Source organism: Streptomyces sp. NPDC059255 (assembly GCF_042752355.1).
Taxonomy (GTDB): Bacteria; Actinomycetota; Actinomycetes; order Streptomycetales; family Streptomycetaceae; genus Streptomyces.
This window is the reverse complement of sequence record NZ_JBHYZP010000001.1, coordinates 57,672-113,977: the sequence shown is the minus strand read 5'-3', so window position 1 is coordinate 113,977 and position 56,306 is coordinate 57,672. Positions and strand designations below refer to the sequence as shown.

53 protein-coding genes (2 of these 53 cut by a window edge) are annotated in these 56,306 nt (G+C 72.9%); 33 read left to right on the top strand and 20 right to left on the bottom strand.

From position 1 onward, the window contains the following. Together ACFXKG_RS00505 and ACFXKG_RS00500 are read right to left on the bottom strand one after the other, a co-directional pair. Positions 1-135, bottom strand: partial view of a hypothetical protein gene (locus tag ACFXKG_RS00505; protein ID WP_365813955.1) — the 5' end (the start) only. 150 nt of this gene lie to the left of the window's left edge; the window shows 135 of its 285 coding nt (coding positions 1-135); it begins with the start codon at positions 133-135; the stop codon falls past the left edge of the window. Positions 136-413: 278 nt separating this feature from the next. Beyond that, complete coding sequence (locus ACFXKG_RS00500; protein ID WP_384829997.1) at positions 414-653, bottom strand: chaplin; 240 nt, start codon at positions 651-653, stop codon at positions 414-416. A 360-nt stretch (positions 654-1,013) separates the two neighbouring features. Between ACFXKG_RS00500 and ACFXKG_RS00495 the strand changes: the two genes are divergently transcribed. The 9 genes from ACFXKG_RS00495 (at position 1,014) to ACFXKG_RS00455 (ending at position 12,860) form a co-directional block, all read left to right on the top strand. After that, positions 1,014-2,084, top strand: coding sequence for a DUF3344 domain-containing protein (locus tag ACFXKG_RS00495; protein WP_384829994.1), 1,071 nt, complete (start codon positions 1,014-1,016; stop codon positions 2,082-2,084). A gap of 170 nt (positions 2,085-2,254) precedes the next feature. After that, positions 2,255-3,484: a glycosyltransferase gene (locus tag ACFXKG_RS00490; protein ID WP_384829991.1), complete on the top strand. Its 1,230-nt coding sequence runs from the start codon at positions 2,255-2,257 to the stop codon at positions 3,482-3,484. After that, complete coding sequence (locus ACFXKG_RS00485; protein WP_384829988.1) at positions 3,481-5,148, top strand: sugar transferase; 1,668 nt, start codon at positions 3,481-3,483, stop codon at positions 5,146-5,148. Before ACFXKG_RS00490 ends, ACFXKG_RS00485 begins: the two co-directional genes overlap by 4 nt. Next, positions 5,148-6,695, top strand: a complete 1,548-nt coding sequence (locus ACFXKG_RS00480) for an O-antigen ligase family protein (RefSeq protein WP_384829986.1) — start codon at positions 5,148-5,150, stop codon at positions 6,693-6,695. Before ACFXKG_RS00485 ends, ACFXKG_RS00480 begins: the two co-directional genes overlap by 1 nt. Next, entirely contained in the window at positions 6,692-8,767 is a 2,076-nt protein-coding gene (gene murJ / locus ACFXKG_RS00475) for a murein biosynthesis integral membrane protein MurJ (protein WP_384829983.1), read from the top strand. The genes ACFXKG_RS00480 and murJ overlap by 4 nt, the downstream gene beginning before the upstream one ends. After that, positions 8,757-9,584, top strand: a complete 828-nt coding sequence (locus tag ACFXKG_RS00470; RefSeq protein ID WP_384829980.1) for a polysaccharide deacetylase family protein — start codon at positions 8,757-8,759, stop codon at positions 9,582-9,584. The genes murJ and ACFXKG_RS00470 overlap by 11 nt, the downstream gene beginning before the upstream one ends. Before the next feature lie 5 nt (positions 9,585-9,589). Next, entirely contained in the window at positions 9,590-10,732 is a 1,143-nt protein-coding gene (locus tag ACFXKG_RS00465; RefSeq protein ID WP_384831683.1) for a glycosyltransferase, read from the top strand. Continuing rightward, entirely contained in the window at positions 10,729-11,601 is an 873-nt protein-coding gene (locus ACFXKG_RS00460; RefSeq protein ID WP_384829978.1) for a lipopolysaccharide biosynthesis protein, read from the top strand. The genes ACFXKG_RS00465 and ACFXKG_RS00460 overlap by 4 nt, the downstream gene beginning before the upstream one ends. Continuing rightward, the gene (locus ACFXKG_RS00455; protein WP_384829975.1) at positions 11,601-12,860 is read left to right on the top strand and encodes a GNAT family N-acetyltransferase; all 1,260 of its coding nucleotides are present in this window, start codon (positions 11,601-11,603) and stop codon (positions 12,858-12,860) included. Before ACFXKG_RS00460 ends, ACFXKG_RS00455 begins: the two co-directional genes overlap by 1 nt. Positions 12,861-12,897: 37 nt before the next feature. On the opposite strand, the gene ACFXKG_RS00450 is transcribed toward ACFXKG_RS00455, so the two are convergent. Next, entirely contained in the window at positions 12,898-14,181 is a 1,284-nt protein-coding gene (locus tag ACFXKG_RS00450) for a glycoside hydrolase family 26 protein (RefSeq protein WP_384829972.1), read from the bottom strand. A 147-nt stretch (positions 14,182-14,328) separates the two neighbouring features. Here ACFXKG_RS00450 and ACFXKG_RS00445 point away from each other — a divergent pair, with 147 nt between their 5' ends. Together ACFXKG_RS00445 and ACFXKG_RS00440 are read left to right on the top strand one after the other, a co-directional pair. Next, on the top strand, positions 14,329-15,786 hold the full coding sequence (locus ACFXKG_RS00445; RefSeq protein WP_384829969.1) for an ATP-grasp domain-containing protein: 1,458 nt from the start codon (positions 14,329-14,331) through the stop codon (positions 15,784-15,786). 71 nt (positions 15,787-15,857) lie between these two features. After that, complete coding sequence (locus ACFXKG_RS00440) at positions 15,858-17,126, top strand: FAD-dependent oxidoreductase (RefSeq protein WP_384829966.1); 1,269 nt, start codon at positions 15,858-15,860, stop codon at positions 17,124-17,126. 97 nt (positions 17,127-17,223) lie between these two features. Here ACFXKG_RS00440 and ACFXKG_RS00435 read toward each other — a convergent pair whose 3' ends face one another. The 3 genes from ACFXKG_RS00435 to ACFXKG_RS00425 form a co-directional block, all read right to left on the bottom strand. After that, on the bottom strand, positions 17,224-18,114 hold the full coding sequence (locus ACFXKG_RS00435) for a chaplin (protein WP_384829963.1): 891 nt from the start codon (positions 18,112-18,114) through the stop codon (positions 17,224-17,226). 178 nt (positions 18,115-18,292) lie between these two features. Next, positions 18,293-18,526, bottom strand: a complete 234-nt coding sequence (locus ACFXKG_RS00430) for a chaplin (RefSeq protein WP_384829961.1) — start codon at positions 18,524-18,526, stop codon at positions 18,293-18,295. Positions 18,527-18,815: 289 nt separating this feature from the next. Continuing rightward, positions 18,816-19,226, bottom strand: a complete 411-nt coding sequence (locus ACFXKG_RS00425) for a rodlin (protein ID WP_382886709.1) — start codon at positions 19,224-19,226, stop codon at positions 18,816-18,818. 230 nt (positions 19,227-19,456) lie between these two features. On the opposite strand from ACFXKG_RS00425, the gene ACFXKG_RS00420 reads away from it, so the two are divergent. From ACFXKG_RS00420 to ACFXKG_RS00400, 5 genes are all read left to right on the top strand, one after another. Beyond that, positions 19,457-19,867, top strand: coding sequence for a rodlin (locus tag ACFXKG_RS00420; RefSeq protein ID WP_382886180.1), 411 nt, complete (start codon positions 19,457-19,459; stop codon positions 19,865-19,867). A gap of 167 nt (positions 19,868-20,034) precedes the next feature. Further along, positions 20,035-20,442: a rodlin gene (locus ACFXKG_RS00415; protein WP_384829957.1), complete on the top strand. Its 408-nt coding sequence runs from the start codon at positions 20,035-20,037 to the stop codon at positions 20,440-20,442. A gap of 28 nt (positions 20,443-20,470) precedes the next feature. Beyond that, entirely contained in the window at positions 20,471-20,878 is a 408-nt protein-coding gene (locus ACFXKG_RS00410; RefSeq protein WP_384829954.1) for a rodlin, read from the top strand. Positions 20,879-21,046: 168 nt separating this feature from the next. Next, positions 21,047-21,721 carry a TetR/AcrR family transcriptional regulator gene (locus tag ACFXKG_RS00405; protein WP_384829951.1) on the top strand — a complete coding sequence of 225 codons (675 nt, stop codon included), beginning with the start codon at positions 21,047-21,049 and terminating at the stop codon, positions 21,719-21,721. Beyond that, positions 21,718-22,854: a DUF3533 domain-containing protein gene (locus tag ACFXKG_RS00400; RefSeq protein WP_384829948.1), complete on the top strand. Its 1,137-nt coding sequence runs from the start codon at positions 21,718-21,720 to the stop codon at positions 22,852-22,854. Before ACFXKG_RS00405 ends, ACFXKG_RS00400 begins: the two co-directional genes overlap by 4 nt. Here ACFXKG_RS00400 and ACFXKG_RS00395 read toward each other — a convergent pair. From ACFXKG_RS00395 to ACFXKG_RS00380, 4 genes are all read right to left on the bottom strand, one after another. After that, entirely contained in the window at positions 22,836-24,530 is a 1,695-nt protein-coding gene (locus ACFXKG_RS00395; protein WP_384829946.1) for an alpha-L-fucosidase, read from the bottom strand. The two genes, ACFXKG_RS00400 and ACFXKG_RS00395, sit on opposite strands and share 19 nt — an antisense overlap. Continuing rightward, entirely contained in the window at positions 24,527-26,431 is a 1,905-nt protein-coding gene (locus ACFXKG_RS00390) for a family 20 glycosylhydrolase (RefSeq protein ID WP_384829943.1), read from the bottom strand. Before ACFXKG_RS00390 ends, ACFXKG_RS00395 begins: the two co-directional genes overlap by 4 nt. A gap of 169 nt (positions 26,432-26,600) precedes the next feature. Then, a complete protein-coding gene (locus tag ACFXKG_RS00385) occupies positions 26,601-27,650 on the bottom strand; it encodes a hypothetical protein (RefSeq protein WP_384829940.1) in 1,050 nt (349 codons plus the stop codon). Then, positions 27,647-28,048 carry a PadR family transcriptional regulator gene (locus ACFXKG_RS00380; protein WP_384829937.1) on the bottom strand — a complete coding sequence of 134 codons (402 nt, stop codon included), beginning with the start codon at positions 28,046-28,048 and terminating at the stop codon, positions 27,647-27,649. The genes ACFXKG_RS00385 and ACFXKG_RS00380 overlap by 4 nt, the downstream gene beginning before the upstream one ends. 173 nt (positions 28,049-28,221) lie before the next feature. Here ACFXKG_RS00380 and ACFXKG_RS00375 point away from each other — a divergent pair, with 173 nt between their 5' ends. Then, entirely contained in the window at positions 28,222-29,025 is an 804-nt protein-coding gene (locus tag ACFXKG_RS00375; protein WP_384829934.1) for an exodeoxyribonuclease III, read from the top strand. Positions 29,026-29,062: 37 nt separating this feature from the next. Here ACFXKG_RS00375 and ACFXKG_RS00370 read toward each other — a convergent pair whose 3' ends face one another. Next, positions 29,063-29,695, bottom strand: a complete 633-nt coding sequence (locus ACFXKG_RS00370) for a MerR family transcriptional regulator (RefSeq protein WP_384831679.1) — start codon at positions 29,693-29,695, stop codon at positions 29,063-29,065. 142 nt (positions 29,696-29,837) lie between these two features. Between ACFXKG_RS00370 and ACFXKG_RS00365 the strand changes: the two genes are divergently transcribed. The 4 genes from ACFXKG_RS00365 (at position 29,838) to ACFXKG_RS00350 (ending at position 33,702) form a co-directional block, all read left to right on the top strand. Then, entirely contained in the window at positions 29,838-31,436 is a 1,599-nt protein-coding gene (locus tag ACFXKG_RS00365) for a flavin-containing monooxygenase (RefSeq protein ID WP_384831676.1), read from the top strand. 113 nt (positions 31,437-31,549) lie between these two features. Then, on the top strand, positions 31,550-32,428 hold the full coding sequence (locus ACFXKG_RS00360; protein WP_384831673.1) for an alpha/beta fold hydrolase: 879 nt from the start codon (positions 31,550-31,552) through the stop codon (positions 32,426-32,428). A 14-nt stretch (positions 32,429-32,442) separates the two neighbouring features. Next, positions 32,443-33,363 (top strand): SDR family oxidoreductase, encoded by a 921-nt coding sequence (locus ACFXKG_RS00355; protein WP_384829930.1) that lies wholly within the window; start codon positions 32,443-32,445, stop codon positions 33,361-33,363. A gap of 126 nt (positions 33,364-33,489) precedes the next feature. Further along, positions 33,490-33,702 carry a hypothetical protein gene (locus tag ACFXKG_RS00350; protein ID WP_384829927.1) on the top strand — a complete coding sequence of 71 codons (213 nt, stop codon included), beginning with the start codon at positions 33,490-33,492 and terminating at the stop codon, positions 33,700-33,702. A gap of 79 nt (positions 33,703-33,781) precedes the next feature. Here the strand turns inward: ACFXKG_RS00350 and ACFXKG_RS00345 are convergent, their stop codons facing one another. Continuing rightward, positions 33,782-37,435 carry a S41 family peptidase gene (locus ACFXKG_RS00345; protein ID WP_384829924.1) on the bottom strand — a complete coding sequence of 1,218 codons (3,654 nt, stop codon included), beginning with the start codon at positions 37,433-37,435 and terminating at the stop codon, positions 33,782-33,784. 238 nt (positions 37,436-37,673) lie between these two features. On the opposite strand from ACFXKG_RS00345, the gene ACFXKG_RS00340 reads away from it, so the two are divergent. Both ACFXKG_RS00340 and ACFXKG_RS00335 read left to right on the top strand, forming a co-directional pair. Further along, a complete protein-coding gene (locus tag ACFXKG_RS00340) occupies positions 37,674-38,246 on the top strand; it encodes a TetR/AcrR family transcriptional regulator (RefSeq protein WP_384829921.1) in 573 nt (190 codons plus the stop codon). A gap of 139 nt (positions 38,247-38,385) precedes the next feature. Then, positions 38,386-40,653: an MMPL family transporter gene (locus ACFXKG_RS00335; protein ID WP_384829918.1), complete on the top strand. Its 2,268-nt coding sequence runs from the start codon at positions 38,386-38,388 to the stop codon at positions 40,651-40,653. 162 nt (positions 40,654-40,815) lie between these two features. On the opposite strand, the gene ACFXKG_RS00330 is transcribed toward ACFXKG_RS00335, so the two are convergent. After that, on the bottom strand, positions 40,816-41,247 hold the full coding sequence (locus ACFXKG_RS00330) for an SsgA family sporulation/cell division regulator (RefSeq protein WP_384829915.1): 432 nt from the start codon (positions 41,245-41,247) through the stop codon (positions 40,816-40,818). Between the two features lie 203 nt (positions 41,248-41,450). Here ACFXKG_RS00330 and ACFXKG_RS00325 point away from each other — a divergent pair, with 203 nt between their 5' ends. The 5 genes from ACFXKG_RS00325 to ACFXKG_RS00305 all read left to right on the top strand — a co-directional run bounded on the left by ACFXKG_RS00325 (position 41,451) and on the right by ACFXKG_RS00305 (position 46,363). Continuing rightward, complete coding sequence (locus tag ACFXKG_RS00325) at positions 41,451-42,506, top strand: energy-coupling factor ABC transporter permease (protein WP_384829912.1); 1,056 nt, start codon at positions 41,451-41,453, stop codon at positions 42,504-42,506. Between the two features lies 1 nt (position 42,507). Next, positions 42,508-43,269: a cobalt ECF transporter T component CbiQ gene (gene cbiQ, locus ACFXKG_RS00320; protein ID WP_382886147.1), complete on the top strand. Its 762-nt coding sequence runs from the start codon at positions 42,508-42,510 to the stop codon at positions 43,267-43,269. Between the two features lie 19 nt (positions 43,270-43,288). Then, positions 43,289-44,098 carry an energy-coupling factor ABC transporter ATP-binding protein gene (locus tag ACFXKG_RS00315; RefSeq protein WP_384829908.1) on the top strand — a complete coding sequence of 270 codons (810 nt, stop codon included), beginning with the start codon at positions 43,289-43,291 and terminating at the stop codon, positions 44,096-44,098. A gap of 131 nt (positions 44,099-44,229) precedes the next feature. Then, positions 44,230-45,531 (top strand): serine hydrolase domain-containing protein, encoded by a 1,302-nt coding sequence (locus ACFXKG_RS00310; RefSeq protein WP_384829905.1) that lies wholly within the window; start codon positions 44,230-44,232, stop codon positions 45,529-45,531. Between the two features lie 31 nt (positions 45,532-45,562). Beyond that, positions 45,563-46,363, top strand: coding sequence for an SDR family NAD(P)-dependent oxidoreductase (locus tag ACFXKG_RS00305; protein WP_384829903.1), 801 nt, complete (start codon positions 45,563-45,565; stop codon positions 46,361-46,363). 38 nt (positions 46,364-46,401) lie between these two features. Here ACFXKG_RS00305 and ACFXKG_RS00300 read toward each other — a convergent pair whose 3' ends face one another. Further along, positions 46,402-47,433 carry a DUF1259 domain-containing protein gene (locus ACFXKG_RS00300; RefSeq protein ID WP_384829900.1) on the bottom strand — a complete coding sequence of 344 codons (1,032 nt, stop codon included), beginning with the start codon at positions 47,431-47,433 and terminating at the stop codon, positions 46,402-46,404. 152 nt (positions 47,434-47,585) lie between these two features. Beyond that, on the bottom strand, positions 47,586-47,933 hold the full coding sequence (locus ACFXKG_RS00295; protein ID WP_384829897.1) for an antibiotic biosynthesis monooxygenase: 348 nt from the start codon (positions 47,931-47,933) through the stop codon (positions 47,586-47,588). Between the two features lie 245 nt (positions 47,934-48,178). Between ACFXKG_RS00295 and ACFXKG_RS00290 the strand changes: the two genes are divergently transcribed. Further along, positions 48,179-48,610, top strand: a complete 432-nt coding sequence (locus tag ACFXKG_RS00290; RefSeq protein WP_384829894.1) for a hypothetical protein — start codon at positions 48,179-48,181, stop codon at positions 48,608-48,610. Between the two features lie 67 nt (positions 48,611-48,677). Here ACFXKG_RS00290 and ACFXKG_RS00285 read toward each other — a convergent pair whose 3' ends face one another. Continuing rightward, positions 48,678-49,085, bottom strand: a complete 408-nt coding sequence (locus tag ACFXKG_RS00285; RefSeq protein WP_384829891.1) for a Dabb family protein — start codon at positions 49,083-49,085, stop codon at positions 48,678-48,680. Between the two features lie 164 nt (positions 49,086-49,249). Here ACFXKG_RS00285 and ACFXKG_RS00280 point away from each other — a divergent pair, with 164 nt between their 5' ends. Beyond that, positions 49,250-49,879 carry a TetR/AcrR family transcriptional regulator gene (locus ACFXKG_RS00280; RefSeq protein WP_384829888.1) on the top strand — a complete coding sequence of 210 codons (630 nt, stop codon included), beginning with the start codon at positions 49,250-49,252 and terminating at the stop codon, positions 49,877-49,879. 4 nt (positions 49,880-49,883) lie between these two features. Further along, on the top strand, positions 49,884-50,744 hold the full coding sequence (locus ACFXKG_RS00275) for a DUF4184 family protein (RefSeq protein WP_384829885.1): 861 nt from the start codon (positions 49,884-49,886) through the stop codon (positions 50,742-50,744). Positions 50,745-50,912: 168 nt separating this feature from the next. On the opposite strand, the gene ACFXKG_RS00270 is transcribed toward ACFXKG_RS00275, so the two are convergent. Beyond that, positions 50,913-52,547 (bottom strand): putative glycoside hydrolase, encoded by a 1,635-nt coding sequence (locus ACFXKG_RS00270; RefSeq protein WP_384829882.1) that lies wholly within the window; start codon positions 52,545-52,547, stop codon positions 50,913-50,915. A gap of 224 nt (positions 52,548-52,771) precedes the next feature. On the opposite strand from ACFXKG_RS00270, the gene ACFXKG_RS00265 reads away from it, so the two are divergent. Further along, the gene (locus ACFXKG_RS00265; protein ID WP_384829879.1) at positions 52,772-53,776 is read left to right on the top strand and encodes a polysaccharide deacetylase family protein; all 1,005 of its coding nucleotides are present in this window, start codon (positions 52,772-52,774) and stop codon (positions 53,774-53,776) included. Here ACFXKG_RS00265 and ACFXKG_RS00260 read toward each other — a convergent pair. Beyond that, complete coding sequence (locus ACFXKG_RS00260) at positions 53,773-54,687, bottom strand: helix-turn-helix transcriptional regulator (RefSeq protein ID WP_384829876.1); 915 nt, start codon at positions 54,685-54,687, stop codon at positions 53,773-53,775. The genes ACFXKG_RS00265 and ACFXKG_RS00260 overlap by 4 nt on opposite strands. A gap of 114 nt (positions 54,688-54,801) precedes the next feature. Here ACFXKG_RS00260 and ACFXKG_RS00255 point away from each other — a divergent pair, with 114 nt between their 5' ends. Continuing rightward, the gene (locus ACFXKG_RS00255) at positions 54,802-55,500 is read left to right on the top strand and encodes an SDR family NAD(P)-dependent oxidoreductase (RefSeq protein ID WP_384829873.1); all 699 of its coding nucleotides are present in this window, start codon (positions 54,802-54,804) and stop codon (positions 55,498-55,500) included. Positions 55,501-55,515: 15 nt separating this feature from the next. Here ACFXKG_RS00255 and ACFXKG_RS00250 read toward each other — a convergent pair whose 3' ends face one another. After that, the gene (locus tag ACFXKG_RS00250) at positions 55,516-55,932 is read right to left on the bottom strand and encodes a GNAT family N-acetyltransferase (protein ID WP_384829870.1); all 417 of its coding nucleotides are present in this window, start codon (positions 55,930-55,932) and stop codon (positions 55,516-55,518) included. 31 nt (positions 55,933-55,963) lie between these two features. Continuing rightward, positions 55,964-56,306 carry the 3' portion of an ATP-binding protein gene (locus ACFXKG_RS00245; protein ID WP_384829867.1) on the bottom strand. Its footprint extends 104 nt past the window's final position, so only the last 343 of its 447 coding nucleotides appear in the window; the start codon falls outside the window, past its right edge — the gene reads right to left on this strand; its stop codon occupies positions 55,964-55,966.

The following is a 56,306-nucleotide window of genomic DNA, read 5'->3' as shown; positions in this document are numbered from 1 at the left end:
CTCGCTGGCCACGGTGTCCAGCGCTCCGTTGAGGCTGAACGAGGGGGACTGCGTCCCGGCGGCGAACGCCGGGGCGGCGGCACCCAGCGCCACCATCGAACCGGCGACGACGGCGGCGACCTTCATGGGCTTCATGTGCATCCTTTTCCGCTGGGTGTCGTGACGATCGGGTGTCCCGACACGTGATGTCCGGTGCGCCCGGACGCGAGTCGACTCGGGAGCGACTCAACTCTTCGCGCGCACAGGTCCTTTGGGGATTTCCTCCCAGGGCCTCGTCTTCTCTAACGATTCCCCGCCGCCCCGGAAACCCCGTGCGGAAGTAAAACTGGGCAGGGCGGTCGAATCACCCGAATGAAGGACGCGGAAAAGCCGCCCTGCCCCGAGGGGAAGAGCGGCTCCGCCGGGGAACGGCGTCAGTGGTTGACGCAGAGGTTGCCGAAGGCCGGGTTGAGCAGGCCGATGACGTCGACGGTGTTGCCGCAGATGTTGATCGGCACGTGGAGCGGGACCTGGACGATGTTGCCGGACAGGACGCCCGGGGAGCCGATGGCCGCGGCCGACGCGCCACTGTCGGCAAAGGCGGCGCCGGAGGCACCGGCGACAGCGGCGGCGGCCGCGGTGGAGAGAACAACAGCCTTGGCGATACGCGACATGGGGAAGGGCTCCTCGGTCGTATGGGGATGACATTGAGCACCGGGCGCGACTGCCCGGACTTCTGGATCAACGTCGAGGCCATCCGGAGGTTGCGGGCCCGAATGAGTGAAGTTGGGCCGGCCGGGGGACATCGGTGGACGTCGCTTGAAGGCCCTTTCCCCAGTCGGTTGTACGTTCAGCGCGTTTCAGCGCGTCTGGCGTGATTTTCAGCCCGCGCTCTGTAATGGTCCCATCTTGTTTCAACCTCTTGTTTCGACTTGTTTCGGTCTTCGAGGTGGAGAGCCCATATGCGGAATTCTGCGGTTATTGCTGTGGGGCGCGGCCTCTTGTGCGGTCTGGCCACTCTCGCTCTGTCCGCGATGGCGTTCCCGGTGGCTCCGGTGACGGGCGCGAAGACCGGTGCGAAGGCCGGCGCGAAGCCCGGTGCGCGGGCCGGGGCGCGCGAGGAGCCTCGTATCCCTTTCGCGCGGCGCTATCAGGCGGTGCAGCACGGCGGGATCGTACGGGCCGCCAATTCGGTCGTCAGTTGCCGGGCCGAGGGCGATGCGGCGGATTCCTGCGAGGCGGCGCGGGCCGGCGGGAACGCCGTCAACCACCAATTCGACATGTTCTACTCCGACATCGACGGCGACCCGAACACCTACAACTCCACCCGGGCCGAACTGCCCCTGCCGGACGGCGCGCGGGTCAGCTACGCGCGGCTCTACTGGGGCGGGAACCTGCGGGCCGGTGAGCAGAAGCCGGCCGCCGACAACGGACGGGTGCTCTTCGCCGAGCCCGGCGGCGCGTACCGGGAGGTCCTCGCGGACACGGTGATCGGCCACCGTACGGACGAGGTCGCCGACGCGTACCAGGCGTCGGCCGATGTCACCCCGCTCGTCCGGGACAGCGGCCCCGGGCTGTACACCGTGGCGCAGGTCAATGTGGCGATGGGGCGCTCCGCGGTCGGATCCTGGGGCGGCTGGACCCTGGTCGTCGCGTACGAGAAGAACGACGCGCCACTGCGCCATCTCGCCCTCTGGGACGGGTTCGAGACGCTCGGCACGGACCACGGGAGCGCGGGGGTCGACATCGGGCCGTTGCGCACGCCGGAACGGGCCTCCGGGCGGCTGGGGGTCGTCGTGTACGACGGGGACCGGGGGGTGACGGGGGACACGCTCACGGTGGAGACCGGGCCGGGCGAGAGCGTGGCGCTCCACAACAAGGCAAATCCTTCTGATGATGTGATGAACTCCGGTATTACGGATTCTGGATTCGGAGGAGGGGAACGGCAGCCTTCCTATGCGAACACCCTTGGCTATGACTCGGATGTCTTCGATCTGAGTGACGCACTGGTCTCCGGGAGCGAAGGGCTTGGCGTTCGATTCGGCGCCGAGCGTGACTCCCTCTGGCTCGGGGCGCTCTTCGTGGAGGCCGACGCGCGGAACTGAAACCGGATGATCCGTGCGCCCCGCCGGCCGAGATGCCCTCGACACCGGCCCTGCTCGAAAGACCGGTCCGGCCCGAACGGCCGAATTCCCCGCCCTTCCCAGCCTTTCTCCCATCACAGCCTTCCTGCATTCTCCGTGTTCCCCGTATTCCCGAGTGGAAAGAGTCGCGCGTGCAGCCACAACGGTGTCGGCCCGGGACCGGCTTCACCGCACTCCACCTCGTCCAGCCCGTCGACGGCGGCGTGGCCCAGGTGGTTCTCGACCTCGTCGCGGCACAGGTGGCCGCCGGGTTCCGGGTCGTCGTCGGCTGTCCCCGGACGGGACCGCTCGCCGGGGCGGCGGCTCGGCGGGGGGCCGAGATCCACACCTGGCAGGCCGGCCGCGATCCGGGGCCCGGACTGCTCCGTGAGGTACGGCAGGCCGCCCGGCTGGTCGGCCAGGTGCGCCCCGATCTGATCCACGCGCACAGCGCCAAGGCCGGACTCGTCGGCCGACTGGCCGTCAGGGGCCGTGTCCCGACCGTCTTCCAGCCGCACGCCTGGTCGTTCGAAGCGGTCGGCGGGGTGACCGGACGGCTGGCCAGGCGCTGGGAACGGTGGGCGGTCCGGTGGACCGACCGGGTCGTCTGCGTCAGCGACGCGGAGCGGCGCACCGGCGAGCGCGCGGGCATCGACGCCCCCTGGACCGTCGTACGCAACGGCGTGGACGTCGGACGGTTCACCCCCGGGGACCCCGCCACGGCGGGGGCCACCGGCACCGTCGCCGGTGGCGCGGGAACCGTCACCGGAACCGGCGCCGCGCGCGCCGCGCTGCCGCTGCTCGCCGGAGTGCCGGCCGGCGCCCCCGTCGTCGTGTGCGTCGGCCGGCTCTGCCGCCAGAAGGGCCAGGACATCCTGCTCCGGGCCTGGGAGACGGTCGTACGCAGGCTTCCGCAGGCCAGGCTGGTGCTCGTCGGCGACGGGCCGGACGCCGCCGCGCTGCGCGCCGCCGCCCCGCCGTCCGTGCTCTTCGCGGGCGCCGTACCGGACACCGCGCCCTGGTACCGGGCGGCGGACCTGGTGGTGCTGCCGTCGCGCTGGGAGGGGATGGCCGTGGCGCCGCTGGAGGCCATGGCGAGCGGCCGGACCGTCGTCCTCAGCGATGTGGACGGCGCGCGCGAGAGCCTGCCGCCCGGGCGCGAGCGGTTCTGTCTCACCCCGCCCGAGAACCCGCCCGCGCTGGCGGCGGCGGTCAGCACCCTGCTCCACGACCGGCCGCTGCGCGAAGCCATCGGCCGACAGGGCCAACAGCACGTACTCAGCACCTACGACGTGCGGCAGACCGCGCAGGCCATCGCGGACGTGTACCGCGAAGTCGCCGCCGTGCCGCGCCCCGAGCGCAGGGAGCCGATTCCCCAGTGACCACGGAAAGCACCAGTGTTCCGCCGCCGTCCGGCCGGACGTCCCTCACCAAGCCGTCCTTCACCAAGGCGTCCCTCACCGAGCAGCCCCTGCCCGCCCTCGGCCGGCAGTCCCTCGGCGGGCGTGTCCCCCTCGCCCCGCCCCGCGACACCGCCGACCGCGTCGCGCCGCCGCCCCGCCGTACCCCGGCCCACGGCGCGCTCCGCTTCGCCCTGCCGCTCGTCGCGGTGGACGCGTTCGCGACGCTGCTCTCCACCGCCGTACTCAGCGACGAGCAGCGCGACACCCTCCTCGTCGTCCAGCTCCTCGCCTGCGTGACCGCGCTGAACGCGGTCGCCGGGCTCTACCGGCCCGGAACCGTCCTCTCCGGCCTCGACCAGCTGCCCGCGCTGGCCGCCAGGACCGCGGTCGCCTGGTGCGCCGCCGCGGCCGTACTCGCCGCCCTCTTCCCCGCGCACGCCCTGAGTCTGGCCGCGCTGGCCGGCGGTGGCGCCGTACAGCTCGCCGTGTGCTGCGCCGGCCGCTCGCTGCTGCACACACGCCGCCGCTCGCGCGCCCGCGGCCGGCTGCGGTCCGCCCTCGTCGTCGGTACGGGGACGGCCGCGCGCCGGCTGGTCGCGCTGCTCACCCAGCACCCGGAGTACGGACTGCGCCCCGTCGGGATCGCGGACCCCGCTCCTCTCCCCCCGCGCGGGGACGGCGACCACGACACCGGCCAGGACGGGTATCCCCACGGCGGGCATCCCCGGGACGGGTACCCCCACGGCAGCGGTACGGAGACCGCCGCGCTCCCCGTCCTGCCCGTGCTGATCACCGTCGAGGAGATCCACCGCGCCGTCATCCAGAACGGCGTCCGGGAAGCCCTGTTCATCGACTCCGGAGCAGGACCCGGGGGGTACGGCGGCCCCGGCGGCCCCGGCGAGTGGGACGGCCGCGCCGGGCTCGTCACGCTCTTCCACGAGTACGGGTGCGCCACCTCCTTCGTCGGCCCCGGCCCCTGGGACGCCGCCGCCCCGCCCGCCGTCATGGAGCGCCACCTCTGGGGCTTCAGCCGCCACCGGACCGAGCCGCCCGCCCCGCGCCGCGCGGGCGCCGTGGCCAAACGGCTGCTGGACGTGGTGATCGCGGGCCAGGCCCTGCTGGCGCTCTCCCCGGTGCTGGCGGTCTGCGCCCTCGCCGTACGGTGCTGCGACGGCCGCGGCGTGCTCTTCCGGCAGGAGCGCGTCGGCCAGCACGGCCGCCCCTTCACCCTGCTGAAGTTCCGTACCCTGCGCCCCTCCGACGACCACGAGTCGGCCACCCGCTGGAACATCGCGGGCGACCTGCGTATGAGCCCCGTCGGCAACTTCCTGCGCCGCACGTCGATGGACGAGCTGCCGCAGCTCTGGAACGTGCTGCGCGGCGACATGAGCCTGGTCGGCCCGCGGCCCGAACGCCCCTTCTTCGTCGCCAACTTCAGCAAGACCCTCCCCGGCTACGCGGCCCGCCACCGGATGCCCGTCGGCATCACCGGGCTCGCGCAGGTCCACGGGCTGCGCGGGGACACCTCCATCGAGGAGCGGTCCCGCTTCGACAACCACTACATCGACCACTGGTCGCTCTGGCAGGACATCTGCATCCTGGTGCGAACCGCGCTCTCCCTCGTCCGCCCGGCGGGCAGCTGATGACCTCCGGGGCCGTCGGCACCGTCGACACTGCGGGCACTGCGGGCACTGCGGGCACTGCGGGCACTGCGGGCACTGCGGGCACTGCGGGCACCGCTGGCACTGCGGGCACCGCTGGGTCCGCGGGGGCTCCGGGGTCCGCGGGGCCCGCCGGGTCCGCCGGCGGGATCCGCGCGGCCCGGGTACGGTCCCGCGCCGACGCGTGGTCCGCCGCGCTGCGCCGGGCGGCGCCCCTGCTGCCCGCCGTGGCCGTCGTCGCGCTGCTCGCCGTGCCCACGCCGCCGGCCGGCGACGGCTCCGCCGGGAACGGGAGCGCGGCCGACGCCGCCTCCGCCGTACTCGTCCTGCACTGTCTCGTCCGCGTACTGCGCGCGCGGGCCCGCCCGTTGACCCGTACCGCCGCGCTCGTCCTCGGGCTCCCGGTGCTCGGCGTGACCGTCGCCTCGCTCACCGCCGACGACCCCACCGCCACCCTGCCGGGACTGGCGCGCTACCTCCAGATCTTCGTGCTCGTACCGGGGGCGCTGCTGCTCCTCGTCCGAGACCGCCGCGACTTCCGGCTGGTCGCCGGGTCGGTGGTCGTGCTCGCGCTGGCGCAGGGGGCGGTCGGCGTCGCGCAGTACCTGACCGGCACCGGCGCCTCGTACCAGGGCGAGGACATCCGCGCCGTCGGGACCTTCGGCCCCACCGACATCATGGGGATGGCCACGGTTGTCGCGTACGGGCTGGTCATCTGCGTCGGTTACGCCCTGGGCGGCTCCGCGCGGGCGCCGCGCGGACAGCGGGCCCTCGCGCTCGGCTGCGCCGCGCTGCTCTCCGTACCGCTCCTGCTCTCCTTCAGCCGCGGCGCCTGGATCGCCACCGCCGTGGCGCTCGCACTGCAACTCGCGCTCTCGGGCATCCGCAGGGCCGTCGTCGTGGGCCTGGCCGCCGGGGCGCTCGGGGTGGTCCTGGTCGGCGGACTCGGCATCGGCTCGCAGCTGATCAGCGAACGGGCCGGCTCGATCGCCCAAGTCGCCGACACGCCCGACCAGTCGGTCACCGACCGGTACACGATGTGGGCGGCGGCCACCGGCATGTGGCGCGAGCGGCCCCTCACCGGCGTGGGGCTGAAGGGCTTCCCCGCCTACCGCGACAACCACGCCTCCCTCGCCCTCTCCGCGGGCAGCGACACCTCGGGCGCGGGGATGGGGTTCCAGCGCCAGCCGCTGTTGTCGCCGCACAACATGTATCTGCTCGTCCTGAGCGAACAGGGGCTGCTCGGCGTCGTCGCCTTCGCGGGCAGCTGGGCGGGGCTCCTGGTGTGCGCGGTACGCGCGGTGCCGGCGGCGCGCCGCTCCGGTACGGGCGCGGAGTGCGGGCTCGTCGTCACGGGGCTGCTGGTCTGGCAGTTGGCGGACTTCTGTTACGCGGACATCGGCGGCCCGTCGACGGTCCTGACGGCGGTGATGCTCGGCCTGGCGGCGTGGTGGGCACTGGGCTCCGCGCCCGGCCTTCCCGCGGTGCCGGCGGGGCGGCACCCGAACGGTGAGGCCGGTCCGGCGTGAACGATACGAGGCACTCCCTCCCGGCGGTCCCGCCGCCCTCCACACCACCGCCCCCGGGCACGACCGCGCCCGCCGCCGCGGCAGCGGCCCTCACCGGTCCTGGTGCCGCCGCGCCGGCCGCCGCGGCCCTGGCCGCCGCAGCTCCGGGCACGGTCGCGCCGGGCGTCACCGCTTCGGGCACCATCGCTCCGGGCGTCACCGCTCCGGCAGGCGCGGCTCCCGGCACGGCCGTCCTCGAACCGGTCGGCACGGCGGCGGAGCCCGGGGAGCCAGGGGAGTCCGGAAAGTCCGGCGGGCGCGGGGAGTCCAGGGAGTCCGGCGGGCGCGGGGAGTCCGGCGAGTCCGGCGGGCGCGGGGCGCTCTCCTCCGGGCGGTTCCTGGCGCGGGCCGCGTTCCTGACCGCCGCGCTCACCGCCGCCGGATCGCTTCTCGGCCTGCTCCGCGACCAGACCATCGCCCACCTCTACGGCGCGGGCCCCGACACCGACGCCTTCCTCGTCGCCTGGACCGTGCCCGAGGTGGCCGCCACGCTCCTCATCGAGGACGCCATGGCGCTGATCCTCGTACCGGCGTTCAGCCTGGCGCTCGCCCGCCGGGCCGCCCAATCGCCGCAGGACCGGGCGCGCGACCTGGCACAGGACCTGGACCTGGACCCCGTACGGCAGCTCACCCGTGCCACGCTGCCCCGGCTCTTCCTCGCCCTCAGCGCGTTCGCGGCGCTGCTGATCGCCCTCGCGCCCTGGGCGGTCGCCGTCCTCGCGCCCGGTCTCCCGGAACCCCGGCTGGCCGTCGACTGCACCCGGCTGACCGCCACGTCCATCTTCACCTACGGCGTCGCGGGCTACTGCAGCGCGGCGCTGCGCGCGCACGGCTCCTTCGTGGCGCCCGCCGCGATCTACGTCGCCTCCAACGTCGGCATCATCTCCACGATGCTGCTGGCCGGCGCGGAGGCGGGGGTGCTCGCGGCCGGGGCCGGGGTCGCCGTCGGCGGCGTACTGATGGTCCTGATCCAGCTCCCCACCCTGTGGAACAGGCTGACGGAGCGCCGGCCCGTGAGCGGCCACGAGCCCGCGCCTGTTTCCGCGACGCCCGTACCCGTACCCGCGTCCGTACCCGCGACGGCGACGGGATCCGCCTCCGCCTCCGCATCCGTCACGGAGACCACGCCCACCCCCGAGCCCGCCGCGACCCCGCTCGCCTCGCCCGTCGCCCTCGGACTGCTCGTCCCCGTCATCGCGTTCGCGCTCAGCCGCCAGTCGCAGGTCCTCGTCGAGCGGTTCCTCGCCGCGCCCCTGCCCGCCGGGGCCATCTCGCACCTCAACTACGCGCAGAAGGTCGCGCAGATCCCGATGACCCTCTCCCTGATGCTCTGCACCGTCACCTTCCCGGTGGTCGCCCGCGCCATGGCGGCAGGGGAGACCGACCGGGCCAGGCGGCGTGTCGAACGGGATCTCGCCCTCGCGGGGATCATCGTGCTGATCGGGGCCGCCACCGTCATCTCCTGCGCCCCGCAGATCATCGAAGTGCTCTTCCAGCGTGGCGAGTTCCAGCCCGCGGACACCGCCGCGACCGCCGCCGTGATGCGGGTGTACGCGCTGGGCCTGCTCGGCCACACCCTGGTCGGGGCGCTCGTACGCTGCTACTTCTCCGCCGCGCGCCCCCTCTGGTTCCCCGCGCTCGCCATGACCGCCGGGCTCGCGCTGACGGGCGGCGCGGGCGCCCTGCTGGTCGGCGTCTGGGGGGTGCGCGGCATCGCCGCCGCCAACGCCCTCGGCATCACCCTCACCGCCGTTCTCATGCAGGGCGCGCTCCGCCGCCACAGCGTGCCGGTCAGGACCCGCCACATGACCGGCGGGCTGGTCAAGCTCAGCGCCGCCGCCGCGGCGGCCACCGGCTCCGGGTGGCTCTGCGCCGCGCTCCTGCCCTCCCCGGTCCTCGCCACGCTCTCCGCCGGCCTGGTGGTGACCGCGGTCTTCCTCGTCATCGCGTACGCCCTGAAGGCCCCCGAGACCGACTCCATCCTCCGCTCCCTCGCCCGCCCCTTCTCACGAAAGCTCGCCGATGCCCGCTGACACGACGTCCGGCGGTCCCCTGTGGGCCGTCATGTACCACTCCGTCGCCGACCCCACCGACGACCCCTACCAGGTGACGGTCTCCCCCGACCGGCTCGAACGCCAGCTCCGCTGGCTGCGCCGGCGCGGTCTGACCGGCGTCTCCATGGCCGAACTGCTGCGCGCCCGCGCCGAGGGGCGGGGCGCCGGGCTCGTCGGGCTCACCTTCGACGACGGGTACGCCGACTTCGTGACGACGGCCGTCCCGCTGCTCCGGCGGTACGGCTGCACCGCGACCGTCTTCGTCCTGCCGGGACGCCCCGGCGGCACCAACGAGTGGGACCGCCTCGGCCCCCGTAAACCCCTGCTCACCGAGGACGGCGTCCGCGAGGCCGCCGCGGCCGGGATGGAGATCGGCTCCCACGGCCTGCTCCACGTCGACCTCGTCACGGCCGACGACGCCACGCTCGCCGCCGAGACCGGCCGCAGCCGGGAACTGCTGCGTGCCCTCACCGGCACCGAGGTGGGCGGCTTCTGCTACCCGTACGGCACGGTCGACGCCCGGGTCGTCGCGGCGGTGCGCGCCGCCGGGTACGCGTACGGCTGCGCCATCGACCCGGGGCCGCTGACCGGGCTGCTCGCGCTGCCCCGTATCCACGTAGGAGAGCGGGACACCGGCCTCAAACTGACGCTGAAGCGGCGGCTGCACCCCTGGCGGCGCGAACCCGTCCCGGCCGCCGCCTTCGCGGAGTACGCCCGCTCCGCCGCGTACCGCGCGTCCGTCGCCGGGGCAAAGGCGGCAACGACCGCACCGACGGCCCCGGCGGTCACCCCGTGACGGGCCTGAAGGTCCTGCATGTCATCACCGGCCTCGGCATCGGCGGCGCCGAGCAGCAACTGCGCCTGATGCTGCGCCAGTTGCCCACCCACAACGAGGTCGTCACCCTCACGGAACCGGGCCCGGTCGCCGACGGCATCGTCGCCGACGGGGTACGCGTCGCCCACCTCGGCATGACCGGGAACCGCGACCTCGCCGCCCTGCCCCGACTGGCGCGCCTGGTCGGACGGGGCCGGTACGACATCGTCCACACCCATCTCTACCGCGCCTGCCTCTACGGCCGGATCGCGGCCCGCATGGCCGGGGTACGGACGATCGTCGCCACCGAACACTCCCTCGGCGCCGTCCAGATCGAGGGCCGGCCGCTGACCACCGGCGCCCGCGCGCTCTACCTCGCCGGGGAGCGGCTCGGCACCGCGACCGTCGCCGTCTCCACCACCGTCGCGCGCCGGCTGGAGCGCTGGGGGGTGCGCCGCGACCGTATCCACGTCGTCCCCAACGGCATCGAGTCCGCGCGCTTCGCCTTCGACGAGAAGGCGCGCCGCGCCGCGCGCGAGCGGCTCGGGCTGGCCGAGGACGCGTTCGTCGTGGGCGGCGTCGGACGGCTCGCCCCCGGCAAGCGGTACGACCGGCTGGTCCGGGCCGTCGCCGAACTGCCGGACGCGCGGCTGCTGTTGGTCGGCGAGGGCCCGGAGCGTACCAATCTGCTGCGGCTCGCCGAGGAGCGCGGCCTGGCCGACCGGATCCTGCTGCCCGGCGCGTGCGAGGACCCGCCGCCCGTCCCGCACCCGGCCGACCTGCCCTCGCTGCTCGCCGCCATGGACGTCTTCGTCTCCACCTCCCACGACGAGGCGTTCGGGCTCGCCGTGATCGAGGCGCTCGCCGCCGGGCTGCCGGTGCTCCACGTGACCTGCCCGGCCCTCCAGGACCTGCCGCCCGAGGCCGCGCCCGGCGCGCGCCGGATCAGCGGCTCCGTCCCCGGGCTCGCCGAGGAGCTGCGGCGGCTGCGGGACCCGCGCCCGCCCCGGCAGCCCGTGCCGTCCGCCGTACGCCACTACGACATCTCCCGCAGCGCCGGGCAGTTGATGGGCGTGTACGAGACCGCCCTCCACCGCCAGGTCCCCACCCGAGAAGCGAGTCGCCCATGACCCAGCAGGCACCCCGACAGGCACACCAGGCCCCCCAGCAGACACCGCAGCAGGCACCCCAGCAGCCGAGCCGCCGGCCGCCCCGGCGCGGCGCTCCCCCCGGCCCGCGCGCGGAGTCCGCGCGGCGCCCGACGGCCCCGGCGCCCCTGCGGCCGTTGAAACAGCTGAGGCGGCTGAGGCGGCTGTTCCGGCCGGTGGTGCTGTCGGCCCGCTGGGTCGTGCCCGCCGCCGTACTGGCCGGGGCGGCGGCCGGTGGCGCGTACGGACTGCTCCTCACCCCCGAGTACGCGGCGACCAGCTATGTCGTCGTCGTACCGACGGAGAAGTCGGAGCCGACCGCCGCGCTCGGCTTCGCGACGGCGTACGGACGGGTCGCCTCGCAGGTTGCGGTGGTCGGCGACGCGGCGGTCTGGGCCGGGGTGTCCGCGCGGACCCTCAAGGAGAACGTCCAGACGGCGACCTCGCCCGACGCGCCGATGATCTCGGTGACGGCGACCTCGTCCGACGCGGCGACCGCCGTGAACATGGCGGACAGCGTGGCGCGCTCACTCGTCCTCAACGGCGGCCACCTGCAGGCCAGTACGCACGTCCGGGTCCTCCAGTTCTCCCGGGCCGTCCCGCCGACGAGCCCGGTCACGCCCTCCGCGCCACTGGCCGCGCTGGTCGGCGGCTGCGCGGGCGGGCTGCTCGGCGGCCTCGGCCTGCTGGTCCGGCCGAAGCGCCGCCCCGGGGCCCTCGCGCACGCCGCGGGGCCGGCGTCCGTGCCCGGCCCCGCGACCGCCTCGGGGACCCCCGGGCCCCCGGCGGTGTCCCCGGCCCCGGCCGCCGCCCCGGCCGCGTCCCCCCAGCCGCGGTCGGAAACGGTCTGATGGCCCCCGGAGCCCGGACGCGGAGCGCCGCGCCCCCCTGTGTCCCCGTATCGGCGTTGCTCACCGCCGCCCGGTCCGGCGCGGCGTTCACCACGGAGGTGTGCCGCGACACCGGCCGGTTCGCCGAACTCGCCCCGGAGTGGGGCACCCTGTACCGCCGCTGCCGTACGGCCACCCCTTTCCAGAGCCACGCGTGGCTGTACTCCTGGTGGCTGTCGTACGGCCAGGGCTGCGGGGCCGGGGGCGCCCGCGGTGGCCGCGCCGGCCGGGCCGCCCGGCGTGTTCGCGGCGGCCGCGGCCGGCTGCGCGTCGTCCTCGTACGCCGGTCGGGGGAGCCCGTCGCGGCGGCCGCGCTCATGCTCACGCACCGCCCCCTGCCCGTCCTCGTCCATCTCGGCGGTTCCATCTCCGACTTCTCCGACGTCCTCCTCGACGACGAGCACGCCGGCACCGCCGCGCCCGCGCTCGCCGACGCCCTCGCGGAGCTGGCCCGTACGGCGGTGATCGACCTGCGCGAGGTACGGCCCGGGGCCGCCGCGGAGCGCGTCTACGACTGCTGGCACGGGCCGCGCCGGCGGCTGACCGACTCCGCCTGCCTGGAACTGCCCGCCGTCCCCATGGACGGACTGCTCGCCAGGCTTCCCGCGGCGCGCGCCCAGCGCGTCCGCGCCAAGCTGCGCAAGCTGGACGCGCTCGGCATCGAGGAGCGGATGGTCGAGGGCGCGGAGATCCCGGCCGCCGTCGAACGGCTGCTGGCGCTGCACCGCCTCCAGTGGCAGGGCCGCGGCGTCACCCCCGAACACCTCAGCGGGCGCTTCGCGGAACACCTCAGCCGGGCCGTGCGTGCCATGGCGGACTCCGGCGACGCGCGGGTCACCGAGTTCACGCTGGCGGGCGCCGTGGTGGCCGCCGACGTCACCCTGATGTCGGGTCAGCTCGCGGGCGGCTATCTGTACGGGGCCGATCCCGAACTGCGCGCCAGGAAGGCGGACGTCGCCACGATGCTGCTGCGCGGCGGCGCGGGATGGATCGGCGCGAGCGGCCGGGCCACCCTGAGCATGCTGCGCGGCAACGAACCGTACAAGCACCACTGGCGCCCGGAGACCGTCACCAACCAGCGGCTGCTGCTCGCGCGCTCCGCCCTCGCGCCCTCCCTGCACCTCCTGGTCGCGCGCGCGGCGGGACGCGGCCGGGCGGCCGAACTGGTGAAGCGGGCGCGGCCCCGGCTGCGGGCACGGAGAGGCGGCGACAAGGGATGACCTCGCCGCCGCCGCTGTCCGTGCCGGGGACGCGACCTCAGACGCGCCGCCACCAGTCGAGACGGATGCAGATCCTGCCGCCCAGCCAGTTCTCCAGCCAGGTACCGAGGTTCAGCGGCCGACAGCCCTGCGGGCGCTCCGGCGTCGGCGTCGTCGGAAGAGTGGGCGTCGGGGTCGGGGCCGGGGTCGGAAGGGTCGGCGGCGTCGGGGGAACGGGCGGCGTCGGGGTCGGCGCGGGCTGCGGCTCGCGTTCGGACAGCGTCGACCGGAACACCTTCGACGACTCGGGATTCCGGTCGCACTGCCAGATTCCGTGGGGGCAGTAATCCGTGACGGTGTTGTACAGCGGCTTGTACGTGTCGATCCATTGCAGCATGCGCCGCATGTACTCGGGGTTGTCCCCATTGCGGAAGAGACCCCATTCCGGATAGGAGACGACCTTTCCATGCGCGGCGGCGAAGTCCACATGCTGCTGGAGACCGTAGTCCTCGGTGACCTGCTCGTCGAAGGTGCGTCCCGGCGGCTGGTCGTACGAGTCCATGCCCACGATGTCCACGACGTCGTCGCCCGGATAACACCGGGTCCAGGGAATGTCGTCGCGTCCCCTGTTCGGGGCGAAATCGAATCGGAATTTCTGTCCGGGCACCTCACGCATGGCGGTGACGATACGGTTCCAGTACGCCTTCCACGCCTCCGGATCAGGACCGCACCGATGCGTGTACGTGTTTCCGTTCATCTCCCAGCCGAGCACGATCACCGTGTCGGGGACACCGAGCGCGACGAGCCGTCGCGCCAGCGTCCTGAAGTGCCCGTCGTACCGGCCGGCCGCCCCCCTGCGCAGCTCACGGCGGACCAGACGGTCGGGTACCCGCTCCTCGTTCCGCTCCAGCATGGGCACGTTGAGGACGAACAGCCGGTCCTCGCGAGCCTTGCGCCACTCGGCCCAGCTCTCCAGGAAGTCCGGCGTGCCCTCGATGTTGGACCACGCGTCCCCGGGGAGATAGGTGTGCCCCACGCGCAATTCCCGGCCGCCGAGCCATTTCTCCATGGCGGCGATGCGCCGTACGCCGTCCCGGCCGTAGTCGAGATACGCGCCCAGGGCGGGTGAGGGGGCCGCGGGCGGCTTCTGTCTTTCCGTACCGGCTTCCGTACCGGTGCCGGATTCCGTGCCGCTTTCCGCAGGGCTTTCCGCGCGGCCTTCCGTACCACCGGAATCCGCCGCGGCTCGCTGAACGGGCAGCGCGGCACCGGAGACAAGAAGGCCGGCCGAGATCACACCGAGACAGGTGGTCGTCAGCCTGCGACGTCGTCGAGGGGTCATGTCCGCTCCTTGCGATCGAACGTGCTTCCGTGGTCGTGGGCCGTGGTCACGATGATCACAAAAGTATTTCTAATGGGCCGGTCGGGAGCCGGGCCTGGTGTTCCAGTAGTCCATTCGTGAATTTCATCCCTCGCATGGGGTATCGAAATGAAGGGCACCACCGTGCCGAGCTTTGACACCCGCGTTCCGGCCGTCCTCGTACGGCTCGACCGGAACCCGTTCCACCACGGCACGCTGGGCGCCGTACGCTCCCTCGGCCGCGCCGGGATCGAGGTGCACGCGGTGATCGAGGGCGCGCGCAGCCCCGTCGGGCGATCCCGCTATCTGCGCCAGGCCCATCTACGGCCCGGACAGGCACCGGAACTGACGGCAACTCCGGAACCGGCCACGGGGCCCGGGGCCGATCTGGCGGAGGTTCAGCGGCTGCTCCTCTCCATCTCGGACCGGCTCACGGCCCCGGCCGTCCTCATCGCGATGGACGACCTGAGCGCGATCGCCGTGGGCCGGCTCCAGCCGGAGCTGGCGGGCCGTTACCTGCTGCCTGAACAGCCGTCAGGGCTGCCCGAGCGCGTCGCGGACAAGGCCGAGCTGGCCGGGATCTGCCAGGAGCTGGGCATGCCGCACCCGCGCACGCTGATCCCGGACGGCGCGGCGGAGGCCGCGGCCGCCGCCTGGTCGCTGGGGCTGCCCGTGGTCGCCAAGTGGAGCAGACCGTGGCTGCTCCCCGAGGGGTCGGGGCTGCGCAGCACGCGCGTGGTCCGCTCCCCCCAGGAGGCGCGCGAGCTGTACGGGCGCAGCGGCGAGGCGGGCAGCAGGCTGCTGCTCCAGGAGTTCCTGCCGCACGGACCCGACCGCGACTGGTTCTTCCACGGGTACAGCGGGCACGGCCCGGCCGGCGGCTGCCCCCGGCTGCTCGGCGCCGCCGGCCGCAAGGACCGGGCCTGGCCGGTGGGCGCGGGACTGACCGCGGTCGGCCGGTGGCTGCCCAACCCGTCCGTGGAGCGACTGGCCGGCGAACTGGTCGCCGCGCTCGGCTACCGGGGGATCCTCGACCTCGACTTCCGCCGGGAGGCCGCGACGGGCGCGTACCACCTGCTCGACTTCAACCCCCGTCCGGGCGCCCAGTTCCGGCTCTTCACCGACCGCTCCGGCACGGACCTGGTCCGCGCGCTCCACCTCGACCTGACCGGGCGCGGCCTTCCGGTGCAGGAGGCGGTGCACGGCCGCGCGTTCGTCGTGGAGAACTACGCGCTGCTGTCGCTCCTCTCCCCGGCAGGGAAGGGCGCCCGGCGGAGGTCCGGGACGCCGCGCCGGTCCACGGAGACGGCGTGGTGGGCGCTGGACGATCCGCTGCCCGCGTGCGCGATGGCCGTCGCGTGGGGGGCGCATCTCGGGCGCCGCGGCTGGCGGCTGCTGCGCCGCGTCCTGCCGTACCGGCGCACGGGGGAGGCGGGACGGTCGCCGCGCACCCCGCCCGTACGGCAGCGGCGCGGCAGCCCGGACCACGCCGACCACTCCGACCATGCCGACCATGCCGACAACCAGGACCACACAGACCACACAGGTCCCCTGGACGACGCCCCCGCACCGCGCCGTACCCGATGAACCTGGCCCGACCCTTCCCGACCCTGCCAACCCCCTGGCCCAACAGACACACACAGAGAGCGGGACACACCATGCACGACCTGGTAGTTGTGGGCGCCGGCCCCTACGGACTCTCGATCGCCGCGCACGCCGCCGCGGCCGGGCTCGACCTGCGAGTGTTCGGCACGCCGATGGCCTCGTGGCGGGAGCACATGCCGCCGGGGATGTTCCTGAAGTCCGAACCGTGGGCGTCGAACCTCTCCGACCCGAAGGGGGCCTTCGGCCTCGCCGCCTACGCCGCCACCCTCGGGATGGAGGCCCGGCACGGCGTTCCGCTGCCGGTCGGCCTCTTCGCCTCGTACGGCCTGTGGTTCGCCGAGCGCGCGGCACCGCCGGTCGACGAACGGAACATCACCTCCGTACGGGCCTGCCCCGGCGGGTTCCGGCTGACCGCCGAGGACGGTGAGCAGGTCCTCGCCCGTACGGTGGCGCTCGCCGTCGGCGTGATGCCGTTCATCGACATCCCCGCGCCGCTGCTCGGGCTCGGCCGCGAGCACGTCACGCACAGCAGCCACCACTGCGATCTGGGGCGCTTCGCGGGCGGTGACGTGACGGTCATCGGGGCGGGCCAGGCGGCCCTGGAGACCGCCGCGCTCCTCGCCGAACAGGGCACGTCCGTACGGCTGGTGGCCCGCTCCGCGCGGCTGAACTGGAACACCCTGCCGCCGCCGCTCGACCGCCCCGCGGGCGCGGCGGCCCGCGCCCCGCACACCGGGCTCGGCTGCGGCTGGAAGAACTGGCTCTACGCGGAGACCCCCGGCGTCTTCCGCCGGTTCCCCGAGGAGACCCGCGCCCGGATCTTCACCTCCGCGCTCGGCCCGGCCGGCGCGTGGTGGCTGCGCGAGCGCTTCGAGTCGGCGGCGCGGATCGAGGTACGGCTCGGCGAGAGCGTGGTGATGGCGGCCCCGGCGGGCGGGCGCCTACGGCTGGAGCTGTTCGCCACCACGGGACGGACGGAGACCGTGGAGACCGACCACGTCATCGCCGCCACCGGCTTCACCCCGGGGCTCGACCGGCTCGGCCTGCTGGAGGGCGGACTCGCCGACGGCCTGCGGACCGTGGGCCCGAGCAGGGCGCCCGAGGCGAGCGCCGCCTTCGAGTCCTCGTACCCGGGCCTCTTCCTGGCCGGCCTGCTGAGCGCACCGTCGTTCGGCCCGTCGATGCGCTTCGTGTACGGGTCGGCCTACACCGCGGAGCGGCTGGTGGCCGGGGTACGACGGCGGGTCGGCGCCCGGGGCGGGCCGCTCGCGAAGGTGCGCCAGCGCCAGGGAACGCGCCAGGGGCAGCTCTCCGCGAAGTGACGGACGGAGGCCGAGTCCCGCCGGGGAGCGGGGACTCGGCCTCCGTCGGGCCGCCCGGCCCGATCACGGGCGGGCGGCGATTCCATGCGTAACGCGGTCAGACGCGGGCCGGGACACGGGTGCGCCGGTACAGCAGCGCACCGCCGAGGATCAGCCCGGCGCTCGCCGCCGCGGCGCCGAGGAGACGCGGGTCTCCGCCGGTGGCCGCGAGCTGCGGATCGCCGGCGGCGGGCGGTGCGGCCGACCTCGCCGCGGGCAGCACGGCGGACGTGACCGGGTGCGCGCCCTCGCCGTGCGGCTCGTGGTGCGGGGGCCCGGCGGGGGAGGACGGGCGTACGGAGCGGTCATCCGGCGGTGTGCTGTCCTCGGGCACCTCGTCGGGCGTCTCCGGACCCTCGGGGGCGGCGGGCCGCTCCGGGGGTGCCGGCGGTGTGCCGTTGGCGCAGGTGTTGCCGAACACCGGGTTGAGGACGCCCACCAGGTCGGCGGAGTTGCCGCAGACGTTCACGGGGACGTCGACCGGTGTCTCGACGCTGTTGCCCGCGAGCACGCCGGGCGAGCCCTTGGCGATGCTGCTGGCCTCGCTGCCGGATCCGGTGACCGCCTGGTGGGGAGCGCCGGGGGAGCCGTGCTGCGGGGCGTCGTACTGCGGGGGAGCGTGGTGCTGCTGAGGAGTGTCCTGCCCGTGCGGACCATGATGCTGCTGAGGCATGTGGTGCTGCTGAGGCGCGTGGTGCTCCGGCGGGTGCGACACGTTGGCGCAGGTGTTGCCGAAGGCGGGGTTGAGGACACCCACGGGGTCCACGGTGTTGCCACAGACGTTCACCGGAATGTCCAGCGGCACCTGGACGTTGTTGCCGGACAGCAGCCCCGGCGACCCGACGGCGGCGCCGTTCGCGTCGGCGGCCTGGGCGTAACCGCCGCCCATGGACAGCACACTGGACGCCGCGGCGGCCGTGAGCAGTCCTTTGCTGATGAGGTCTCGCACTCTGTTTCTCCTCCTGCCGGCGGACCGGCCGGCCGTTGTCGCGGGTGGGAGCCGGGGCCTGATCCGAACGCCAGGCCCCTGCCCACCGAGGCCGGTCCCGGAGCGCGATCGGCACGCGCTCCGGGACCGGAAGGGGGTGTCCCGCGGGACACCCCCGGGACGTCACGGGGTCACAACGTCACTTGTTGACACACTTGTTGCCGGCGGTGGGGTTCAGCAGCGCGATGACGTCGATGCTGTTGCCACAGACGTTGATCGGTACGTGGATGGGAATCTGGACGACATTGCCCGAGAGGACACCCGGGGAACCGACGGCAACGCCCTCGGCGCCCGCGTCGGCCATGGCGGGGGCCGCCGCCCCCATGGCCAGGACCAGCCCGGCGACGATCGTTGCAGCCTTCTTGCACTTCATGATGGATCGAGCCCTTCCGCAGCGGCGAACACATCCGCACGACGGTCGTACGGACACGAGTGGGGGAGCCATCGGCTTCCCGTTCGTACGCCCACTGCTGGAACTCCAACGAGACGGCTGTTCCAAGGAAACTGGCCGGTATTACGATTTTTGCCCTTTCACCCGTTCGCCCCCTTGCGGGATGCCGTTTCCGCGTCGACAGGTCAGGCGGGGAAAGGTGAACGGGCCGTACGGGGCGCCATTGCCCCGTACGGCCCGTTTGGTGCGCGCGAGCGATGTACCGGCTGGCTCAGCCGTTGGCGACACCGTTGCCGGAGAGCACCGGGATGTCGTCCAGGACGTGCGACAGCGGCTCGTCGCCCTTGGCCTGGGTGGAGTTCTCCGCGCACTGCTGGTTCTGCGGGGAGGACAGCACGTTGACGTCCTGGACGGCGACGGCGGCGAGCAGGCCGAAGACCGCACCCACGTTGGCCTTGACCGGCGCGCCGACGCACAGCTTGTTCAGCGAGCCCTGGATCAGCTCCAGCTGAGGGCTCTGATCGCCCTTGGTCACCGCATTGCCGAAGGACTCCCTGGCGCCGTTGCCGCTGAACGACGTGGTGCCGCCGTCATCGGCGATGGCGAGTGCCGGGGCTGCGGCGGCGGCGGTGAGGCCGACGACGGAGACGGCCACGGCCGCACCCGCCATAATCTTCTTGATCACGGTCTGTTCCTTTTCTCAGGAAATGCATGTGGAGCGACCTGACAACCAGACGGCGGTGATTTTGGTTCTCCTCGGTTCTCCTGCTTCACCCGATCGGCTTGCTCCGCCCCGCGAGGTAGATCGCCGGTAATAGGCCGTTGGAGTGAAGCGCCACAACCAAACCGGTGGCAGGGAGTTGCACAGGGGGCCCCGGCGATTTTGGGGCATCCTTCAGAAGGGGACTCATCGTGATCAAGAAGGTTATGGCCGGCGCGGCCGTCGCCGCCTCCGTAGTCGGCGTCTCCGCCGCCACGGCGGCCCCGGCCCTCGCCATCGCCAACGACGGCGGTACCACGTCGGCCAGCGGCAACGGCGCTGAGCAGTGGTACGGCAACTCGGCGACCTACGGCAACATGAGCCCGCAGTTCGCGCTCATCCAGGGCTCGTTCAACAAGCCCTGCATCGCCCTGCCCGCCAAGGCGAACATCGGCGGACTCCTGGGTGTGCTGCCGATCTCGGTCCAGGACCTCAACATCCTGTCGTCCCCGCAGAACCAGCAGTGTGTCGAGAACTCGACGCAGGCCAAGGGTGACGAGGCACTGTCGCACATCCTGGACAACATTCCGATCCTGTCCGGGAACGGCACCGCGAACCGCTGAGAAATCGGCCGTCGGGGCCGGGGCGCCGCTGTTCTCCGCGGCGGTCCGGCCTTTTTGTCTGCGGGGCGGTACTCCATTAGAGGGAACCGCAGAAACTAATCCACCCGTAGGCAGTTGAACGCAATGGATTCCACCGGTGGAGTCCGACTTTCCGGAAAGGTATTTACATGAAGAAGCTGTGGGCGACCGCCGCTGTGGCCGCGACCCTTGTCGGTGCTACGGCCGCCATGGCGTCGCCGGCGCTCGCCATCGCCGATGACGGTGGTACGACGTCCTTCAGCGGCAACGGCGCCGAGCAGAACTTCGGCAACTCGGTGACCAAGGGCGACCAGAGCCCCCAGCTCGGCCTGGTCCAGGGCTCGCTGAACAAGCCCTGCATCGGTCTGCCGGTCAAGGCGAACGTCGGGGGTCTGATCGGTCTCCTCGCGGTCGCGGTCCAGGACGTCAATGTCCTGTCGTCCCCGCAGAACCAGCAGTGTGTCGAGAACTCGACGCAGGCGAAGGGCGACGAGCCGCTGTCGCACATCCTCGACGACATCCCGGTCCTGTCCGGGAACGGCGTCGGCAACCACTGAGAACCCAACTTTCCGGAAGGTATTCACCATGAAGAAGCTGTGGGCAACCGCCGCTGTGGCCACGACCCTCGTCGGCGCGACCGCCGCCATGGCGTCGCCGGCGCTCGCCATCGCCGATGACGGTGGTACGACATCCTTCAGCGGCAACGGCGCGGACAGCTCGTTCGGCAACGCCGTGACCAAGGGCGACCAGAGCCCCCAGCTCGGCCTGGTCCAGGGCTCGCTGAACAAGCCCTGCATCGGTCTGCCGGTCAAGGCGAACGTCGGGGGCCTGATCGGTGGCCTCGCGCTCGCGGTCCAGGACGTCAACGTCCTGTCGTCCCCGCAGAACCAGCAGTGTGTCGAGAACTCGACGCAGGCCAAGGGCGACGAGCCGCTGTCGCACATCCTCGACGACATCCCGGTCCTTTCCGGCAACGGCGTCGCCAACCACTGACGTCACACCCGGAGGCCCGGCCCGGCGGTTCACACCGCGGGGCCGGGCCTCCGGCATGTGCGGGCGGTCCCGGTACGGGCCTCCGGCGTGTGCGGGGTCATTTTGCATACATGGCGTATCGGATACATGATGTATCCGTTGATCGGAGCGCGAGAGAGGGTCCCTTCCATGCCGAAGTCACCGACCAAACGCCGCCCCCTCACGGTGGCCTCGCTGACCGACAGCGCGCTGGCCCTCTTCACGGAGCGCGGCTTCCACGCCACCTCCATCAGCGACATCGTCGAGCGCGCCGGTCTCACCCGGGGCGCCTTCTACTCCAACTACCGCGACAAGGAAGAGCTGTTCCTCGCGCTGTACGACGCGCAGGCCGACCGCCTGCTGGCGGACCTGCGGGCCGAGGCCGCCCGGCTGGACCCGGGCGAGGACCTGGTCGACGGGCTGCTGGCCTACCTGGCGGACCGGGCCGACCGGCAGCGGCAGTGGTTCCTCGTCTCCATGGAGTTCACCCTGCACGCGGCCCGCACCCCCGCCGTGGCCGAGCTGCTGGCCGTCCACGAGGAACGCCTGGTCCAGGGCGTGGCCGGAATGATCACGGAGACCCTGGCCAGGACCGAGCTGCGCCCCACGATCGACGCCGCCGACGGGGCCCGGCTGCTCATCGCCCTGTTCAAGGGCATCAGCGCCCTCGGATCGGCAGGGACCCCCGGGCCCGTCCAAGGGGCGCGGGGGCTCCGGCGGACCGAGGGGCTGTCGCGGCGGATCGCCCCGTACCTCGTCCGCGCCCTGACCACCGCGGCGGACACCCCCCACCCGAACGATTCCGAAGGAACCCCCGAGCGATGAGCGCCGAGCTGTCCGAGCTGTCTGAGCTGTCCGATCCGTCCATATCCGGCGCGGCGCCGTCCCGCGGGTTCGCCGCCGAGCTGCGGGACGCGCTCAGCGCGCGCGGTGTGCTGCTCGTCGTCGGGGGGCTGGTCCTCCAGCTCGCGTTCATCCTGTCGTACATCGGGGCCTTCCACGCGCCCTCCCCGCACCGGATCCCCCTCGCCGTCGTGGCGCCGGGCCAGGTCGCCGCGGGGACCGTCGACCGGCTGGGCGCCCTGGACGGCGAACCCCTCGCACCGCGTACCGCCGCGGACGAGGCCGCCGGGCGCGCGCTGATCCACGACCGCACCGTCGACGCCGTCCTCCTCGTGAACCCGCAGGGCACCGAGGACAGGCTGCTCGTGGCGTCCGCGGGCGGGCCCGCCGTCCCGACCGCGGTCACCCGGATCATCGAGAAGGCCGACGCGGCGCAGAACCGTACGGTCACGACCGAGGACATCCTGCCGCCCGCGGCGGGCGACGGGCGCGGTCTCTCCTCGTTCTACCTGGCCATCGGCTGGATCGTGGGCGGCTATCTCGCCGCGGCCATCCTCGGTGTCGCCTCCGGGGCCCGGCCGGCCAACCTCCACCGTACGGTCGTCAGGCTCGGCGTCCTGGCGGTGTACGCGGTGGTCTCGGGGCTGGGCGGCGCCCTGATCGCGGGGCCCGTGCTCGGGGCGCTGGACGGCCACTTCGCGCAGCTCTGGGCGATCGGCGCGCTGACCGTCTTCGCCGCCGCGGCGGCCACCGTCGCGCTCCAGGTGCTGCTGGGCATCATCGGGATCGGCGTGACGATCCTCGTCTTCGTCGTCCTGGGCAACCCCAGCGCGGGCGGCGCGTTCCCCAGCACGCTGCTGCCGCCGTTCTGGCGGGCCATCGGTGACTACATCCCCACCGGGGCGGGCACCACCGCCGTACGCAACACCGTGTACTTCTCCGGCAACGCCCTCGCGGGACCGCTCTGGGTGCTGGCCGCCTACGCGGTGGCCGGCACCGCGGTCGCCGTGCTCGCCTCGGCCCGCCACCGGGGCGGGCAGGCCGTGGAGACCACGGAGCCTGCCGGGGTGGCGGACCGGGCGGACGTGGCGAGCGGTCAGAGTGTGGAGCGGTAGAGGCCGAACTCGGCGATGCGGGCCTGCTGCCGGGAGGCGAGGACGCGCAGCCGCCAGCGGCGGGCGGTGACCGGGGCGGGCAGCAGCAGGATACGGCTGGCGCCGATCGTGCCCGTACGGGTGACCTCCGTCCAGCCCGTGGACAACTCGGCCTCCACCACGGCCCGTTCGACCTGCTGGCCGTGGCGGATGTTCTCGGCCAGCCGGATCCGGTCGACGGCCGTCGGGCCGGGCAGGTCCAGGGTGAGCGTTCCGGTCGACGGTGCCGGGGCCGTCCACGAGGTGTCCGGGTCGCCGTCGACGGCCCGGCCGGGGTCGGTGCCGTCGCCGCCGGCCCGGGCGCGCCGGGCCAGGTCCTCGGGGAGTTCGCGGCGTACGCGCTCCGCGAAGGCGCTGAGGGCCGCCACGTCCGCCGGGTCGAACTGTCCGCGCCGGTCGGGCGGGACGTTCAGCAGGAGGACCGCGTTACGGCCGACCGACTGGAAGTAGAGGTCGGTGAGCTGCCGGGCCGTCTTGGGGCGTTCGTCCGCGTGGAAGAACCAGCCCGGGCGGATCGACACATCGCACTCGGCGGGCCACCACTGGAGGAAGTCGCTGTTCGGCCGGGCCCGGACCAGGGCGTCGCGGCTGCCCTGGTCGGGGGTGTCGTACGAGAGGGCGAAGTCCGTACGGCCGTTGGCCACCGCCTTGACGGGGACGGTGCTCCACTCGTTCTCGCGGGCCGAACCGCCCTCGTTGCCGACCCAGCGGACATCGGGCCCGGAGACGGCGACGGCCGCCTGCGGGGCGAGGGCGCGGATCAGCTCGTACCAGCTGTCCCAGTCGTAGACCTCGACGTGCTCGGGCGGGATACGGCCCTGGGCGCCGTCGAACCAGACCTCGTCCACGGGGCCGTACTCGGTGAGCACCTCGTAGAGGTGGTTGAGCATATGGGCGCCGTAGTCGGTGGCGGGGAGCCGGAAGACCGGGAGCCCCGGGGCCGGGGAGCCGTCCTGTCCGGCGCGGTCGTCGCCGTCCACCAGGGTGGGGATGGCGCGGGGGGTGCGGGCGCTGCCGTTGGCGTAGACGCCGTGCAGGTACTGGTTCTCGTCGGCGGGGGAGATGTACACGCCGACCTTGATGCCGTGGGCGCGCATCGAGTCCGCGAAGGAGCGCAGCACATCGCCGCGGCCCGCCTCCCAGGTGCTGGAGGCGACGCTGTGGCCGGTGTAGCGGGTGGGGTGGAGAACAAACCCGTCGTGGTGCTTGACGGTGAGGATGGCGAGCGAGAAGCCGCCGTCGCGCAGGGCGCGCGCCCACTGGTCGGTGTCCAGGCCGACGGGCTGGAAGACATCGGGGTCCTCGTCGCCGGTGCCCCATTCGAGGCCGGTGAAGGTGTTCACGCCGAAATGCAGGAACGCGGTCCGCTCCAGCCGCTGCCACGCTATCTGGCGCTCGGTGGGGCGCAGGCCGGCCGCCTTCGCCACGAGCTGGTCGGGGGTGTCGCCGGGGCCGACGGGGACGCGGGAGGCCGTCTCGTCGGCGAGGGTGCCGGTGGCGGAGTCCGTGACGGTGTCCGGGGTACGGCGCGGGGTCGCGTGCGCGTTCGCGTACGGGAGGAGGGTTTCCCCGGCGAGTGCGCCGGCCGCGCCGAGTGCGCCGAGGCCCGCGACGAACGGGCGTCTTCCGAGGGTCATGAGCGGTTTCCCTTCTGCTGCTGCGCCGTGGCGGCGGTGGCCGTCCAGACGGTGGGCGGGCGCTGGTCCGGCGGGTACTGGACCCACCGTCCGTCGGCGGTGAGGACGACGGACATCCGGGTGATCGCGTTGGTGAGGTGGAATCCGCCCTGCGCCGGGACCAGTTGCCAGCGCTGCAGGGTGTTGGCGGCGGAGCAGACCTCCTGGGTGACCTGACTGCCGGGCTCCAGCGGGGTGTTGAGGGTCAGCTTGCCGCTCCTGGTCTCCGCGCACCGGCCCGTGGCGGGGTCGGTGAGGGTGACGTAGCCGTCGGCGGTACGGGTGATCCGGCGGGCGGTGGCGGGAAGTTGGCCGGCCGCGTCGCGCAGCGCGTAGGTGCCGTCGGGCAGCGGTGGGCGGGTGAGGTCGGTGTGGCCCGGCGCGTGTCCGAGGGCATTGGCGCGGGCGGTGAACTCGGCGTAACCCGGGTCGGGGCGCGGGATGCCCCAGGTGGTCTGGGCGATGTAGCGCAGCGGCAGGAACATGCCCGCGGCGACCTCGTTCTCGGTCTCGCCGCGCCCGTTGTCGGGCCAGAGGCTGATCTTCGCGCCGGTGATCCCGGCGGCGGAGGCGACCTTCTCGCCCTCGAAGCTGCGCGGGTCCCAGCCCTGCTCGTACAGGGAGGCGGTGTTCATGTGGAAGCCGCCGCGGATGAGGTAGAGGGAGTACGAGGCGTTCATGAGCGGATAGCCCTGGGCGAGGAGTTCGCTCGGCTTGGTCCTGACGTTGAGCCAGTGCTCGACGGTGGTGCCCGCGGCGACGGGGACGGTGTGGTCGCCGGTCAGTCCGTCGTTCCAGATCCGCAGGCGTTTGCCGCGGTCCGCCGCGTAGGCCTGGACACGGTTGACGAAGTCGATGAAGGCGTCCTGCGGGGTGGCGGTGGGGCCGTACTGGCGGCGCGCGTACTCCAGGATGTGCGGGTACTTCGCGAAGTCGGAGCCGAGCATGTACTCGTCCGCGCCCATGTGCCAGACGGGCGCGGTGAAGACCTCGGCGTACTCGTCCATGAGGCTGGTGTAGTAGGAGAAGGCGGCCGGGCTGGTGACGTCGAGGCGCGAGGGCTGGGCGGCGCCGTCGGAGTCGGTGAGCTGGAGATCGGGGCGGCGCTCGATCCACGGGTCCATGTGGCCGGGGGAGTTGATCTCCGGGACGATGGTGATGTGGTAGCGGTCGCCGAGCGCGACGAGCCGCCGTATCTCGTCCTTGGTGTAGTAGCCCCAGGTGTTGGCCTCCGGGTGGCTGTCGCTCTTCACCTTCAGCTCCAGCAGCAGCTGGTTGAGCTTCAGGTACGCCATGTCGCGGACCAGGTTCTCCAGCCAGTCCGGGGTGATGTGGATGTAGCAGGCGCAGACGCCCACACCCCGCTCCTTGTACGCGGGTACGTCGACGGTGCGGCCCGCGGGGACGCGGTCGGCGGTGGCGAGGAGCTGGAGCAGGGTGCGGGTGCCGTAGAAGGCGCCGGCGGCGGTGGCTCCGGTGATCCGGACCCGGTCGGTGACGCCGAGTTCGTATCCCTCGGCCCCCAGGGTGCCGTCCCGCCCGGGGTCGGTCGCGATCAGGATGTCCCCGGGGCGGCCGCTGCCGCGTACGGCGGCGACGGGGACGGAGCCCCGGCCCGCGGCGCCGAGGTCCTCGGCGAGGGTGTCGGCGGTGCGGCGCGCGGCGGCGTCGCCCGGGGGGACGACGAGCCGGGTGGCGCCGGTGAAGGTGAACTCACCGGACTGCGCGGTCCAGTTGGTGAGGGCGGGGACGGTACGGGGAGCGGTGGCCTTGGTGGCGGCCTCGGTGGCGGGTGCGGCCGGCGCGGCGGGTGCGGCGGGTGCGGCCGGCGCGATCCCCGTGACCAGCAGCAGTGCTGTCACGAGGACCCCGGTGAGCCGCGCTATCCCTCGGATCTTTGGTGAGGCGGATGTTGCTCTGGCACGGTGGAGCATGGATACGGCACCTCCTGAGGAATCAGATCATCCGATGTGTACCCCTCGGAGGTGGCTGATGCTCCGGTGCTCGCCCTCAAGTTGACGGCTGGTTCGACTACTTGCCTGACGTCTTGCTTGACGGCCTGTCCGACGGCTTGTCCGACGACTTGGCCGTCAGCACCGCCACGGCGCGGATCAGTCCGGCGCCGGCCAGCAGCACGGTGACGACCCAGAACACCCAGCCGGTGTCGCCCTGGTAGAGCCGGACCGCCCAGACGGTGAGGACGGCGGCGGTGACGGCCGACTCCAGCCAGGCGGAGCGCGACCACCAGGCGCGGGGGCCCGCGTGCTCGGCCAGCCGGAGCGCGTACACCGCCACGGAACCGAACTCCTCCGCCGGTGAACTCCCGCTCACGGCAAGGTGGTCACGGGCCTCGGCGGCCAGCTCGGCGGCCCGGCGGCGCGGCAGCTTGTGGCGTCCCCGCAGCAGCGCTTCGAGCCGGCGCAGCCACTGCTCGGGGTCGGTGGGGTCGGCCGGCTCGGGCGACGCGGAGGCGGACGCGTCGTCCTCGGGCCTGAGCCGTACGGTCAGGGCGTGCAGCGCCACGCAGAGCGGGAGCAGCGCCAGGGTCGGGAAACGGGTGAGCCGGTCGTCCGGCAGCGAGAGGAGGGCGAGCGCGGCCCCGACCACCAGCACGGCGGCGCCGCCACCGGCGACGGCGGCGGCCCGCAGCCGCCCGTCGGCGTGCCGCCCCAGGGCGAGCCAGCAGAGCTGGGAGGCGGCGATGATCAGCGCGACGCCGGTCAGCCCCGACACCGTCACGTCGAACCAGAGGCCCGTCTCGACGAGGGTGAAGACGGCGAAGAGCGCCAGCATGCCGGTGATGGCGATCAGGCCGGTGGACCAGTAGTACGAAGGTGCCCGGAAGGCCCAGTCGCGCCGCGCCCGCTCCTCGACCGGCACCCGGTCACGGGCGGCCTGGACGGCGAACTCGTCGGGCGAGCCGAACGCCTCCTCGGGGTGCAGGCCGGTCTCGGCGCAGTGCGCGGTGACCTCGTCGAGTATCTCGGTGATCGTGGCGCGGTCCATGCCGGGCTGACCCGCCAGCCGGTACTTCAGCCGGTCCGACCACTGCTCTGCCGTCGTGCTGTGCGTCTCGGTCATCGTTCCTCCTGAGGCGATCGCTCCGGTGCCTGCGATGTGTGCAATGTGGGTGGTGCGTCCGGTGCCTGCGCCAGCAGTCCGTCCATGAGCACCGAGAACCGGGTCCACTCCGTCCGCTGCTCCCCGAGCCGCTTCCGGCCGGCCGGGGTGAGCGCGTACACCTTCCGGCCGGGACCGCCCTCCCCCGGCTCCCAGTTGGCGCTCACCGCGCCGTCCCGCTCCATCCGGCCCAGCACCGGGTAGAGCGCGGCGCCCTTGACCTTGCCGAAGCCGTGTTCGTCCAGCCGCTGGGCCAGCGCGTAGCCGTGGCCGTCGCCCTCCGCGAGGACGGCGGCGAGGGCGAGTTCGAGCGCGCCGCGCAGCCAGCCTGCCTGCCAGTCCACCGGTTTCCCGGGCATGCGGCCTCCCGTCGTCCTTGTCCCGTTGTCGAGTAGACGCATAAGTTGACTAGTTCGAATTCAGACTAGCAGAAGGGGTAGGGGGTGTTGGCGGGATCCAGGAGCGCGGGCGCGGCCTCCGCCCGGCGACCGGGTAGGCTGCCCGCCTGTTCTGTGCGACGGAAGATGATGTTTTGTACACCGTGACCAGCGTGAACGTGAACGGGCTCCGCGCCGCCGCGAAGAAGGGCTTCGTGGAATGGCTCGCGGCCACCTCCGCCGATGTGGTCTGCCTCCAGGAGGTACGGGCGGAGCCCCACCAGCTCCCCGACGACGTACGGGCGCCCGAGGGCTGGCACGCGCTGCACGCGCCCGCCACCGCCAAGGGGCGCGCCGGGGTCTCGCTCTACTCGCGCCGGGAGCCGGACGCGACCCGGATCGGCTTCGGCAGCGCGGAGTTCGACGCGAGCGGGCGGTACGCGGAGATCGATCTGCCCGGGATCACGGTCGCGAGCCTCTATCTGCCGTCGGGCGAGGTCGGCACCGAGCGGCAGGACGAGAAGATCCGCTTCATGGACGCGTTCCTGCCGTACCTGGAGGGGCTGCGCGAGCGCGCGGCGGCCGACGGGCGCGAGGTGGTCGTCTGCGGCGACTGGAACATCGCCCACCGGGAGGCCGACCTCAAGAACTGGAAGGCCAACCGCAAGGCCTCCGGCTTCCTCCCCGAGGAGCGCGCCTGGCTGACCCGGGTCTTCGAGGAGCCGGGCGCGGGGTACGTCGACGTGGTGCGCGCGCTCCATCCGGATCAGGAGGGCCCGTACTCCTGGTGGTCCTACCGTGGTCGCGCCTTCGACAACGACTCGGGCTGGCGCATCGACTACCACGTCGCGACGCCGGGGCTGGCCGGCCGTGCGGTGAAGGCGTACGTGGAGCGGGCCGCGAGCCATGCGGAGCGGTGGAGCGACCACGCGCCGGTGACGGCGGTGTACGACCTGTAGCCGCACGCCGCTCCCCGTCCAAGTGCGGATCCGCAGGTCAGTCGGGCCGGGCCGGGCGCAGGCGGCGGTCCAGGGCCATCGACAGCTCCGCCTCCACCACGCTGCGCGCCAGCGGGCGCAGCTTCGCCGGGTCCGACGCGGGGGCGTGGGTGCGGAGGACCGTCGCGAAGAGGTCGGCCATCGCGTCCGCGTGGGCGCGGACCTCGCGGGCCGCCGCCAGGACCGCCGCGAGGGGGACGCCCTCGCGGACCAGGGCCGAGGAGACGTCCAGCAGACGGCGGCTGATGTGGACTATCTCGTCGCCGTCCGTGGCCAGGTAGCCGAGTTCCAGCGCCGTCGCCAGGTTCTCCGGGGTGACGCCGTCCTCGAAGTGGTCGGCCAGTTCCTCCGGGGAGAGCCGTACCGGGGTCTCCTCCGTCGGTTCGCCGAGCCCGAGGCCGAGGACCTCGCCGACGTCGCGTCCGCTCTCGAAGGTGGTGGCGAGGTCCGCGATCCCGGTCAGGGTGTGGCCGCGCTCCAGGAGCGCCGCGATGGTGCGGAGCCGGACCAGGTGGTGGTCGTCGTACCAGGCGATCCGGCCCTCGCGCCGGGGTGCCGGGAGCAGGCCCCGCTCGCGGTAGAAGCGCACGGTGCGCACCGTGATGCCCGCGGCGCGGGCCAGCTCCTCCATGCGGTATTCCATGGCGGGCAGCTTAGGGCGTACCGCCGGTAACTTGCTTTGGCCCGACCCCTACCCATGAGTAGCCGACTGCTCTACCCTCACCATCGTGCCAGTGATCGCTGGCGCGGTGGCGTGGGATCGGAGGGTGGCCGTGGACGGGCACGACGAGCGCCGGCACGTACGGGTGGCCGTGGTCGGATCCGGATTCGGCGGGCTCGGGGCCGCCGTCCGGCTGCGCCGGGAGGGGATCACCGACTTCGTCGTCCTGGAGCGCGCCGGCTCCGTCGGCGGGACCTGGCGGGACAACGACTATCCGGGGTGCGCCTGCGACGTACCCTCGCACCTCTATTCGTTCTCCTTCGCGCCCAACCCCGACTGGCCGCGTACCTTCTCCGGGCAGCGCCACATCAGGGCGTATCTGGAGCATGTCGCGGACACCTTCGGGCTCCGGCCCCATCTGCGCCTGAACCACGAGGTGCGGCTGATGCGCTGGGACGGCGACGCCCGGCACTGGGAGATCGAGACCTCCGGGGGGACCCTCACCGCGGACGTCGTCGTCTCCGCGACCGGGGCACTCTCCGACCCGAAGGTCCCCGCGATCCCCGGGCTCGACGGCTTCCCCGGGAAGGTCTTCCATTCGGCGCGCTGGGACCACGGTTACGACCTGCGCGGCAAGCGCGTCGCCGTGGTCGGCACCGGCGCCTCGGCGATCCAGATCGTGCCCGCGATCCAGCCCGACGTGGCGAGGCTGACGCTCTTCCAGCGGACGCCGGCCTGGGTGATGCCGCGCGCCGACCGCGCGATCACCGGCGCCGAGCGCGCCCTGCACCGGAGTCTGCCCTTCACCGGGGCGGTGCGGCGCTCGGTCCTCCGGGGCATCAGGGAGCTGCAGGTGCAGGCCTTCACCAAGCATCCGGACCAACTCGGGCTCGCCGAGTCCCTCGCCCGGGCCAACATCGCCCGGGCGGTCAAGGATCCGGTGCTCCGGGCGAAGCTGACGCCCTCGTACCGCATCGGCTGCAAGCGCATCCTGCTCTCCAGCGCCTACTATCCGGCGCTCGCCCGCCCCAACGTGGATCTCGTCGCCTCCGGGCTGGCCGAGGTGCGCGGCTCCACGCTGGTCGCGGCGGACGGTACGGAGGCGGTGGCCGACGCGATCGTCTTCGGCACCGGCTTCCACGTCACCGACCTGCCGGTCACCGACCGGGTGGTGGGCGCGGACGGCCGGACGCTGGCGGAGTGGTGGAAGGGCGGCATGGCGTCGCTGCGCGGCGCGACGGCCGTCGGGTTCCCCAACTGGATGACGATCATCGGCCCCAACACCGGCCTCGGCAACTCCTCGATGATCCTGATGATCGAGGCCCAACTCGCCTACATGGCCGACTACCTGCGGCAACTCGACGCGCTGGGCGGGCGGGGAGCCGTCCTGACGCCGCGCCCGGCCGCCGTGGCCGCCTGGAACCGGCGGGTGCAGGAGCGCCTGCGCCGCACGGTCTGGAGCACCGGCGGCTGTTCGAGCTGGTACCTGGACGCGGGCGGCCGCAACACCACCCTGTGGCCGGGCACCCCGGGCGAGTTCCGGCGCGCCACGCGGGAGATCGATCTCGCCGAGTACGAGGTGATCCGCCCCGGTCCGGGCCCCGCCGGGGAGACGGAGGCCGCCGGTCCCGGCGGGAAGGCGAACGCCGACGGCCCCGGCGGGCGGGCCGTGACGACGCCGACCAGGCCGACCGAGGAGGCCACGCGATGAGCAGACCGCGCCGAATACGGGACGCGGACGGGGAGCGGGAGCCGCGCCGAACAGGCGGGGCGGACGGGGCGCGTGAGCCGCGCGGCGGGCCCGGGCCGCACCGGGAACGCGAACTGTCCGCCGTATCCGCCGACGGCACCCGTATCCACGTCGAGGTCCACGGCGAGGACGGCCGGCCGACGGTCGTCCTCTGCCACGGCTGGACCTGCTCGGTCCGCTTCTGGGCCGCGCAACTCGCGGAGCTGGCCGTCGGCCACCGGGTGATCGTCTACGACCAGCGCGGCCACGGCCGTTCGGCGGTGCCCGCCCCCGCGCACCCCGCCGGCTACTCCACCGGCGCCCTCGCCGACGATCTGGAGGCCGTGCTCCGCCGCACCCTCGCACCGGGGGAGCGCGCCGTGCTCGCCGGGCACTCCATGGGCGGCATGACGCTGATGGCCGCCGCCCGCCGCCCCGCCTTCCGGGAGCATGCCGCCGCCGTCCTGCTGTGCGGTACGGGCAGTTCGCGGCTGGTCCCGGACGCCCGGGTCCTGCCGCTGCCCGCCGGCGCCCTGCGCACCCGGATCACCGGGGGCCTGCTCGGCTCCGGCCTTCCGCTGGGGCCCGTCACACCGCTCTCCAGGAAGCTGCTGCGGTACGGGACGATGGGGCCGGGCGCCGCGCCCGAGCGCGTCGCGGAGTGCGCCCGCCTGGTGCACGCGTGCCCGCGCGCGGTCCGGGTCGCCTGGGCGCAGGTGCTCCGGGAGCTCGATCTCGACGCCGAGGCGAGGGAGTTGCGCGTGCCCGCCGCCGTCGTCGCGGGCGCCGACGACCGGCTCACCCCGCCCGTCCGCGCCCGCGCGCTCGCCGCTCTGCTGCCCGACTGCACCGGGCTCACCGTGCTCACCGGGGTCGGGCACATGACGCCCGTGGAGGCGCCGGAGGCCGTCACCGCCGCGATCCGCGCACTGGTCACCACGTACCTGGGTCCGGAGAAGGAGACCGTCACATGAGGGGTATGAGGGGCATGAAGATCACGAAAGGTGTGGCGTCCGGCCGGCTCGACGGGCAGGTCGCCGTCGTCACCGGCGCGGCGCGCGGCGTCGGGGAACTCCTCGCCCGCAAGCTCTCCGCGCGCGGTGCCAAGGTGGCGCTCGTCGGTCTGGAGGCGGACGAGTTGAAGGCGGTCGCGGGCCGGCTGCACACCGAGTGCGCCCACTGGTACGCCGATGTCACCGACGACGCGGCGATGGCGCGGGTCGCCCAGGAGGCCGGTGAGCGCTTCGGGAGGGTGGACATCGTCGTCGCCAACGCGGGTGTGGCGGCCGGGGGCCCGGTCGACGGCTCCGACCCGGACGCGTGGCGGCGCGTGATCGAGGTGAATCTGATCGGCGGCGCGGTGACGGCGCGCGCCTTCCTGCCCGCGCTCCGGCGCAGCCACGGCTACTTCCTGCAGATCGCGTCGCTCGCCGCGATCGTCCCGGCGCCGATGATGAGCGCGTACTGCGCCTCCAAGTCCGGCGCCGAGGCGTTCGCGCACTGCCTGCGCGCCGAGGTCGCCCACCAGGGCGTCCGGGTCGGCGTCGGCTACCTGTCCTGGACCGACACCGACATGGTGCGCGGCGCGGACCGGGAGACCGTACTGCGCGAGCTGCGGCAGCGGCTGCCGTGGCCGGCGAACCGTACCTATCCGCCGGGCCCCGCCGTGGACCGGATCATCGCCGGGATAGAGCGCCGCGCGCCGCATGTGTACGCGCAGTGGTGGCTGCGCGGGACACAGCCCGTACGGGGGTACCTGCCCGGAGTGATCGCGCGGGGCGCCGGGCGCGAGCTGCGGCGTTTCGGGCCGCGCCTGGCGGAGACGGGGCAGGGGCTGGTGGGCGCGGGAGGGGCGGCCGACGAGGCGGCGCGCGGACGCCGCGCGGCCGGGGGCACGCACGGAGCGTAAGGAAATACCGGAATACCGAAATGCCGAAATACCGAAATGCGGTGAATGTCCGAGCGTGTCAGTCTGGTCGAGGCCCCACCTGGGCGCCTCCTCACACAGATTCTCCCTTTTCAGGAGTGACATTCCATGGGCATTGCCGACCAGTTCAAGGACAAGGCGCAGCAACTCGCGGACCAGGCGAAGGAAGCGAAGGCGGCGGGCAACCGGGACGACGACACCCCCGACCGTGGCTCCGACGCCGGGGACCGCGCGCGGGACGCGGGCGACCGGGCCCGGGACAAGGCGCGGGACACGGCGCAGGACACGCGTGACGAGATGGACGACCCCTTCGACTCCTGAACCGGCGGGAGAGGAGCAGAGGCGCACCCGGCCCGCCGGGTGCGCCTCTTTCGCGTTCGGAGCGGGTGGCGTGCGCGGCTCAGCTACGGGGCGGCAGCTTCGGGCGGCGCAGGTCGGGCACCGCGCCGTACCCGGGCGGGGTCGAGGCGGGATGTCCGGCCAGCAGGTCCAGCGCCACCCACACCGCGTCGTCGAGCTGCGCGTGCCGCCCCTCCGCCCAGTCGAGCGGGGTGCGCAACGCCTCGATGTCCGGTTCCACGCCACGGTTCTCGACGGACCAGCCGTACGCGTCGAACCAGGCGGCGTTCATCGGCACCGTGATCACCGTCCCGTCGCAGAGCCGGTGCCGGCCCGTCATGCCGACCACCCCGCCCCAGGTGCGCTGGCCGACCACCGGCCCCAGGTCGAGCAGCCGGAACGCCGCCGTGATCATGTCGCCGTCGGAGGCCGTCGCCTCGTCCGCGAGGGCCACGACCGGACCGCGCGGGGCGTTCGAGGCGTACGAGACGGGCTGCGCGTCGCGGGTCAGGTCCCAGCCGATGATGCGGCGGGTGAGCTTCTCCACGACGAGTTCGCTGATGTGGCCGCCCGCGTTGCCCCGTACGTCCACGATCAGCGCGGGGCGGGAGACCTCCAGGCGCAGGTCCCGGTTGAACTGGGCCCAGCCCGAGCCGCCCATGTCGGGGATGTGGAGGTAGCCGCACCTGCCGCCGCTGATCTCCCGCACGACCTCGCGGCGCTTGGCCACCCAGTCCTGGTAGCGCAGCGGCCGTTCGTCGATCAGCGGGACGACGGCGACCCGGCGGGGCCGGCTCTCGTGGACGGCGGGCGAGCCCTCGCGCTCGGCGGGCCGGAAGGTCAGCTCGACCGTGGTGCCCCCGGCGGCGGCGAGCAGCGGATAGGGGCCGGTCACCGGGTCGACGGGGCGGCCGTCGACATGGGTGAGGACGGCGCCCTCGCGGATCCCCGTGCCGGCCAGCGGGGAACGGGCCTTGGAGTCCGAGGAGTCGCCGGGCAGGATGCGCTTGATCATCCAGTCCCCGTCCCTGCGGACGAGGTTGGCGCCGAGCAGGCCCATGGGGCGCTGGTAGTGCGCCGGGCCCTCGTCTCGGCGGGCGGGGGTGACGTACGCGTGGGAGGTGCCCAGTTCGCCGAGGACCTCGCGGAGCAGATCGGCGAACTCGTCGGGGGAGGCGACCCGTTCGACCAGCGGACGGTACTGGTCGAGCACCCCGTCCCAGTCGATGCCGCACATGCCCGGCTCCCAGAAGAACGCCCGGATGATGCGGCCCGCCTCGGCGTACGCCTGCCGCCACTCGGCCTCCGGGTCGACGTCGTGCAGGATCCGGCGCGGATCGAGGAAGACCGTCGAGTCGAGGTCGCCGAGCTCGGTCGCGGGTACGGCGCGCAGCTCGCCGTCGTCCACGACGACGAGGCGGGTGCCGTCACCGCTGGGCGCGAACCAGTCGAGGTGGGCGACGAGTTCGCTCTTGCGGGCCCGGACGATGTCGAAGTGTTCGAGGGTGGGGCGGCCCGACATGTCGGCGGGGTTGGCGAAGGTCTCGCCGAGCGCCCCGGAGATCGGCCAGCGCAGCCAGACGAGGCCGCCGCCGCTGACGGGGTGCAGGGCGGAGTACTTGGAGGCGGTGACGGGGAACGGTGTCACCCGGTCGGCGAGCCCCTCGACCTCGACGGTCACCGCGACCGCCCCGTCGCCCCCGCCGACCAGCTCCCCGCCGAGCGGATCGAGCCCGCCGGCGGCCGGCCGGCCGTCGGGGGAGAGCGCGAAGGGGGAGGGGGTGGCGGAGGAGAGGGGCACGAGGTAGGGGCGGCAGCCGAGCGGGAAGGAGAGGTCGCCGGTGTGGACGTCGTACACCGGGTCGAAGCCGCGCCAGGAGAGGAAGGCGAGATAGCGGCCGTCGCTGGTGAAGACCGGATTCTCGTCCTCGAAGCGGCCGTTGGTGACGTCGACGACGGTACGGGCGAAGCTCCCGGCGATCTTGGCGAGCTTGATCTGGCGGAGTGAACGGCCGATTCCGGGGTGGGACCAGGTGAGCCAGCCGCCGTCGGGGGAGAAGGCGAGATCGGTGACGGGGCCGTTGATGGAGCGGATGAGTTCGGTGACGATGCCGGGGGCGGTGCCGTCACCGGTGCTGTCCTTGCCGCTGCCGCTGCTGCCGCCGCCGTCACCGGGGTCCGGGGCCGGGTCGGCGCCGGGTTCGGGGGCGCTGCTTTCGGCGCTGCTGTCGCTCCCGTCGTCGCCGTCGCTGCTGTCGCTGTCGTGGTCGCCCGCCGGGCCGCCGTCCGCGTCTTCGGCGCCCTCGGCGGCGGGGGCCGTCACCCTCGTGGCGCCCGCCGGCTCGGCGGCACCTCCGGTCTCCGTACCGTCCGTACCCTCTGTGACCCCTGCGACCCGTGCGGCCTCCCCGGCCTCCGTGCCCTCCTCCTCGTCCGTCGCGTCGACCAGCAGCAGCCTGCCGTCGTGCGCGGCGACCGCGATGGTGGTGCCGTCCGGATCGGCCACCATGTCCAGGACCCGGCCCAGCCGGCCGGAGGCGAGCCGGCGCGGGGGGCGGTCGCCGGTCGCGCGGGGGAGGTAGGCGATCTCGATCGCGTCCTCGCCGTCCGCGTCCGTGACGTACGCGACCTGGCCGCCGCTGCCGAGCATCACCGGGTTGCGTACCCGTACCCCCGGAGTGTCCGCGATCGTGCGGGCCGGGCCGTCGCGGTGGGTGAGCCAGTAGAGGCTGCCGCGTACGGAGACCGCGCTCGCCCGGCCCGTCAGGTCCACGGAGACGGCGTCGATGTGGCGGGAGGCCGGTACCTGGTAGCCGCGCCGCCCGGCGCGCGGCCCGCCCAGCCGTACGCGCAGCTTGCGCGGCACCGAGTCCGGGGTCAGCGCGTCCACCAGCCAGAGGTCGCCCGCGCACTGGTAGACCACCCGGCGCCCGTCCGACGACGCGTGGCGGGCGTAGAACGAGTCGTGGTCCGTGTGGCGGGCGAGGTCCGTGCCGTCGGGGAGGCAGGAGTAGAGATTGCCGACGCCCTCGTGGTCGGAGAGGAACGCGATGCGCCCGCCGACGAACATCGGGCATTCGAGATGGCCGCCGATGTCCGCCAGCAGCCGTTTGCCGTGCAGCCAGAGCCGGCCCATGGCGCCGCCCCGGTACCGCTTCCACGCGGCGGGTTCGTGCGGTGGCTTCCCCGTGAGCAGGAGCGTGCGGCGCTCGCCGCCGTCCGGCTCCGCACCCGGCACGGCGTCGGTGACCGGCAGATCCGTGATCGCGATGTCCGACACCGGGCCCCACGGCAGCGCCCCGCCCGGGGAGCCGTCCGTGGGCAGGCTGTACGCCCAGGCGAAGTACGAGAACGGCTGGCCGTGCGAGGAGACGGCGAGGATCTGCGCCTCGCCGTTCTTGTCGGGGGGCGTCCAGCCGCAGACGCGGGTGTCGGTCGCGCCCCAGTAGGTGAGCCGGCGCGCGGGCCCGCCCTCCACCGGGGCGAGATGGATCTCGGGGTCGAGGCTGCGCCAGTTCGTGTAGGCGATGTGCCGGCCGTCCGGCGAGAAGCGGGGATGGCCGATCCGGGTGCGGTCGACGGTCACCCGCCATGCGCGCTCGGGCTGTTGCCCGGGCGGTACGAGGGGGGCGACCCAGAGGTCGTCCTCGGCCACGAAGCACAGCGAGTCGTCGTGAAGGTGCGGGAAGCGAAGGTACGCGGTCTCGTCACTCACCCCCCAATGCTGCCCTTTGGGTCAGCTCTTCGCCTCCGGGACGGCTTCTTTCGGAACTCCGTTCGGTTGTGTGGGTGTGGGTGTGGGGGTGGGTGTGGGTGCGGGTGCGGGTGCGGTGGGGCGGTGTGGCCGGTGTGCGGGCGGCGTGGCCCAGGCCACAAGAGAAACTCTTCCGTTTCGATCGGACCCGGTCTATCTTCGTACTGTACGAAACCGTTTCGTTCGTTGGAGGTCGATCGTGGCACGCGGCAGACTCACGCCCGAGCGCGAGTCCGAGCTGTACAACGCCGTGCTCGATCTCCTGCGCGAGGTCGGCTATGACGCCCTCACCATGGACGCCATCGCCACCCGCACCCGTTCCAGCAAAGCCACCCTCTACCGCCAGTGGGGGAGCAAGCCGGAACTGGTCGCCTCTGCCATGCGGTGCACGAAGCCGCATGACATCGGGCAGGTCAACACCGGTTCGCTGCGCGGGGACTTCCTCGCTCTCGCCGGTATGGCCGAAGAGCACAAGATGGCGGAGGACGCCGCGCTGATGCGGGGTCTGTTCCATGCCGTCCACACCAACCCGGACCTCCTCCAGGCGCTGAGGGAAGTACTCATCGAGCCCGAGATCGCGTCGTTCCACGACATGGTCCAGCGCGCCGTGGACCGGGGCGAGATCGCCGCGGACAACCCCGCGGTGAAGTACCTCGTCCACATGCTGGTCGGCGCCTTCGTCGCACGGCAGATCGTCGAGGACGCGCCGCCCGATCCGGCCTTCCTCCAGTCGTACCTGGATTCCGTGGTCTTCCCCGCCCTCGGTGTGTGAACCGCCTCACCCCTCCCCGTAACACCTGTAACACCCGCAGTACTCACAGCACCCGCAGCACCTGACGCGTATCCGCTCTTCGCCGTCGGGACGGCTCCCCATGCCCTCATTCCCTCCATAGACCCGGGAGTACGCCCTCGTGGCCACGTTCCTCTACAAGCTCGGACGGCTCGCCTTCCGGCGCCGCCGCTATGTCGCCCTGGTGTGGGTGGCACTGCTGGCGCTCGCCGGAGTCGGCGCCGCGACCGCGTCCACCGCCACCTCCAGCTCCTTCTCCATACCGGGTACGGAGGCCCAGAGGGCCTTCGACCTGCTGGAACAACGTTTCCCCGGAGCGAGCGCCGACGGCGCGACCGCCCGTGTCGTCTTCAAGGCCCCCGACGGCGGGAAGATGACCGACGCCGCCAACAAGGCCGAGGTCCAGAAGATCACCGGTGAGCTGAAGAGCGGCTCCGACCAGGTCGCCTCGGTGACCGACCCGTACGCCACGCGGGCCGTCTCGCAGGACGGTACGACGGCTTACCTCTCCGTCTCGTACAAGGTCGACACGGCGAGGCTGACCGACGCGACCCGTGCCGCGCTCGAAGAGACCGGCGGCGATGCCCGGGACCGGGGGATGACGGTGGAGGTCGGCGGGGACGCCCTCCAGGCGGAGCCCGCGATCGGGGGGATCACCGAGGTCATCGGCGTGGCCCTCGCCGCCGTCGTGCTGCTCATCACCTTCGGCTCGCTGGTCGCGGCCGGACTGCCGCTGCTCACCGCGCTCATCGGGGTCGGCGTCGCCATCAGTGCGATCACGGCGCTGGCCAACCCTCTTGACCTGGGCTCGAACTCCTCCGCCCTCGCGATGATGATCGGCCTCGCGGTCGGCATCGACTACGCGCTGTTCATCGTCTCCCGGTACCGCGCCGAACTGGCCGAGGGCAGGGAGCGCGAGGAGGCGGCCGGACGGGCCGTCGGCACCGCCGGATCCGCTGTTGTCTTCGCCGGTCTCACGGTCGTGATCGCCCTCGCGGGCCTGGCCGTCGTCAACATCCCCGTCCTCACCAAGATGGGCTTCGCCGCCGCCGGCACGGTGGTCCTGGCCGTGCTCATCGCGCTCACCCTCGTCCCGGCGGCGCTCGGCTTCGCGGGCAAGCGGATCCACGGGCGCAAGGCCCGCGCGGCGATGGAGAGCCAGGCCGTGGACGCGGCGGCGGGGGAGCAGCCCGCCACGTCCGAGAAGCCCAACATGGGCACCCGCTGGGCGCGCTTCGTGCTGCGCCGTCCGGTCGCCGTACTGGTCACCGCGGTCCTCGGCCTCGGAGTCCTCGCCCTTCCGGCCACCTCCCTGGAACTGGGCCTGCCCGACGACGGCTCGCAGGCGCCCAGCACCACCCAGCGCAAGGCGTACGACCTGCTCTCCGACGGGTTCGGCCCCGGTTTCAACGGGCCGCTGATCGTCCTGGTCGACGGCAAGGCCGAGAACAACGCCAAGGCGGCGGCCAACACGGTCACCGAGCAGGTGAAGCAGCTGCCCGGCGTCGCGGCCGTCACGCCCGCCACCCTCAACAAGGCCGGTGACACCGCGACCATCACGGTGATCCCGAAGGACCGTCCGTCCTCGGTCGGGACCGAGGAACTGGTCCACTCCATCCGGGACGCGGGCGGCACGATCAAGGCGGACGACGGGGCGGATGTCCTGGTCACCGGCGCCACCGCCATGAACGTGGACTTCGCGCAGAAGGTGAACGACGCGCTGATCCCGTATCTCGCGCTCGTCGTCGGCCTCGCGTTCCTGCTGCTGATGGTGGTCTTCCGGTCGGTCCTCGTGCCCCTCAAGGCGGCCCTCGGCTTCCTGCTCTCCGTCGTCGCCACGCTCGGCGCGGTCGTCGCGGTCTTCCAGTGGGGCTGGCTGGGCGGCCTGTTCGGGGTCGAGCAGACCGGCCCGGTGATGGCGCTGATGCCGATCCTCATGGTGGGTGTGGTCTTCGGCCTCGCGATGGACTACGAGGTCTTCCTCGTCACCCGCATGCGGGAGGCGTACGTCCACGGGGAGCGGCCCGGCGAGGCGATCGTCACCGGCTTCCGGCACAGCGCGCGGGTGGTCACGGCGGCCGCGGCGATCATGATCGCCGTTTTCGCGGGCTTCATCGGCGCCGGTGAGTCGATGATCAAGATGATCGGCTTCGCGCTCGCGTTCGCCGTTCTCGTCGACGCGTTCGTGGTCCGTATGGCCATCGTGCCGGCCGCGCTCGCGCTCCTGGGGAAGAAGGCCTGGTGGCTGCCGCGCTGGCTGGACCGGGCGCTGCCCAACGTGGACGTCGAGGGCGAGGCGCTGAACAAGCACGGCGCGGACGCCCCGAACGGCTCCGGCGGCGGTCCGGACGGCGGCTCGGACCCGGATCGCGAGCTGGTGCGCGTCTGAGGCACCCCTCCAGCTCCGGGGCCGCCGACCGAGCGGTGAGGCGGCCCCGGACCGCGCCGGCGCCGTGGGGACGGGAGCCGGGGCAGGCGAGCGGCCCGGTCCGTACCCCCTGAGAAGGGGACGTACGGACCGGGCCGCTCGCCGTGTGCGGCCTGTGCGCCCTCAGGTGGTGTGGTGCAGGGGTTTGGTCAGCCTGGTCAGTTCGCTCTCGACCTCGAAGTCGTGGCGCTCCTGCCCCGCCGGGACCATGGCGTACGAACGCTTCAGGAACCGGCGCAGCGTCGCGGAGTCGAACTGGACCACCGCCACCCCGTCCGGCGAGTGGAACTCCACCACGGTCTGGGCCCGGCCGCAGGGCCACACCTGGACGTCACCGTCACCGGACGGCAGCCGCAGACCCGAGTCGAGGAGGTCGCGGGCGAAGGCCCAGACCACCTCGCCGCGCTCGTGGTCGGCCGAGACCTCGGGCGGGAACACGACACGCAGGGCGAGCGGATCAGCGCCGTCGTAGCGCAGGGTGACCGGGACGGTCCTGAGATGGGGGGAGTCCGTGACGATACGGGCCTTGGCCGGTTGCTCGACGACGGGAGACATCGACTCACGCCTCCTTAATTATCGGACTTTTAACTCTTAATCGTACATATCGCCCCACGCGAGTGCTGCACGCCAGATCCACTGATCTGGCGTAGCGGCGCTCGCATGCGAGGTGGGTGTGAGGTAGGTGCGAGGTGTCGGCGTAACTTGCAGTTCATCTGCTCTTGCAACTGGTTCGCAAGAAGCCGGTATCATCAGGCGCCATGCATGTCCCCGACGGATTCATCGACCTGCCCGTCTCCGCCGCCACCGGTGTCGTCGCCGCTGCCGCCGTCGCGGTCAGCCTGCGCGGCGCGCGCCGCGAACTGGACGAGCGCACCGCGCCGCTCGCCGGACTCGTCGCCGCCTTCGTCTTCGCCGTACAGATGCTGAACTTCCCGGTCGCCGCCGGGACCAGCGGCCATCTGCTGGGCGGGGCACTGGCCGCGATACTCGTCGGCCCGTACACCGGCGTCCTCTGCATCTCCGTCGTCCTGCTCATGCAGGGCATCCTCTTCGCCGACGGCGGGCTCACCGCGCTCGGCGTCAACATCACCGACATGGCCGTCGTGACGACCGTCGTCGCGTACGCCCTCTTCCGCGGCCTGGTCAGGGTCCTGCCCCGCACCCGCCGCTCCGTGACCGTGGCGTCCTTCGCCGCCGCGCTGGTCTCCGTACCGGCCGCGGCGCTCGCCTTCACCGCTCTCTACGCGATCGGCGGCACGTCGGACGTGCCGCTCGGCAAGACGCTGGCCGCGATGGTCGGCGTCCACCTCCTCATCGGGATCGGCGAGGCCGCGATCACCGCGTTCACCGTCGGCGCCGTCATCGCCGTACGCCCGGACCTGGTGTACGGGGCGCGCGGGCTGACCGCGCCGCTGAAGCTGCGGGTGGGCGGGGAACTGGTCGACGCCGCCCCCGCGTCCGCCCCCGCCGCGCCGGGGCCGGCCCGGTCGGCCCGCCGGGTCTGGGCGGCCGGCCTGGTGACCGCCCTCGTCCTGGCCGGATTCGTCTCCTTCTACGCCTCCGCCGACCCCGACGGCCTGGAGAAGGTCGCCGCCGACCAGGGCATCGACAAGAAGACGGAGCAGCACCACACCGCGGACTCGCCGCTCGCCGACTACGGCGTCAAGGACATCTCCGACGCCCGGATCTCCGGCGGCCTCGCCGGGGTGATCGGCGTGGGCGCCACGGTCGCCGTGGGCAGCGGCGTCTTCTGGGCGGTACGCCGCCGCCGTACCGCCGCGGCCGGTGTCTCCGTACCCCCGGAAACCGCCTGACATGGGCGCCGGCCACGCGCACCGGCTCTACCTGGGCGTCCACTCGCCGGTCCACGCGCTGCCCCCGCACTGCAAGCTGGCCGCCGTCTTCTGCTTCGTCCTCGTGGTGGTCTCCACCCCGCGCACCGCCGTCTGGGCGTTCGCGCTCCACGCGGCGCTGCTCGCGGGCGTCGCGGCGGTGGCCCGGGTCCCCGCCGCGACCCTGCTGCGGCGGATGCTGATCGAGGTCCCGTTCGTGGCCTTCGCCGTGCTGATGCCGTTCGTGGTGCCCGGCGAGCAGATCCGGGTGGCGGGCGTCCCGCTGAGCGTGCCCGGCCTCTGGGACGCCTGGAACGTCCTCGCGAAGGGCACGCTGGGCGTCGCCGCGTCCGTACTCCTCGCCTCCACGACCGAACTGCGCGCCCTGCTGCTCGGCCTCCAGCGGCTGCGGCTGCCGCCGCTGCTGGTGCAGATCGCGTCCTTCATGATCCGGTACGGCGATGTCATCACCGACGAGATGCGCCGGATGTCGGTCGCCCGGCGCTCGCGCGGCTTCGAGGCGCGCGGCGTACGGCAGTGGGGTGTGCTGGCCACGTCGGCGGGGGCGCTCTTCATCCGCGCGTACGAGCGTGGGGAGCGGGTGCACCTGGCGATGGTGAGCCGGGGGTACGCGGGCTCCATGCCGGTCATCGACGAGGTGACGGCGTCGCGGGCGCAGTGGACGTACGCCGCCGCGCTCCCGGTGACGGCGCTGGTGGTCTGTCTGCTTGGCTGGACCCTATGAGCAGCGAGGACCGTACGACATGAGCAGCGAAGACCGTGCGACCGGCCCCCGGGCGCAGGACACCCCGGAAACACCCCCTCCCTCCCTGGAGGTCGACGGCCTCGCCTACGCGTACCCCGACGGCCATCAGGCGCTCTTCGGTGTCGATCTGCGCGTGGCGCGCGGCGAGCGGGTGGCGCTGCTCGGCCCCAACGGGGCGGGCAAGACCACGCTCGTCCTGCATCTCAACGGCATCCTCACGGCGGGCGCGGGCACCGTCGCGGTGGCCGGGCTGCCCGTGGGGAAGCGGCACCTCGCCGAGATCCGGCGCCGGGTCGGCATCGTCTTCCAGGACCCGGACGACCAGCTCTTCATGCCGACCGTGCGGGAGGACGTGGCCTTCGGCCCGGCCGCCGCCGGGGTGCGCGGTGCCGAGCTGGAGGCCAGGGTGGTGAGCGCGCTGAGCCGGGTCGGGATGGCGGCGTACGCGGACCGGCCGCCGCATCACCTCTCCTTCGGGCAGCGGCGGCGGGTCGCGGTGGCGACCGTCCTGGTGATGGAGCCGGAAATCCTGGTCCTGGACGAGCCCTCGTCGAACCTGGATCCGGCGTCCCGCCGTGAACTCGCCGACATCCTGCGCGCGTTGGACACCACCGTGCTGATGGTCACACACGATCTCCCGTACGCGCTCGAACTCTGCCCGCGCTCCGTGATCCTGAGCGACGGCGTCATCGTCGCGGACGGTCCGACGGGTGAACTCCTCGGTGACGAAGAGCTGATGGGAGCGCATCGGCTGGAGCTGCCGTTCGGCTTCGACCCCCTGACCGTACGGGCGCGCACCCCAGGTTAAGAGTCGGTTTCGCGGCGGGTTTCCGGCCCCGGGGCCGTTGTGCCGGATCGTGTCGCACCCCTGGCCCGTTGCACCATAGAGGGGGCCGTGCCGACGGGGCGCGGCGGGAGATCACGGGCAGGGGTACGGGCGTGGACGTCCAGGGCACGGTGACGGCGGGCTTCGAGCCGGTCAGGGACGCTTTCGTACGGAACTTCGAACGGCTCGGTGAACGCGGGGCGGCGGTCGCCGTCTACCGGGACGGCCAGAAAGTCGTCGACCTGTGGGCCGGCACGCGCGACGCCGACAGCGGCGGGAATGACGAAGAGGGTGGTGCGCAGCCGGCGGCGCCGTGGGCGCTGGACACCGCGCAGGTCGTCCACTCCGCGACGAAGGGCATCGCCGCCGCCGTACCGCTCCTGCTCCACCAGCGCGGACAGATCGACCTGGACGCGCCGGTCGGCACGTACTGGCCGGAGTTCAAGGCCGCCGGCAAGGAGCGGGTCCTCGTACGGCACCTCCTCGCGCACCGCGCCGGACTGCCGGTGCTCGACCGCACGCTCACCCCGGCCGAGGCCCTCGACGGTGAGTCCGGACCGCGCGCGCTCGCCGCGCAGCGCCCCCTGTGGGAGCCGGGCACCGACCACGGCTACCACCCGCACACCTACAGCTGGCTCATCGGCGAGCTGGTCAAGCGGGTCACGGGGCGCGGCGTCGGCCGGTGGATCGCCGAGGAGATCGCCCGCCCGCTGGGCCTGGACTTCTGGATCGGCCTGCCCGAGGAGGAGGCCCACCGGGTCGGCAGGACCGGCCGGATCGAGGAGCCCTCGGCGGTCGGCGGGGCGCTGCGGCTGCGGCCCAAGCGGTCCGTGTCGGAGGCGTACCAGAACCCGGAGTCGCTCACGCGCCGCGCCTTCGACGTCGTGGCGCCGCGCTTCGACGAGAACGATCCGGTGTACCGCGCCGCCGAACTCCCCGGCTCCGGCGGCATCTCGACCGCCCGGGCACTGGCCCGCTGCTACGCGGCGATGATCGGCCCGGTCGACGGCCACCGGCTGTTCGCCCCGGCGACGCTGACCCTGGCCCGTACCGAGGAATCGGCGGGCCCGGACCGCGTGCTGGTCGTCAACACCCGCTTCGGACTGGGCTTCATGCTGCACGGCCCGGCCGCGCCCCTGCTGGCCCCGGGCTCCTTCGGCCACCCGGGCAGCGGCGGCTCGCTGGGGTTCGCGGACCCGGAGTCGGGGATCGCGTTCGGTTACGTCACCAACGGCCTGCGCAGAGGCGTCACGGCGGACGCCCGGCCCCAGGCACTGGTGCGGGCGGTACGGATGGCGACATCATCGCCGGATGGAGCAGCCGAGCAGTCAGGGACAGGGGCAGGGGCAGGGACGGGACCGGGACCGGGTTCTGGACCGGAGCCGGGGACGGAAGCAGCCGGCCGGGCGAGCTGAGACGGTGGTACGGGGGAACCCGCCCGGGGAGTTGCCGCAGCCGACCGGCCCGGCGCGGCCGCCCCGCCGCTTCGACGGCCACGGAGTCCTGATCACCGGAGCCGGCCGCGGCATCGGCGAGGCGACCGCGCGGCGCCTGGCCGAGGAGGGCGCGCGGGTCCTCGTCACGGACCTGGACGAGCGGCGCGCGGCGACGGCGGCCGGGACGATCCCGGGCGCGGTCGCGCTCGGCTGCGACGTCCGCGACCGCGCGTCGGTGGAGGCGGCGGTCGCGTACGCCGTCGACACCTTCGGCACACTCGACGTCCTGGTCAACAACGCCTGCTCCTGCACCCCCGACGCCCCGCTCTTCGAGGACGAACCCGACGAGGTCTGGGCCCGTGACCTGGACACCACCCTGACCGGCGCGTTCCGCTGCGCCCGCGCCGCACTGCCGCACCTGGTGGCGTCGGGGCGCGGCGCGATCGTCACCATCGGCTCGGTCAACGGCGCCCAGGACTTCGGCAACCACGCGTACAGCGCGGCCAAGGCGGGCCTGGCGAGCCTGACCCGTACCCTGGCCGGTCACGCGTCACCGCGCGGGGTACGGGTCAACCTCGTGGAGCCGGGCACGGTCCGTACGGACGCCTGGGCGGGCCGCGAGGCCGAACTGGCCCGGGCGGCGGCCCACTACCCGATGGGGCGGGTGGGCACCCCGCAGGACATCGCGGCGGCGGTGGCGTTCCTGGCGTCGTCGGACGCGGCGTGGATCACCGGGGTGACGCTGCCGGTGGACGGCGGGCTCCTGATGAGCAACGTGGGCCTGAGGAGGGCGTTCGGCTCGGCGGAGTGATCTACGGGCAGGCCCACTGCCGCTCGCCGCGGTGTGCGTCAGTCCTTGGACGGCTCCACGTTGGTGGCGTCCACGGCGAGGCGCAGTGTCTTGGCGAGTTCGACGCCGTCGCCCACGGACCAGAAGTGGGTGAAGAAGAGACGGGGTTCCTCCGACAGACCGTGGTTGTGGAGTTCGACGAGGCAAATTCCGCCGCCTCGCAGGATTTTGTGGACCGCCTGGACCTCCGAGGCGATCATGACGAAGTCGCCGTTGAGCGCGGCCTTTCCACCCCCCAAAGGCTGGAAGTTGAAGGCCGAGGTCGAACCCAGCCCCGGTGGGAGCACCATGTTGCGCTCGATGATCGTCTCGCGGCGGGCGAAGACGGACTTGTAGATCCCGCCGTCGTTGAGGCCCTTGGTGCCCAGCGCGGCGTCCATCGCCTCGACGTCCAGATCGAGGGGCGGCGGCTTCTCGACCGGAGTGGCGGGCGGGGTGGCGGTGCTGTCGAACGCGGCACGGAAGCCGCGGGCCATGGCCGCCGGGTCGTGGCCGTGGGTGTGCACATGGGTCCACCAGACGTCGGGGTCATGCGCGAGCAGATGCTTGTGGATCGCGGTCTGGGCGATGCCGTGCTCGATCAGGACGTCGCTCGTCCGCTGCAACTCGTCCTCGGTGAGCGCCATGTCGCCCATGGCGATGGTGGAGCCGTCGGCGTAGCGGATGAAGCCGATGTGCGACGCGAGGGCGAGCCCCGGCGTCACGTCGATTCCCTGCGAGACCACGTGCAGGTCGTTGCGGGGGAAGCGGGTGCGGTACATGACCTTGTTCAGCAGATTGCCCGGCCGGCCCATCGCCTTTTCGACGGCCTTCCAGTCCTCCAGGGTGGTGGTCACCGGCCGTACCGGCTCGGCGGCGCCCCCGCCGGAGCCGGACCGTCCGCTCACCCTTTCCCGTGCCCAGGCCAGGGCGGGATCCGTACCCGCGACGGCCACCACAGGCGCGAATGCGGCGGCGGCCAGCAACTGGCGCCGTGGCGGGTAGGAAGCCCCGTCCTGCCTGTTCTCATTCTGATGGGATCCTCTGATCATCAGATTTACACCTCCGCGTCGGATGAGAACACGACGGGCGGCGCGGAATCGTGAACCGCCGGACAGTGCGTCAGGCGTGTTGCGAAGGTCGACCCTGAATGGGGTACGGGGCGGCTATGCGGCGGCTACCCGTGATGTGCGCCGAGTGGACGTCATCCGGAGACGGCCGCGATGGTGCGGTAGGGCGTACAGGCGGTGGCCTCGGGGCCCTGGAGCACACCGGGGAGGGCCTGTATCTCACGGCCGAGCGCCGCCTGGTCCTCGTCGGTGGCGACGAAGTCCCGGTAGCTCTTCTCGTCGGACCAGTGGGCGACGAGGACCACCTGTCCGCCGTCGTCGCTGAGGTTGATGGCCGCGGAGACGAATCCGGCACGGTGCCGTACCCAGCCCTCGGCCCCCTTCAGGAACAGGTCCGCCACGGTGCTCTGGGTTCCGGGGCCGTCGACCCGGGTGGTGCTGACGACGGTGAAGGTGTGCTCGGGCTTGAGCTGTTCGGACATCGTGCCTCCTGTGGTGCGGCTCAACTGGCGTGCCGTGCACGGTGAAGTACGGATCCGGCCGGGGTACGGCTCAATCCCGGCAGCGAGGGCGGCCGGCCCCGGGGCGTGAGCACGGTGCGTACCGCTCCCGTGGGCCGGAACTCCCCCGAAGGGGAAGGATGGCGCAATTCGTCATGGTCCCGACAACGTCTGCGCCGGAGACTGAATCGCCCACCATCCGCCCTTCCATCGCAGCGGGAGACAGTATGCGTACGCAGATCGCCGCAGGCCTCGGTGTCGCGGTGCTGGCCACCGGGATGCTCCTCGCCCCACCCGGAGCCGCCGCGCAGGCGGTGGTGCGGACGGCCGCGCCGACGGCCGCGCCGACCAGCTCCTTCGACATCTCCGACGCGACCACCTACACGAAGGGCGTGCTGACCTGGAACGACCGGTCCGTCAGCGTGTCCGGGGAGCACTCTTCCCCGAGCGCGGACGATTGCCGGGCGACCTGGGTCTACACCTTCGACACCGCCAGGAACAGACTGGGCTCCCGAGGTATCGGCTTCGTGTGCGCCCGTCTCGCGCCCTACGATTTCACCGTCCCCGCCGACGTGGAGGGCGGAGCCGACATGGTCATGGTCTGCCTCGACGACCACGACCTGAACGACCTGAAGTGCGAAGCCTTCTCCAGACCTTGATCCCCCGTCGCCGCCCAGCCGGTACGGGACGCCGGTACCGGTGTCCCGTACCGGCCGTTGCGGAGCCTCAGCGGCCGGTCTCGATGGGCGTGTCGGGGATCGACTCCAGGAGCCGGGCCCACTCGGGCGACCGCGCCACCCGGGCGAGATGCAACTCCGTGATCCTCTCGGCCAGGCCGGGGTCCATGTCGTCCGACAGCCGTACCGGCGAGAGCCGTTCAAGGTGCGGGAAGACGCCGAGATCGCCTTCGATCAGCACCGGATCGTTCATGTACCGCTCCATCGCCGCCAGATCCTCGATCCCCGCGCAGTACGTGTGCGTGTAGCCCTCGGCGGGATCGCCCAGATCCTGGCCGACGACGCCGAACGACGTCGATTCGAGGCTGGAGATGCGGCGCATGGTGGCCAGGACGGCGGCCTTGTCCTTGTCGGACGTGCCGTCCTTGAAGCTGAAACGGAGAATGTTGACGATCACGAGGCTTCTCCTCTCACTTGAACTCAGTAGTTCAACCTGATGTCCGAGCCAGTAAAGCACGGAGTGGTCCATGTAAATGAACCAACGGGTTCAGTGGTCCGGGGGATCACGGCCCGGCCGAGGTGCCCCGTGGAGACCTGGGGTACCTTGCGGAGGTGACCGGAGTGGCAGCCTCGCGAGGGCGTATCGACAAGCGACAGGCCATCCTGGACGCCGCCTTCGCGGTCTTCGCGCGTCAGGGGTACGAGGGCGCGTGCGTGCAGCGCATCGCCACCGAGGCGGGCGTCGCGAAGCCGACGGTGTACAACCACCTGACGGACAAGGAGAACCTGTTCCGTCATACGGTGCTGGCGGCGGCCGACGCGGTGATGGCGGACAACCTGGCCGTCGTGGACCGGATGCGCACCCCCGGCACCGATCTGCGCGCGGCGCTGGAGGACACGGCGTACCGCCTGCTCCAGGTCAGCGGCGGCGAGCGCGCCCGCGCGCTGCGGCGGCTGACGTACGCCCAGGTCGCCGGGTTCCCGGACCTGACCGAAACCGTCCAGGACCGCACCGGCAGCCGCCTCACCGAAGCCCTGGCGGACCGTCTTGCCCGCCTCTCCCTCGCCGGGCGGCTGCGCCCCTGCGACCCGTCGGTGGCGGCGGAGCAACTCCTCGCGCTGCTCACGGCCCCGATGGAAGCCCGTACGAAACTGGGCACCCGCAAGGTTCCGGCGGCGGAGACACGGGCGGTGGCGAGGTCGGCGGTCGACACCTTCCTGAGGGCGTACGGCCCGGAGCCGGACGCCTAGCCCGATGCCGTTCACGCTCTCCCACCCCGCAGCCGTGCTGCCACTGCTGCGCCACCCGTTCTCCCCGGCCGCCCTGGTCTGCGGAGCCGTGGCCCCTGACGTGCCGTACTTCCTCGTCGCCGCGCGGATACCGGTGAGCGCCCAGTCCTGGTACGAGCCGTTCCTCAACGCCACCTACTCGCACACGCTGCCCGGTGTCACCGTGGCGATGACGTTCGCGCTGGCCCTCCTGGCGGCGTACCGGCTGGTGCGTCCCCCGGCCGTCGCGCTGCTGCCCGCACGGTTCTCGCCGGACGGACCGGCCGACCGCGGCCGTCAGGGCTTCCGCCCGCGCCGGACGGGCTGGGTCCTGCTGTCCGCCCTGACCGGTGTCCTGACCCATCTCCTCTGGGACTCCTTCACCCACGCGGACGGTTACGCGGTCACCCACCTGAGTGTCCTGCGGGCGCACCTCACGGGGGATCTCACCGTGGCGCGGGTGGTCCAGCACCTCAGCACCGCCGGGGGCCTGGTCGCCGTCGCGGCGCACCTCTGGCGCCGGCTGCGCCGGGCCCCGGCCCGTGACGCGCGCCGGAACGTTCTTCCGGCGACGGCCCGCCGGGGCATCGGGGCGGCGCTGGCCCTCGCCGCCCTCGTCGGCGCCGTGGCCAACACGCGGAGCCTGGAGGAGTACCGGGGCGGACCGGCCGCCACCGACCGGATCCCCGCGCGGCAGATCGTGGAGGGGGTCCTCTCCGACGCGGTGACGGGCGCCGGCGCGGCGCTGGCCTGCGCGCTCGTCCTGTACGCCGCCGCCTGGTGGGCGTACCGGACGATCCGGCCCGCCGTGCCGCACGACGACGTACGCGTACACCGGAGCAGTTGACCTGCGCCGGACCTGCGCCGGACCTGCGCCGGACCTGCGCCGGGCCGTAACGGCCCCGGCGGTGGGGGCGAACCGGCAACCTGCCGTACGTTCGCTCCCACCGCCGGGAACCGCACCGTCTCGGAATCACCCCCTCTCGGCGCTGAGCCGTGTCACCGCCGGGCCGCGTCAGTGTGCGGCGATCTGCTGGAGTGCCGCGCCCTGGTAGCGGGCACCGGCGTTCCAGAGGATGAAGGAGTCCATCTTGTTGGCCGCCGCGGCCTTGATCTGTTCCGCCACCTGGGTCGGCCCGTACGTGCTGCCCATCGAGAAGTCCTGGAGCCACGGGACGATCTCGGTCTGGGTGCCCTTCGCCAGGCGGGCGAAGTCGGCGAGCGAGCGCTGCACGATCGCGTACGGAGCGGTGTCCGGGTTGGCGACGCCGTACTCACCGGGCCCCCAGTGGGACGGGTAGACCATCGGCGCGATGTAGTCGCTGACCTTGACCAGGGCCTTGATGTCCTGGGCGATCTCCAGCGGCCGGGTGGCCGCTATGCCGAAGACCGAGACACCGAGGTACTTGTTGTGCGGGCGCAGCGCGGTCCGGGTGTCGGCGACGAACGAGGTGATGGACTGCTCGGGCGTCGCGGACCCGATGCCCGGGAACCGCATCCGCGACAGCGGGCCGTCGGGGCGGCGCACGTAGTCGTAGAGGATGTCGTCGAAGCCGAGCTGGGCCGCTTCGACGGCGAGGTCCTGGTTGTACTTGCGGACCGCGGGGTCGGCGAAGTTGGTGAAGGACAGGTTCCCGTAGTGGCCGCCGTTGTAGGCCTCTCCGGAGGGGGTCTGCACGACCTGGTTGCGCTTGCCGGCCTTCCAGGCCGCCGCGCCGAGCTTGGGGTCGCGGAAGGCGACGATACGGCCGATGACCTGGGCGCCGGCGGAGTGGAGCTCGGCGATCGCCTTGCGGGCGTCGTAGTACCCCTTGGCGGCGCCGATCTCACGGGCCAGCGGCACCTGGGAGGCGTACCCGACCTCGCCGTCCTCGTCCTTGATGTCCAGCTCCACGGCGTTGAGCTTGCCGCTGCGGACCAGCGCGAGGATGTTGTTGTGCAGCGTCTTGTCGCCCCAGCCGATGGCGGTGATGTGCGCGGCGCGGATCATGGGACGACGGCCCCGGGTGGAGACGGTCCTGGAGGTGGTGTTCCCGGCGCGGTCCACGGCGCTGATCGTCACGGAGGGCGTGCCCTTGGGCACCTTGATCTTGAAGGCGCCGGACTTGTCGACCGGAACCTCCTTGCCGTCGACGGTCACCTTGGCGTCGGTGGAGGCCTTGCCGGTGACGGTCACGGGGGAGGCGGGGTTCTTGACCACGGGGTCGGTCACCTTCAGCGTGGGGGCCTTGGTGTCCACCGTGAAACCCACGACCTTCTGGTACGAGGCGAAGGGGAGACTGCTGTCGCCCGCCACCACCAGGGTGTGCTTGCCCTCGCCCAGACGGGGGATGCCCAGCTTCAGGCGGGCGCCCTCGGTGGTGACGGGAACCACCGTGCCGTCGAGGGTGACGCGCACCTTGTCCTTGCGGCCGGCCGCCTTCGCATTGAGGTACGCGCTGAGCTGCGCGGCCTTGCGCCCGTCGAGGAAGGCGCCGTCGGCGAGACCCTGCACGGCAGGTCCCGGCGTGAGGAAGGTCCAGGCACCGACGCCGGCTCCGGCCAGGGAGAGTGCCGCGGCCATCGCTATCAGGGCGCGCCGGCGGGCGGGACGGCGCGGCTGGTAGGAGGGGGTGGAGTTCGCTATGTATCGCGTTTTCGTGACCATCATGCGCCCTTCGTGCTGTGGCCGGGCCGGCCGCCGTTGCGGCTGCGCTCGGTGGTGCCTCCATTGATTGCCGCCCGCGCGTCAGTACTCCTGTCTCCGGCCGGAATTCACACGAACGGCCGCGTTCGGCCCCGGCGTGGTGGCTGCGCCATCCAGGCGACGGTGCGGTACGGGCGCTCCCGCCGCCGGTAAGGATGGCGCGACACGTTCCGCCTTGGAGGTCCCTCATGCGCCACCCGCTCGTCCCGCTCTGCGCCCTGGCGGGCGCCGCTCTGCTCGCCTCGGGCTGCTCCCCGGGGTCGTCACCGGCCACCGGAGGGCAGCAGGCGGCGGCCTCACCGGCGGCCCGCGTCGCCCTGAAAGACCCGGCGGAGGTCGGCGCCAACGAGCTCGGCCAGGTGCCGGTGCTGATGTACCACCAGCTCACCGAGAAGCCGGCCAGCGTCTACGACCGCACCCCGGCCGATTTCCGGGCCGAACTGGAGCGCCTCGCCCGGGAGAAGTACGTTCCGGTCACCGCCCGGGACTTCCAGACGGGCCGTATCGACATCCCGGCCGGCACGCACCCGGTGGTCCTCACGTTCGACGACTCGACCAACAGCCAGGTCCGCCTGGGCGCCGACGGCAATCCGGTGCCGGGCACGGCCGTCGCCATCCTGGCGGAGACGGCGAAGAAGCACCCCGGGTTCAAGCCGGTGGCGACCTTCTTCGTCAACGCGGACGCCTTCTCGGCCACCGGTCCCGCCAAGGCGCTGACCTGGCTGAAGAAGCACGGGCACGAGGTCGGCAACCACACCGACCGCCACCAGAACCTCCGCTCCCTGGACCAGGCGGGCGCCTCGAAGGCGATCGCCGCCGGACAGCAGGCGATCACGAAGGCCGCGCCCGGCTCCGGGGTCACCTCGCTCGCCCTCCCCTTCGGGGCCATGCCCCAGGACGCCGGGGTCGCCGCGCGGGGCACGGGCTACCGCTACGACGGGGTGTACCTGGTGGGGTCCAACCCCTCGGTCTCGCCGTTCGACAAGGCCTTCACCCCCGGCGCGATCCCGCGGATCCGCTCGGCGGGCCCCAAGGACCAGGACGCCGAGTTCGGTTCGTCACGCTGGCTGGACAAGCTCGCCGAGGCGAAGAACTGGTACGTCTCGGACGGCGACCCGAACGCGGTCGCCTTCCCGCGCGCCGCGCAGGACCAGGTGGCCCCGGCCTTCGCGAAGCGGGCCAAGCCCTACTAGGCCCTGGCCGGCGGACCGGCCTCCCGGCGGCCTGTCGCATCGGTGTCCGGGTGCGGGGCGACCGGTGGGCCGGCGAGGGCGGTGAGCCGGAGCTTGGTCTCGTCCTCGCTGCCGGGCACGGCGGTCATGACGATGATCTTGAGTTCGGAGTCGCCGTCGGTCAGGAGGTCGCAGTCGACCGTGACCGGGCCCACCGACGGGTGGTGGATCGTCTTGTGGTCCTCGCGGTGGGAGGCCACCTCCCCGGTCGCCCACAGCGCGGCGAACCTCTCGCTGCCCGCGTTCAGTTCGCGGATCAGCACGGCCAGTCGGCGGTCCCGGGGGAAGCGGCCGGTGGCGCGGCGCAGGTCGGAGACGACCGCGACGTCGGTGGCGTCGGGGTCCGCCTCGGTCACGGGCCACCGCGCGAGACGGGCGGGGCCGGCGTCCACCGGGAACCTGTCGCGGGCGAAGTTACGCAGCCGGGGCGGCGAGGCGGCGGGGTCGCCCAGCAGGGCGGCCCAGCCGCGGTTCCACCACACCAGCTGCCAGTCCGCCGCGAACACGGCGACCGCGACATCCCCGAGGCGGGCGAGCACGCGCTGCACGCCGGGCGGCAGATGGTCGGAGATCGTGCCGTCCACCGGCGGTACGAGCCGGGCCAGCCGGTACAGGTGGTCCCGCTCGGCGGTGGACAGCTGCAGGGCGCGCGCCAGGGACGCCGCCACCGACGCGGAGGGCGTCGTGGCCCGCCCCTGTTCGAGGCGTACGACGTAGTCGACCGACACCCCGGCCAGGTCGGCCAGCTCCTCGCGGCGCAGCCCGGCGGCCCGGCGCCCGCGGGCCACGGGCAGCCCGGCGGCCGACGGGGGCAGCCGCTCCCGCCAGGTGCGGAGCATCGCGCCCAGTCCGGTTCCAGGTGTCGCCGACATGACGTCCATCCTCCCGCATCCGGCCGCGTGCGCGCGGGCGCGAGGGTGGTACCGGTCTTCCTACCGTCGAAGCGTCCCTGGCCCGCGTCCGTGGCCGGGTCCAGAATCGAAGGCATGACCATCACCTTCATCACCGGAGCCAACAAGGGCCTCGGCCGCGAGACCGCCCGCCGCCTGATCGCATCCGGCCACACCGTGATCCTGGGAGCGCGCGACCGCGAGCAGGGCGAGGAGGCCGCCGCCGCGCTCGGCGCGCGCCACGTCCCCATCGACGTGACCGACGACGCGTCCGTGGCCGCCGCGGCCGCGAACGTCGCCGGACACGAGGGCCGGATCGACGTCCTGATCAACAACGCCGGTGTCCACGGCCCCGCCGGCGACCCCGGCGACCTCACCGCCGCCGACGCTCTCGCCGTCCTCGACGTCAACGTCATCGGCGTCGTCCGTACCATCACCGCGTTCCTGCCGCTGCTGCGCCGCTCGGACGACCCCGTGATCGTCAACGTCAGCAGCGGCATGGGCTCCCTCGCCCTGACCCACGACCCCGGCCGGCCCGAGTCGCATGTCGTCGCGCCGCTGTACACCTCCTCGAAGGCGGCGCTGACGATGCTGACCACGCAGTACGCCAAGGGCCTCAAGGACATCCGCGTCAACGCCGCCGACCCCGGCTACACCGCGACCGACCTCAACGGCCACAGCGGCCCCCAGACCGTCACCGAGGGCACGGACGCGATCGTCACCCTCGCCACCGAGGGACCCGGCGCGGGAACCGGCCGCTTCGTCTCCCGCCACGGCGAGATCGCCTGGTCCTGACACCGGCGCGTCCCTCTACGGCAGATCGAACGTCCAGGTGAGCGACACCTGCCCCGCTTCCGGGACGCCGCCGGCGCGCCGGTACGTCGCCAGCGCCGCCGGGTTGTCCTCGTCCGTGGCGGTCCACAGGCCGTAGCACCCCCGCTCCCGCGACAGATCCGCCAGCGCCGACACCAGCGCCCGGCCGACGCCCCGCCTGCGGAACGGCTCGTCCACACCCAGCTCGTACAGGAACATCTCGGTCCCCTTGTCCGGATGAGTCATCTCGACACCGGTGACCATCCCCGCCGGTACGCCGTCCACGTAGGCGATCAGGAGGTGATGGCGCTCGTCCGCCAGGAACCGTCCGGTCGCCTCCGGAACCGGCGGGGTGTCGAAAAGATGCCCGGCGGCGTGGACCGCCTCGGCCTGAGCGATGCGACGGATCTCCATACGGGGATCCTGCCCCACAGGACGCGGTCGTTCACCGCGTCCACAGTTCGCACCACACGGTCTTCCCGACGGTGCGGGGCGCGACGCCCCAGCGGTCCGCGACCTGCTCCACGATGAGCAGCCCCAGCCCGAAGCACTCCTCGTCGGCGGCGACCCGCACCGCCGGCAGCCGCTCCCCGCGCGGATCGCTGACCTCGATCCGGAGCACGCGTGCGCCGAGGGCCAGCCGTACCCGGAACAACCGGTCGCGCAGGCACCCGTGCAGCAGGGCATTGGTACCGAGTTCGCTCACGAGCAGCGCCGCCGACCAGGACAGCTCGGGCCGCCCCCACTCGGTGACCAGGCGGCCCGCACGGTGGCGGGCCAGGCTCACA

Excerpts from the sequence above, each read along its gene's own strand:
- ACFXKG_RS00300 (WP_384829900.1), bottom strand. The coding sequence starts at position 47,433 with ATGATCAGAGGATCCCATCAGAATGAGAACAGGCAGGACGGGGCTTCC.
- ACFXKG_RS00430 (WP_384829961.1), bottom strand. The coding sequence starts at position 18,526 with ATGAAGTGCAAGAAGGCTGCAACGATCGTCGCCGGGCTGGTCCTGGCC.
- ACFXKG_RS00440 (WP_384829966.1), top strand. The coding sequence starts at position 15,858 with ATGCACGACCTGGTAGTTGTGGGCGCCGGCCCCTACGGACTCTCGATC.
- ACFXKG_RS00410 (WP_384829954.1), top strand. The coding sequence starts at position 20,471 with ATGAAGAAGCTGTGGGCAACCGCCGCTGTGGCCACGACCCTCGTCGGC.
- ACFXKG_RS00450 (WP_384829972.1), bottom strand. The coding sequence starts at position 14,181 with ATGACCCCTCGACGACGTCGCAGGCTGACGACCACCTGTCTCGGTGTG.
- ACFXKG_RS00460 (WP_384829978.1), top strand. The coding sequence starts at position 10,729 with ATGACCCAGCAGGCACCCCGACAGGCACACCAGGCCCCCCAGCAGACA.
- ACFXKG_RS00295 (WP_384829897.1), bottom strand. The coding sequence starts at position 47,933 with ATGTCCGAACAGCTCAAGCCCGAGCACACCTTCACCGTCGTCAGCACC.
- ACFXKG_RS00290 (WP_384829894.1), top strand. The coding sequence starts at position 48,179 with ATGCGTACGCAGATCGCCGCAGGCCTCGGTGTCGCGGTGCTGGCCACC.
- ACFXKG_RS00260 (WP_384829876.1), bottom strand. The coding sequence starts at position 54,687 with ATGTCGGCGACACCTGGAACCGGACTGGGCGCGATGCTCCGCACCTGG.
- ACFXKG_RS00355 (WP_384829930.1), top strand. The coding sequence starts at position 32,443 with ATGAAGATCACGAAAGGTGTGGCGTCCGGCCGGCTCGACGGGCAGGTC.
- ACFXKG_RS00380 (WP_384829937.1), bottom strand. The coding sequence starts at position 28,048 with ATGCCCGGGAAACCGGTGGACTGGCAGGCAGGCTGGCTGCGCGGCGCG.
- ACFXKG_RS00250 (WP_384829870.1), bottom strand. The coding sequence starts at position 55,932 with ATGGAGATCCGTCGCATCGCTCAGGCCGAGGCGGTCCACGCCGCCGGG.
- ACFXKG_RS00500 (WP_384829997.1), bottom strand. The coding sequence starts at position 653 with ATGTCGCGTATCGCCAAGGCTGTTGTTCTCTCCACCGCGGCCGCCGCC.
- ACFXKG_RS00400 (WP_384829948.1), top strand. The coding sequence starts at position 21,718 with ATGAGCGCCGAGCTGTCCGAGCTGTCTGAGCTGTCCGATCCGTCCATA.
- ACFXKG_RS00275 (WP_384829885.1), top strand. The coding sequence starts at position 49,884 with ATGCCGTTCACGCTCTCCCACCCCGCAGCCGTGCTGCCACTGCTGCGC.
- ACFXKG_RS00330 (WP_384829915.1), bottom strand. The coding sequence starts at position 41,247 with ATGTCTCCCGTCGTCGAGCAACCGGCCAAGGCCCGTATCGTCACGGAC.
- ACFXKG_RS00445 (WP_384829969.1), top strand. The coding sequence starts at position 14,329 with ATGAAGGGCACCACCGTGCCGAGCTTTGACACCCGCGTTCCGGCCGTC.
- ACFXKG_RS00325 (WP_384829912.1), top strand. The coding sequence starts at position 41,451 with ATGCATGTCCCCGACGGATTCATCGACCTGCCCGTCTCCGCCGCCACC.
- ACFXKG_RS00255 (WP_384829873.1), top strand. The coding sequence starts at position 54,802 with ATGACCATCACCTTCATCACCGGAGCCAACAAGGGCCTCGGCCGCGAG.
- ACFXKG_RS00350 (WP_384829927.1), top strand. The coding sequence starts at position 33,490 with ATGGGCATTGCCGACCAGTTCAAGGACAAGGCGCAGCAACTCGCGGAC.
- ACFXKG_RS00265 (WP_384829879.1), top strand. The coding sequence starts at position 52,772 with ATGCGCCACCCGCTCGTCCCGCTCTGCGCCCTGGCGGGCGCCGCTCTG.
- ACFXKG_RS00270 (WP_384829882.1), bottom strand. The coding sequence starts at position 52,547 with ATGATGGTCACGAAAACGCGATACATAGCGAACTCCACCCCCTCCTAC.
- ACFXKG_RS00315 (WP_384829908.1), top strand. The coding sequence starts at position 43,289 with ATGAGCAGCGAAGACCGTGCGACCGGCCCCCGGGCGCAGGACACCCCG.
- ACFXKG_RS00370 (WP_384831679.1), bottom strand. The coding sequence starts at position 29,695 with ATGGAGGAGCTGGCCCGCGCCGCGGGCATCACGGTGCGCACCGTGCGC.
- cbiQ (WP_382886147.1), top strand. The coding sequence starts at position 42,508 with ATGGGCGCCGGCCACGCGCACCGGCTCTACCTGGGCGTCCACTCGCCG.
- ACFXKG_RS00405 (WP_384829951.1), top strand. The coding sequence starts at position 21,047 with ATGCCGAAGTCACCGACCAAACGCCGCCCCCTCACGGTGGCCTCGCTG.
- ACFXKG_RS00470 (WP_384829980.1), top strand. The coding sequence starts at position 8,757 with ATGCCCGCTGACACGACGTCCGGCGGTCCCCTGTGGGCCGTCATGTAC.
- ACFXKG_RS00480 (WP_384829986.1), top strand. The coding sequence starts at position 5,148 with ATGACCTCCGGGGCCGTCGGCACCGTCGACACTGCGGGCACTGCGGGC.
- ACFXKG_RS00395 (WP_384829946.1), bottom strand. The coding sequence starts at position 24,530 with ATGACCCTCGGAAGACGCCCGTTCGTCGCGGGCCTCGGCGCACTCGGC.
- ACFXKG_RS00495 (WP_384829994.1), top strand. The coding sequence starts at position 1,014 with ATGGCGTTCCCGGTGGCTCCGGTGACGGGCGCGAAGACCGGTGCGAAG.
- ACFXKG_RS00415 (WP_384829957.1), top strand. The coding sequence starts at position 20,035 with ATGAAGAAGCTGTGGGCGACCGCCGCTGTGGCCGCGACCCTTGTCGGT.
- ACFXKG_RS00455 (WP_384829975.1), top strand. The coding sequence starts at position 11,601 with ATGGCCCCCGGAGCCCGGACGCGGAGCGCCGCGCCCCCCTGTGTCCCC.
- ACFXKG_RS00385 (WP_384829940.1), bottom strand. The coding sequence starts at position 27,650 with ATGACCGAGACGCACAGCACGACGGCAGAGCAGTGGTCGGACCGGCTG.